Consider the following 56124-nt stretch of genomic DNA (forward strand, 5'->3'; position numbering starts at 1 on the left):
GCAGACCAAGGCGCTTCCAAAGGCCACTAGTGCGTTCGACGGCAAGACGGTGCGGATCAAGGCCTTGGACGTTCCGGTGGTCGGCAAGGTCGCCAACACGGTCCGGCAACGCTACGTCGACCTGAGCCGGCGCGAGGTCAAGCCCCCGACCAAGTGGGAAATCGCCCGGCTCATGCTGGTGCTGTTGCTGGCTTCGATGCCGATCCTGGCCATCTCGGTCGAGGTGTTCGGTCTCGCCTCGCAGAGCACCATCACGATGGTCACCATCACGTTGGTCGCAGTGCTCGCCACGCTGATCGTGTTCGCGCCGCACCGGATCGACATGATCGTCGGCCGCGGCCTGATCTCCGGCATGGTGGCGTGCATCGTCTACGACGGCGCCCGACTGTTCGCCGTGCATGTGCTGGGCTTGATGGGCGACTTCATCCCGACGATGGGCTCGTTCGTGACCGGTGAGCCGGACACCGCGGGCAGCGCGGCCGTCGGCTATGTCTACCGCTACATCGGCGACGCCGGCGGCCTGGGCGTCGCGTTCTTCGTCGTCGCCTTCGCGATCGGCATCGACCGGTGGAAGAACGTCTACCAGGTGCTGGCATCGGTGGCCTTCGCGGTCTTCCCGACCTGGGCGGGCCTGATGGCGACCGTCGCATTGGCCCCGCACGGCGAGGAGCGGATGTTCCCGCTGAACGCCGCGACGATCATCATCACTCTGGTCGGGCACCTGATCTTCGGGTTGGTTCTCGGGCTGGCCTTCCTGAAGGCGCCCCGGGGACGCGACCGCAGCGAATGGCCTTGGCCGCCGCTGGTGGAGTCCGCGCCCGCCAAGCGGGTGGTGCGGTTCGCGAAGAAGATCACCAGCTCGCCCTAGACCCGCGACTCAGTAGGACACAATTGCCATCATGTCTTCCCACCTGGAAGTCTCGAAGCCGTCCGGACGCGAGTTGGTCCCGCTCAGCGGTCAACGGGTGACGCTGGGCAAGGCCGCCAACAATGACGTCTCGCTCGAACACGACGAAACCGTCTCGCGGCTGCACGCGGTTTTCGAGAACCTCGGGTTCGCCTGGTCGATCCGGGATCTTGGCAGCCGCAACGGCACCTACCTAAACGGCGAGAAGATCACGGCCGAACGCGTGCTGCGCTCCGGCGACGAGGTCCGCGTCGGCCGGTCTACGGTGGTCTTCTGGGAGGTGAAGGACTCGGGCGACGGGAGGCTCGATGAGGAGACCAAGACCGCTCAGACCGTCGAACTGCCGCCCCGGCTGACCCGGCGCGAACTCGACGTGCTGGTGGTGTTGTGCCGGCCGTTGGTCTCCGACGACCCGTTCCCCGAGCCCGCGTCGGTCCGGCGGATGGCCTCCGAGCTTTTCGTCACTGAGGCCGCAGTCAAGCAGCACCTGCAGAACCTCTACGACAAGTTCTCGATCGCGCAGGAGGGTGACCGCCGCGTCCGACTGGCCAACGAGGCGCTCCGGCGCGGCGCGGTCACCATCGCGCAACTGCGCAACCCCGCCACATAACTAAATGAATTCCAGTTCCTCCACCGTCGCGATCGCCCCTTCATGCGACGGTCGGTCCGCGCCGCCGATGCAGTAGACGGCCGACCCGTCCGCCGCCACCACCTGGCCGTGTCGCGGAGTGCCGAGCGGCGCCACCTCGCTCCACTTCCCGTTCGTCACGTCGTACATCTCCACGGTGGCCAGCACCCGCGTTGGCTCCTCGCCGCCGACCGCCACGATGCGGCCGTCGATGAAGGTGGCGCCGTAACTTCCGCGCGGAGTCGGCATGTCCGCCAGCTTCTCCCAGTTGCCCGACGCCGGGTCATACCGCTCCAACGCCGCCGAGTTCTTGTCCGCAGACAGCGACCGGCCGCCCACCGCGTACACATAGGTGCCGTCGGACACTGCCGCCAAATGTTCACGCGGCGTTGGTAAATCAGCCGCCTGCGTCCAGGACTTGCCGTCGAACACCTCGGTCTGCGGAACGAGTTGCTTGTCGTTCTGCCCGCCGACGACGACGAGCTTGTCGCCGACGACGGCGGCCCCGGCCGCAGCCCGGGCATGTTGCAGGGCAGGCAGTTCCGTCCAGGTGCCGCCCCGCAGCGCGAACACCTTGTTCGACGCCTCCGCGATCTGGTCTTCTGCACCGCCGATCACGACCACCTCGCCGCGATATGTCGCCCCTGTGGCGTGATGCAGGGGAATCGGCAGCGGAGGCTGCGTCTGCCACGCTCCCGTCTTAGGGTCGAAACTCTCCACTGTTTGCAGCGTTTCGCCTTCGCGAATACCGCCCGCCACCCAGATCTTTCCGTCCTGCACAGTCCACGCCATCATCAACCTCGCGGTCGGCGCGTCCGGGAGAGACTGCCACGCCGGCGCCGGTTGCGGTTTGCGCGGCGCCAGCCGCAAGGCTTCCGCCGAGGCCGTGATCTGGCCGTCGCCGGGCCCGGTCGACCCGCCGATCGCGTACACGGTCTTCCCGACACCTGCCACCGCCATGCCGTGGCGTGCGGTGCCGAGGTCCGGAAGACCGCTCCACGATTGCGTCATCAGATCGAACGCGACCACGCTCTTGCTCGGTTGGCCACCTGACATGCCGCCGACCGCGACCAGCCGGCCATCGGCATAGGCCACCCCGAGGTCGCTGCGTCGACCGGGCATTTCGGGCAGCGTCGTCCAGGTGTCCGTCGCCGGGTCGTACGCCTCGACGGTCGCCACGTCGGCGGCGCCTGTGGACCCGCCGAGGATGTACACCAGCTTGCCGTCCGACGCCGCACCGGCCAGCTGTCGCGCGGTGGGGATCGGAGCGCCGAGCTTCCATGACGCGCCGTCGAAGATCTCGGTGGTGGCGAGCGGTTTGCCGTCGGCCCCGACTCCGCCGGTGACGATGATCTGGTCGCCCACGACGGCAGCGGCCGCGGCCGCCCGCGGCTGCAGCAGCGGCGGCAACTCGGTCCAGCGGCTGTTGACCACCCGCCACACCCGGTCCGCCGCGACCTTGGAATTGGTGCCTTCGGTGCGCCAGCCGCCGACCACGACCGGAGTGTCCTGCCACGTCACCGACATGGCGTGCTGCACGGGAACGGGAAGGTCGTCGCCGCTCTTCCAACTGTCGATGGCGGGGTCGTAGCCCTCGTGGCCACCGAGGAGCCGGTTGTCGGCGCCCATGCCGCCGAAAATCCAAACGGTGCCGTCGGCTTCGGTTGCGGCCGCCGCGTAGCTGGCGGCGGGCGCGTCGGCGATCGGCTTCCATGCGGGCGGCGGTTCGGTAGTCGGCGCTGGCGGCGCGGCCTCGCCCCCACCGCTGTCGCGGGACGACGTGACGATGAAGACGCTGGCGACCACCAACACCAGCACCGCGGCGATGGCGCCGGCGGCGATGAGCAGCTTCTTGCGATTCCCCTCCTTCGGCGGGGCAGGCGGCGGCGCAGGCTGCGCAGGCGGAGGGATATTCAGCGCCTGCCACGGCAGGCTGGATGCGCTGACGGAGGCGGTGCGGGCGAACATGTTGGGATTTGGCGGCGGCGTCGACGCGGTGGCTTCGCCGGATGCAACGACGCCGGTGGGCGGACCGACGCCGCCTGACGATTCGAGCTGAGTCGGCGGCACGGACATGGCGTAGTCCTGGCTGGCCTGCTCGCGGTGACCGCCCGGCTCACTGAGCGCCATCGGATCCGTCGGTAAGCCGTTGTGCCGCTGGGCCAATTGCAACGCGTGCCCGAAATCCTCCGCCGATGCGTAGCGTTCGGCCGGCTCGATTGCCATCGCCTTCTCGATGGCGGCGCAGATGTCGGGCGGAATGCCTGCGGGCCGCAGATCCGGCACGGGCGTCGAGGTGATCCGCAGATAGTGCGCGATGAGTTCCTCGTCGGCGTTGCGCTCGTGTGGGGCCCTGCCCGCGATCAAGGCGTAGATCGTCGCGCCGAGGGAGTACACGTCGGCGGCGACCGTCGGCGGCTTTCCGCCGAGTACCTCGGGCGCGGTGTAGGACAGGGTGCCGGTGAAAAACCCTGTCACGGTTTTGTATCCGCCGACGATGCGCGCCGTGCCGAAGTCGCTCATCTGCGGTTCGCCGTAATCGTTGACCAAAACGTTCGCGGGCTTGATGTCTCGGTGCAACGTGCCGGTCCGGTGCGCGGTTTCCAGCGCCCCGCACAGCTTCACGCCGATGCGCAGTGCCTCGGGCCACCCGATCCGGCCCTCGCGCCGCACCCGTTCCGCGAGGGAATTGGCTGAGTGATAAGGCATCACGATGAACGGCCGGTTACTTTCGGTGACACCGACCTGCAGGATGTTCACGATGTTCGGATGGCCGGACAGCGCGCCCATCGCGTAGCCCTCGCGCAGGAACCGTTCCCGGTCGTCTTCATCCAGATCGGACGCGAGCACCTTGATGGCCACACTTCGCCCGAGCGCCTTCTGATGGCAGCGGTAGACGACGCCGGAACCCCCTCGACCGATTTCGACCGCATCCTCAAAACCGGCGGCGGCCAGCTCAGACGCTATTCCGCTCGGCATTTTGGCTTCGCCTCTCCGGTGAACTGCACATGGTTTGCTTAGACGGTACCGAGCAACGGCATCACAAAAGTGGGATTCGCATCAGCCATGACAGTCAGGGTCGACGAGTTGCAGGTCGCTGATCCGTCGCACGTCTGGACGGGAGCGGGGTTCAGCGTCGACTCCGACGCCGTCTGCCGTGTCGGCGGCGTTCGCATCCGGCTGAGCGGGCACGGTGCCGGCATCGTCGGATGGTCGTTGAGCGGCGTGCCCTCGGAGCACGGGGACATCGACGGCATCCCGACGGTGTGGTCGGAGCCCAGCACGACAGCGCCTGCCGCGCACGCCAACGGCGTCACCGCGATCGACCATGTCGTGCTGATGTCGCCCGATCTGAGCCGGACGGTCGGATCGTTGGCCGCGGTCGGTGCCGCCCCGCGGCGTCAGCGGGATGCGGAACTCGGCGGACATGCGATCCGCCAGATCTTCTTTCGGTTGGGCGAGGTGATCCTCGAAGTCGTCGGTTCGCCGGAAACCACAGCTGTCGGGCCGTCGATGCTGTGGGGAATCACCTTCTCAGTCGCGGACATCGACGCCACCGCCGCGTACTACGGTGACCACACGATGCCGGTGAAGGACGCCGTGCAGCCCGGCCGCCGGATCACCACGCTTCGGCACCGCGATCTCGGGATGTCGGTACCGACCGCCATGATCTCGGCACGTCGCTAGGAATTACTCCCAGACGACTTCGGCCGTCTCCTTGTCGGGTCGAAGCCCGCGCCAACTCGGTTGGCGCAACCGGCCGTCGGAGGTCCGCTCGCTGTAGCGCACCTCCCCGACCAACTCGGGCCTCACAAAGGTGACGCCTTTGGCGTCCTGGGTGGAAAGTCTTGCGTTGAACGGTGATTCGCTGGTTTCCAACGGTGTCAGTAGCCCTTTGAGTTTGGTGAGCTCCTTCTCGGTGAAGCCGGTGCCGACGCGCCCGACGAACCGGAGACCACCGTCGGCGGGTATACCCAGCATGAGCGCCCCGATGCCGCTGGAGCGGCCGCCCTCGCCTTGGCGCCAGCCACCGATCACCACTTCCTGGGTGTTCCAGATCTTGTCTTTGATCCACGACGACGACCGCCTGCCCGGCTGGTACGTCGAATCACGCTTCTTGCCGACCACCCCTTCCCAGCGGTGCTCGCGGGCATGCTCCATCGCCTCGGGGCCGTCGCCGGGCAGGGTGTCGGGCACGATGAGCCCACCGCCCTCGGCCAACGCCTCCAGCAGTCGGCGACGGTCAGAGTACTTGGCGCGCAACAAAGATCGGCCGTCGAGAAACAGGATGTCGAACGCCCAGTACTCGACCCGAGTGGACCGCGCCCGGTTCTGCATCTCCGAAAAACTCGGTACTCCGTTGCGGTCGAGCGCCACTGCCTCGCCGTCGAGAATCACGTGATGGTCGGCGAGATCGGCGGCGAGCGCCTCGAATTGCGGATACTCGCGGGTGACGTCGCGACCACGGCGCGAGCGCAAGTTCAGTCGGCCGTGATTGGCTTCGGCGATGACGCGGTAGCCGTCCCACTTGCCTTCGAACGCCCATTGTGAGGCCTTGAGCTTGGCGACCGATCCCTCCGTCGCGAGCATCGGCGCCAGATCGCCGGCCTGCGGGTTGGCCTGCTCCTTCATCCGGTGCGCCAGCCAGTTCTTGCCGTCGGTCTGGATCAGCGCGTAGCGGCCCTCGATCTTCTTGCCGTGCAACGTGATTATGACCTCGCCGCCCTTGGCTGGGCCGTCGGGCGCATGGTCGCGGAACTTCTCGGTCTCGTATGTGCCGGTGTCCCAGATGATCACCTTGCCGCCGCCGTACTCGCCTCTCGGGATCTCACCCTCGAAGCTGCCGTACTCGAACGGGTGGTCCTCGGTGTGTACGGCCAGATGGTTGACCGAGGACGTATCGGGCAGGTTCTTCGGGATGGCCCAACTGACGAGCACGCCGTTGCGCTCCAACCGGAAGTCGTAGTGCAGTCGTCGGGCGTGATGCTCCTGGATGACGAAGAAGTCGTCATTGCCTGCGGTGGGCGCGACGTTCGGGACCGGTTCGGGGGTCTTTCCGGCGTCGCGCATGCTGCGGTAGGTGGTGAGCGCGTCGGCCACCGGGGCGTCGGTGTCCATCGCGGACAACAGGTCACCGTCGCGTTCGACGCGTTCGAGTACCTCGTCGAAGCGCAGGTGCCGCAGGTCGGGGTCCTCGATTTCGTCCCAGGTGCGGGGCGCGGCGACGGTGGGCTCGTCACGGCCGCGCAGCGAGTACGGCGCGATGGTCGTCTTGTTGCCGTTGTTCTGGCTCCAGTCGACGAACACCTTGCCGGTGCGCACGCTCTTCGTCATGGTGGCCGTCACCCGCTTGGGCATCGTCTTTTCCAACTGCGTCGCGATCCGCCGCGCCAACACCGACGCGCCATGCGAACTGATCGGTTTCTCCAGCGGCACATAAAGATGCAGGCCCTTGCTGCCGCTCGTCAACGGATATGTGGTGAGCCCGATTCCGGTGATGAGCTCGCGGACCTCATGGGCCACCTCGCACAGTTGCCGGAACGTGACGCCCTCGCCGGGGTCCAGGTCGAACACCACCCGGGTGGCGAGGCCGGGCGTCTGCTCGGCGCCGTGCTCCCGCGTCCACGTGCTGACGAACCGCCATTGCGGCACATGCACTTCCAGCGATGCCTGCTGCGCGATCCACGCGAGACCTTCGGCGGTGTTGATGATCGGGTAGGTCGTCGTGCCCGACTTGTGGGAGATCGAACCCCGGTCCAGCCAGTCGGGCGCCGAGCTGGCGAGCTGCTTCTCGAAGAACGACGGTTCGTCGACGCCGTTGGGCCATCGCTTGCGGGTGACGGCCCGGCCCGCGATATGCGGCAGCATCGCCTCGGCGATGGCGACGTAGTAGTCGAACACCTCTGCTTTCGTGGTGCCCGTGGCCGGGTACAGGACTTTGTCCGGGTTGGTCAGCTTCACCCGCCCGTATCGATCCACCACCTCACGGTATATACCCGCGTACCGTTGAACTATGGCGAAGATCTTCGCGGCGTGCCTGCTCGCAGGGGCTGCCGTGCTGGTCGGCGTGCCGCAGGCGGCAGCCGACCCTGAAGATCGTGTGCCCTACTGCTCGGGGGACCAATCCCCGATGGACACCTACTGCAGGCCGATGCCGAACCAGAGCTTCACCGACGGCGCGCCAGGCGCCAACCCCGGAGTGTCGCTGGGCACCAACCCCGGTTACGAGCCCGTCACCTGAAATCTCGCCTCGTTAGGCGGCGTTGGGTTCGGGTCCGCCGGGGTGGTGGTCGTCGTCTGGTGGGCGGAGGAGTCGTTCGGGGGTGTGGTAGGTGTTGATGCGGGTTTGGCCGTCCCCCGCAAGCGGGAGGTGCCCCCAGTCCAGCTGTGGTGGGGGGATCCATTCGACTTCGTGGCGGTCGTTGAGGCGGGTGCTCCAGCCGCCGGGTTCGACCATCCGGTTATCCGGTCCGCAGGCCAGGCCGAGGTCATCGACGTTGGTTTGGCCGTCATCGGCCCAGTCGGCGGCGGCGTGGTGGACTTGGCAGCCGTAGGCGGGCACCGTGCAGCCCGGTTTGGTGCAGCCCCCGTCGCGGGCGATCAGCATGATCCGCTGGGCCACCGAGGCGGTGCGGCGGGACCGAAACAGATCCAACGCTGATCCGGTGGCCCGGTCGAACACCGCCAACCACGGGTGCGCGCGCGCAGCCATCCGGATCACCGTGGACAGCGGCAGCACGGTGCCGCCGGCGGTGACACCGACCCCGGCGCGGTGTTCCAAGTCCTGCAGGGTGGTGCGGATGATGATCGAGGTCGCCACCCCGTTGTGCTGACCCAACGCCCCGCTTTCCAACACACTGCGCCCGATCGCGACCAGCGCATCATGTTGGCGCTGGGCCAGGCTGCGGTGATCACCCTCGATCTGGGCCTGACTGGGGGTGCCCGACACACAGGGCTGGGCATCGGCGGGGTTGCCCATCCCCGGGGCGGCCCATTTGGCCCAGATCGCCTCCCAGATCGCCCGCCCCTCCGGTGAGAGGAGGCCGGTGATACGGGAGTTGCCGTCGGGGTGTTGGGGACCCATCCGTATCTCACGGCGCGCCGCCCGTTGGGTGTCGTCGGGTTCGGGGCCGTCCTGATCGAGCAGAAAAATCAACCGGTCGGCGGTATCTTTCAACATCCTTCGGCCCGACTCCGAGCGCGACACGCACCAGATCGGCCTCAACCTGATGGCGAGTAGCGGCATCAACACCGGCCGGAATCGACTCCATCGCCTTGCAGAGCACGTGGACGTGCTCGGCGGTGATCGCCCCATGGGTTTGGGCCGCCGCGGTGTAAGCCAACACCGGCTCCAACGGCTCCCCCGACACGGTGGGCCGCGGCGCCAACACCGCCGCCTCAGCCAACCGCCGACCCGCCTCCTTGCTCGACAACCCCCACCGGATCGCCAACACCTGCCGCCACGACTTGGCGCCCAACTGCGTCGCGGTGGCCTGGGTCTGCAACCGAACCACCAACCCGTGCCGGTGCGCGGGCAACTGGCAGGACACGGTTTCGACTTCGTCGAGCACCGCCAACAACTGCGGGCGGGTCAACACCTCCACCGGCAGCCCGGCCAGCGCGGTGTGCGCGGCGCGCAGCGCCGCCACCGCCTCATCGACCACACCCCCACCCATAACTCGAACATACGTTCGAACTCTAAGGAAACTCGAGTGCCGAACCGAAGAAAACCCTAAGAAATTGCCGCTCAACGGGTTTCAGTCGCCGCGCAATACCTCGAAGGGCTCCGTCGGCACCTCCGCAATGGCCAGCTTCGCCGCGGAGTCGACCGGGATCACGCCACGAGACAGCGCCGCGAGCGCCTTGTTGGTGCCGACATCGTGGCCCGCCCTCTCGCTCAACAACCACCTCACCTCGAGCAGATCGCAGTACGCCTGGATCGGGGTGCCTTTCCTGCCGACCACGTCGTGCGCCAACCGTTCGTACGGGGTGAGCACCTCCATCACCCACAACCGGGCGGCGGTCGAGTCGTCGACGTCGTGTCCTGCTTCGCGGCACAACTGAGCCTGATACGCCTGCAGGTCGCCGAGCAGGATCTCGGCCTGACCCTCTCCGACGTCCAAGCCGGTGAGCTCGCGCAGCCGTTGCGCGTGGTAGCGCCGATCACCAACGGCGACACGGATTTTGAGTCGGCTCGGATCATCGCCGACCGGTTGAAGGGACACTTCGTCGACGACGAAACCCAATTCGTTCAACTTGCGCACGGTTCCCTCGACCCGGTACCGGTCGGCGAAGTCGAACGTCGGCTCGGCGTGCAAGGCATCCCACAGTTCGTAGTAACGGGTGCGGGTCTGCTGCGCCTCGTCGATCAGCACGTCCTCCAGCGTCGACCGGCCGAGGCGTTCGGCGAGATCGATCATGCCCATGGCGACGTTCTCCACCATGATGTCGAGGTCGTGCTCACGCTGCCCGTGGCTCAAAATCGGGTGCACTTCCGAGGTTTCGGCGTCGACCAGTTGCGCCTGCAGGAGCTGCCCGTCACGGGAGAACAGCGTGTTCGCCAGTGAGCAGTCACCCCAGAACACGCCGTGCCGGTGCAGTTCGACCATCAGCCCGGCCATGGCATCCAACAACCGCCCGCGGTGCTTGGGCTGGTCTGCGGGCAGCCGCATGAAGAGCCTGCGGTATTGCCAGGACCCCTCGAGGTAACGGGTCACCAGGATCGCGGTGTCGAACTCAGGCTGGACCACCAGTCCCGCGGGACGCACAGCGGGCAAGCCCATCTCCTCGAGCCTGCCCAGTACGTCGTACTCCTTGGCCGCTATCCGCGGCGGCATGTCCTTGACCGCCCACAGTGTGCCGTCGGCCTCGACGAACTTCACCAGGTGCCTGCTGGGTCCAACCGCTATGTCGCGCAGTGGAACATCGGGGACGTTCCACTGCGACAACGGCCGGTCCCACGGCAGCGCCAGCAGACCCGCAGAAGGCGCCCGAAGCCGAAACTCCGGCGCGCGCACCTCAGTTCAGACGTTCGCCGGTCTTCGGATGGAACAGGTGAACGGCTCCCTCCGGAGACTTGCGCAGCTTCACCGAGTCCGCGAGCTTCGGCGCGGTACGCGGATTGCACCGTGCCACCAATTCGACGCCCGAGCCGGCGTGCGTGTATACGAACGCCTCGCTGCCGAGGTCTTCGACCAAGTCGACGACGACGTCCACGCCGCCGGCGCCGGAGATCTCGAGCGCCTCCGGCCGGATTCCGATCGTGACCTCGTCCAGCCCGGCCTCGCTGATCTTGGTGAGGTCGGTCCGCTCCAATTCCATTGTGCCGTCACCGATCTTCACACCGTCGGCGGTGACCGGCACCGTCACCAGATTCATCGCCGGTGAACCGATGAACCCCGCGACGAAAGCGTTCGCGGGCTTGTCGTACAACTCGTTGGGCGAAGCGAACTGCTGTAGCTTGCCGAACCGAAGGACCGCCACCCGGTCACCCATCGTCATCGCCTCGACTTGATCGTGCGTGACGTAGACGGTGGTGGTGCCCAGACGCCGTTGCAGCGCAGCGATCTGGGTGCGGGTCTGCACGCGCAGCTTCGCGTCGAGGTTGCTCAGCGGCTCGTCCATGCAGAACACCTGCGGCTCACGCACGATGGCGCGGCCCATCGCCACGCGCTGGCGCTGACCGCCGGACAGCTTGGCGGGCTTGCGGTCCAGGAACTCGGTCAGGTCCAGGATCTTGGCCGCCTCCTCGACCTTCTTGCGCCGCTCGTCGGCCGACACCCCGCGTAGCTTGAGCGCGAAGCCCATGTTCTCGGCGACGGTTTTGTTCGGGTACAGCGCGTAGTTCTGGAAAACCATCGCGATGTCGCGGTCCTTGGACGGCACACCGGTCATGTCCTTGCCGCCGATCTCGATGGCGCCTTCGTCGATGTCCTCGAGTCCGGCGAGCATGCGCAGCGCGGTGCTCTTACCCGAACCGGACGGGCCGACCAGGACGACGAACTCGCCGTCGGCGATGTCGAGGTTGAGTGAGTCGACCGCGAGCTTGTCGGAACCCGGGTAGATGCACGACGCGCTCTTGTAAGTGATTGATGCCATTGGTTTCTCCCTACTTGATCGCGCCGAACGAAAGTCCGCGCACCAGCTTGTTCTGTGCGAACCACCCGCAGAGGATCACGGGCAGTGCTGCCATGGTTGCGGCCGCCGACAGCACGGCCCAGTACTGACCTTCACCGGCGATGAACCCGACCAGGTACACCGGCATGGTCTGTGCGTTCACCGCGGTCAGGTTCACCGCGAAGAAGAACTCATTCCACGCGAAGATCACACAGATCAGCGCGGTCGCCGCGATGCCCGGCGAGACCAGCGGGAGAATGACCTCGCGCACCGAGCGCCACAGGCTCGCGCCGTCCAGGCTCGCCGCTTCGAGTAGTTCACCGGGCACCTCGAGGAAGAACGATCGCATCATCCAAACCGCGATCGGCAGGTTCATCGAGGTGTAGAGGATGACGAGTGCCCAGATGTTGTCCAGCAGACCGATGTTGGACACGATCACATACAGCGGCAGGATCGCCGCGACGATCGGCAGCATCTTGGTACTCATGAAGAAGAACAGCGCGTCCTGGGTCTTGCGGACCGGCCGCAGCGACAGCGCGAACGCGGCCGGAGTCCCCAGTGCCAGTACCAGGACCGTCGAAATGACGGTGGCGAAGATGGAGTTCAGCAGTGGGGTCCCAATGCCCTGTTCGAACACCGCCTTGAACTGATCCAGCGTCGGGGTGAAGAGCAGCTTCGGCGGGCTGGTCGCCGCGTCACCCTCTTGCTTGAAGGCCGTCAGGACCATCCAGAACACGGGAAAGAAAAATCCCAGCCCGACGAGCCACGCAACCACACCCCACGGGCTGAACTTGCGGCTCTTCTTCTTCGAGGCCGTGGCCGGAGCCGTTGTCTGCGTAGCCTTCTCAACTGTTGTCGTCATGGTCAGGCCGCCTCTTCCTTGCCGGTGAATGATTTGAAGATCAACCGAAGCGCGAAGCTGGCGATGATCATCGTGAAGATCACCACCACAACGCCCATCGCGGCCGCCTGGCCCATGTCGAAGCCGAGGAATGCGCGCTGGTAGATGTAGAACGGCAGGTTCGCGCTCGCGATACCCGGGCCGCCCTGCGTCAGCATGTAGATGGTGTCGAAGGTGTTCACCAGATAGATCGCGCCGAGCACGACACCCAGTTCGATGAAGCGCCGAAGGTGGGGCAGCGTCAACTCGCGGAAGAGTTGAAACGCGCCCGCACCGTCGACTCGACCGGCCTCCAGGATGTCGCGAGGCATCGACTGGAGGCCGGCGAGGATCAACAACATCATGAACGGCGTCCACTGCCAGATCAGGACGACCATCACCATCTGGAACCCGTATTCGCCGATCCAGTCGACCGGCCCGAGGCCCACTAGGGACAGCACCCAGTTCAAGATGCCGTTCGTGGCGTCGAGGATCGTGGTCTTCCAAACCAGCGCCGCTGCAACGGGAGTGATGAGGAACGGTGTGATGAGCAGCGTGCGCACCACACCGCGACCCAGGAACGCGCGGTCGAGTAACAATGCGATCAGCAGACCGAGAAACGCGGAGACCAGCACGACGACCACGATCAGTAGCACGGTGTTGAAGGCCACCGTCCAGAACTGGCTGTCCTTGACGACCGCGATGTAGTTGTTCAGCCCGACGAACTGCCTGGATCCCGGGCGAACCAGGTTCCACGACAACGTCGAGTAGTACAGCGTAAACAAGAACGGGATCTGCGTGACGACGATCATGAAGATCAGCGCCGGCAGCAATGGCCCACGCCGCCGCCAGCCCTCGGCACGACTCACCCCTGTGTCTTGAGCCTCCCGGATCTTGCGAACCCGTTCGGCCACTGCCGCATCACTGGCGGCAGTATCGGTATCAGCGGTAACAGTCATCACTTCTCCTGATAGCTTCGGCCGACGACCTCGGCATATTCCTGTGCTTGATCCAGCGCGTCATCCACCGACTTCTGCCCGGCCATCGCCGCGCTGATCTGCTGGCTCACCCGGGTCCCGAGATCCTGGAATTCGGGAATTCCGACGAACTGCACGCCGGTGTACGGAACCGGTTGCACCGTGGGCTTATTCGGGGTCGCGTTCTTAATCGACTGCAGCGTCAGCGGTCCGTATGTTTTGGAAATCGCCTCGTACTCAGGCAGTTGGGTGTAGGTCGAAGTCCTGCTGCCCGGTGGGACCCGTGCCCAGCCCAGCTTCTCACCGACCAGTTTCATGTAGTCCTTGCTGGTCATCCACGAGATGAACTTCCACGCGCCGTCGGGGTTCTTGGCGTGCGTCGGTATGCCGAGCGACCACGTGTACAGCCAGCCCGAGTTCGGCTTCTCGGCAATCGGTGCGGAGAGGTAGCCGATCTTGCCCTGTAGATCCGGATGTTCCTTCGGGTCCTCGAGCACCGACACCGCCGACGTCGCGTCGTACCACATCGCTGTCTGGCCCTGCCCGAAAAGGTTGGCGCACTCCTGGAATCCCGTCGACGAGGCGCCGATCTCACCGGCATCCTTGACCAGGTCGACGTAGAAGTTGACGGCCTTACGGACCTCGGGGCTGTTGAGTTGAGCGTTCCACTGCTCGTCGAACCAGCGGCCGCCGAACGTGTTGATCACGGTGTCGAGCGGCGCAAGCACCTCACCCCAGCCAGGCTTGCCGCGAAGGCAGATACCCGCGTCCGAGATGCCCTTGGCTTTGATCGCCTTCGCCCAGTCCGCGACCTCGCTCCACTGCGGCTGGTAGTTGGGGTCCTTGGGGACCTCGATGCCCGCCTCTTCGAACATATCCTTGCGGTACATCAGGAATGACGACTCGCCGTAGAACGGCACCGAGTACATGTTCCCGTCATAGGACAACGAGTCCCGCAGCGACGGGATGAAGTCATCCATGTCGTAATCGGGCGTGTTCTTCATGTAGTCGTTAAGGGGCAGCAGCCAGCCGGTCTTCGCCCACTGCGGCGTCTCGAAGTTGCTGATCATCACGACGTCGAACTCACTGCCGCCCATGGCCGTCGACATCGTGATCTTCGCCCGGGCCTGGTTCTCCGACAACGAGATGAACTTCAGCTTCGTGCCGGGATTCGCCTTCTCGAACTCCGAGGACAGCTTCTGGGCATCCGTCATCTGCGAGTTGGATACCAGGGCGATGGTCACCTCGTCGGCCGACGCCCCGAAGCTGCCTGCGCCGGCGCAGCCCGAGGTCAAAACCAGCCCAGCGGCGGCGATACACGCTCCTACTCTCTGTAACGCTCTCACCATTACCTCCCCTTTCACTGGGCCAACAACCAACGGGCACAATCGATGTCGCAAACAAGAAGTCGAGCGAGCTCGCCCCGCAGCGCACCGAGGGTGGCCTGGTGCTTGGTGGCGCCGCTCGAGATCAGGATCGTCTTCTGACACGCCCGGACGTCTTCGAGCGGAACGGAGACCGCGCGCTGCTGCAGCTCGGTGTCGACGGGAGCGCCGTCGGCGTCGAAGAACCGGCCGCCGATCTCACCCACCGCGCCGAGCGAGATGAGCTCGTCGAGCATCTTGGTGTCGAGGAAGCTGCCTTCGAACAGAGTGGTCGACGTCGACACTGCGCCGACGCCGAACAGCATCACGTCGGCCCGCCTGCCCGCCTCGAGCGTGCGGGAGATCAGCGAGTCGCTGCGCATGGAAGCGACGGTCGACGGGTCCGCATACAGCGGCGCGGGCAGCCGGATCGTGGCGGCCCGCAACACATCTGCGCAGCGGCCGAGGATGAACTCGGTGCCGGTCTGGTAGGCGGCCGTCGACATGGCGCCGTCGAGCTGGACCACGGCGCGGCAGCTGGCGACGCCCGGCGTGAGGGCATCGGCCACCGCGGCTTGTTCGGGGCCCCAGGTGAATCCGAGGACGTCGTCGGGTGACAGCCGGCGCATCAACAGCGAGGCGGCGGCGCGGCCGACGCTGGCATAGGCGGCGGGCCTGCCGGGCGCACCGACGTCGATGCCGTGGCCCGCGACGACGGCCTCGGTGAGACCGAAGCGCTGCTCGAGTTCGCGTTCCTCGTCGGCGTGCAGATCGTCCTGCATATCGGGTGGGACGACGACCTCGATGCGGACCAGTCCCCTGGCTTTCGCCCTGGCGACCAGTCGGCCCGCCGTCGGGCGCGAGACGCCGAGCCTCGACGCGATCTCAGCCTGGGTCAGGCCGTCGAGGTAGTAGAGCGTCGCGGCTCGCAGTGCGAGTCGCAGGTCTTCGGGGGTGGCGGCGCGGTCGCGCACCGTCGAGACAACCTGGCCACCAAGCTCGGTGACCTTGCCATTCGACGTCGGTGTCGACACTGCCGCTCCTCTCCTCCTGTGAGCATTTGCTCGGGGGTGCGAGTAGATGCTCATGAGGTTAGCATGGAGACTGTGACGCATACAACACTTTTGCCAGATACCCACATGCGGGCCGCAGTACTCGTCGAGCCAGGTCGCATCGAGATGGAGGAGCGACCGGTCCCCGTGCCGGGACCCGGTGATGTGCTGGTGCGGGTGTCGTCGGTCGGGGTCTGCGGGTCCGATACGCACTATTACCGGCACGGCCGGATCGGGAATTTCGTCGTCGAACAACCTTTGGTGCTCGGCCACGAGGCGGCGGGCACGATCGTCGCCGTCGGCGCGGGCGTCCCGGCCGAGCGCATCGGTGAGCGGGTGTCGATCGAACCGCAGCGGCCCGACCCCGACAGCGACGAGACCCGCCGCGGCCACTACAACCTGTGCCCGCACATGCGGTTCTACGGCACCCCACCGGTGGACGGCGCGTTCTGCGATTACGTCACCATCGGCGCGGGATACGCCCACCGGGTGCCCGATTCGGTGTCCGACGACGCCGCGGCGCTCTGTGAACCGCTGTCGGTCGGCATCGCCGCGGTGCGCAAGGCGGGCTTCGACGGCGGCGCGCGCGTGCTGATCACCGGCGCGGGTCCGATCGGGATCGTGCTGACGCAACTCGCCAGGGCGTACGGTGCCACGGACATCGTGGTCAGCGATCCCGACGAGGCGCGCCGGGCGCAGGCGAAAGAGTTCGGCGCGACAGCGGTGCTCGATCCGACCGCCGAGCCGATCGGTGACCTGGGGGTCGATGCGTTCATCGACGCGTCGGGCGCACCATCGGCGGTCGTCGGCGGGATCCGCGCGGTGCGGCCCGCGGGGACGGTGGTGCTCGTCGGATCGGGCGCGGAGTCGATGGAGTTGCCCACGCAGTTGATCCAGAACCGCGAACTGGTTCTCACCGGCGTGTTCCGATATGCGAATACGTGGCCGACGGCGCTCGCGCTCGTCGCGTCGGGTCGGGTGAATCTCGACGCGATGGTGACCGCGCGCTTTCCCTTGGAGAAGGCTGCCGACGCCCTCGACTCTGACCGCACGCGGGGTAGCGTCAAGTCCGTGGTGGTGGTGTCATGAAGCTGAACTCGTCGAACCTGGCCCAGATTCCAATCGACAAGCCGAGCTATCGCCGTGACGAAATCGGCGTCGGCATAGTGCATTTCGGTGTCGGCGGGTTTCACCGCGCCCATCAGGCGATGTATGTCGACCGGCTGCTAGAGATGGGACTGGCGACCGAATGGGGTATCTGCGGGGTTGGGGTGCTGCCCGCCGACCGAAAGATGGCCGACGTCATGGCCGCGCAGGACTGCATGTACACGCTGCTGCTGGAGAATCCGGACGGCAGCCGCAGCGCGCGCGTGATCGGGTCGATCGTCGACTACCGTTATGCGCCCGACGACCCGGAAGCCGTCGTCGAACTGCTTGCCGCGCCGAGCACCCGGATCATCTCGCTGACCATCACCGAGGGTGGCTACAACATCGACAATCTCGGCGAGATCAACGTATTCGGCTTGGTCGCCGATGCCTTGGCGCGCCGACGCGACCGCGGGATCGGATCGCCGACGATCGTGTCGTGTGACAACATCGAGAACAACGGCGACGTCGCGCGGCAGGCCTTCACCACCTACGCCGAACGGGTCCATCCCGGTCTCGGCGCATGGATCACCGAGCACACCCACTTCCCGAATTCGATGGTCGACCGCATCACACCGGTCACCACGCCTGACGTGATCGCGTTGCTGGCAGACGAATTCGGTGTCGAGGACCAGTGGCCCGTGGTTGCCGAGCCGTTCACCTCGTGGGTACTGGAGGACGATTTCGCCGACGGGCGGCCTCCGTTGGAGAAGGCCGACGTGTTGTTGGTCGACGATGTCACGCCATATGAGTTGATGAAGCTGCGACTGCTCAATGCGAGCCATCAGGCCCTGTGCTACTTCGCATACCTGGCCGGCTACCGGTTGGTGCACGATGCCGCCGGTGACCCGCTGTTCGCCAAATTCCTGCTCGAGTACATGGATTCCGAGGGAACGCCGACGCTCAAACCCGTGCCCGGCATCGACCTGCCCGACTACAAGCGCACGCTGATCGAGCGGTTCGCCAATCCCGGCGTGAAAGACACAATCGCGCGGTTGTGCTTCGGGTCGTCGGATCGCATCCCGAAATGGCTGGTGCCGGTGATTCGCGCGAACCTGGCCTCGGGTGGCCCGGTCCGACTGTCGGCGGCGGTGGTGGCCAGCTGGGCCCGATACGCCGAGGGCGTCGACGAACAGGGCCAACCGATCGACGTGCAGGATCAATTGGCCGACACCCTGGTGCCGTTGGCGCAGTCGCAGCGCGAGCACCCGACCGCGTTCATCGAAAACACCTCATTGTTCGGTGATCTGGCTGCGCAGCCCCGATTCGTCGAGGCGTATCTGTGGGCGCTGGACTCGCTGCACCGCGACGGGGCGCGCGCGACGCTGGAGACGTTGCTGTTGAAGGAGACGACATGACCGTGCCCGGCGCGCCTCAGCGGGCCCTGGTGATCGGCGAGGCGCTGATCGACATCGTCGAGCGTGACGGCGAAATCACGGGCGAGCACGTCGGCGGCAGCCCGTTGAACGTGGCGGTCGGGCTGGCCCGACTGGGTCGCGGCGTCGACTTCCTCACCCACATCGGTGACGACGCGCGTGGCCGCCGTATTGTTGACTATGTCAAACAATCTGGCGCACAACTGGTTTCGGGAAGTCTGTCCGCTGAGCGCACACCGACGGCGCTGGCCACGCTGGACGCCAACGGATCGGCGCAGTACACGTTCGACATCGACTGGCAGCTGTCGGGCACACCGGAGGTGGCGCCGCCGCTCGTCGCGCACACGGGCTCGATCGCGACGGTGCTGGAACCGGGCTGCCGGGCCACCGCCGCGCTGCTCGACGCGTATCACCCGTCGGCGACCATCACGTTCGACCCGAACGTGCGCCCGGCGTTGATCGAGGACGACGACATCGCGCGCGGCCGCATCGACCGATTGATCGAACGCTGCGACGTGGTCAAGGCCAGCGATGAGGACATGCGCTGGATCGACCCCGACCGGACGCCGGAACAGATCGCCGCGACATGGCTGGGGCTGGGCCCGTCGATCGTCGCGGTGACGATGGGTGAGGCAGGTGCGTTCGCGATGTGCGCGGCGGGGACGGTGCGGGTGCCCGCGCGCAAAGTGAACGTGGTGGACACCGTCGGGGCGGGCGACGCGTTCATGACGGGCCTGATCGACGCGTTGTGGTCGCTGGGCTTGCTGGGCGCTGATCGGCGGCCGCAACTGGACCGGATTCCGGTGGAAGCGCTGACCGAGGTGGTGCAGACGGCCGCGTTGTCTTCGGCGTTGACGGTTGCGCGTGCCGGGGCTGACCTGCCGAATCGCGCGACGCGCGACGCCGCAGCGGCCGGGTCCGGCCCGTTGTTGCCCCAACCGGGTTAGCCTGGGCTTATGCGTTCCATATGGAAGGGTTCGATCGCGTTCGGCCTGGTGAACGTGCCGGTCAAGGTGTACAGCGCGACCGAGGACCACGACATCAAGTTCCACCAGGTGCACGCCAAGGACAATGGTCGCATCCGGTACAAGCGGGTCTGCGAACTCGACGGCGAGGTCGTGGAGTACCGCGACATCGCGAAGGCCTACGAATCCGATGACGGCCAGACGGTGGTGATCACCGACGAGGACATCGCCACGCTTCCCGAGGAGCGCAGTCGTGAGATCGAGGTGCTGGAGTTCGTTCCCGCCAGCGACATCGACCCGATGATGTACGACAAGAGCTACTTCTTGGAACCAGACGGGAAATCGTCGAAGTCCTACGTACTGCTGACCAAGACGCTCAAGGAGACCGACCGGGTTGCGATCGTGCACTTTGCGTTGCGCAACAAGACGCGGCTGGCCGCCCTGCGGGTGCAGGACTTCAGCAAGCGCGACGTGATGATCGTCCAGACTCTGTTGTGGCCCGATGAGATTCGTGATCCGGATTTCCCGGTGCTGGACAAGGAAGTCGAGGTCAAGCCTGCGGAGTTGAAGATGGCCAGCCAGGTGGTCGAGTCGATGACCGACGACTTCAACCCGGACCGCTACCACGATGACTATCAAGAGCAGTTGCACGAGCTGGTTCAGGCGAAACTCGAAGGCGGCGAAGCGTTTACCACCGAGGAGCAGCCGAAGGAACTGGACGAGACCGAGGATGTGTCGGATCTGCTGGCCAAGTTGGAGGCCAGCGTGAAGGCGCGCCGCGGCGGCGGTGGTTCCGATGGCGACAAACCAGCCAAGAAGGCACCGGCCAAGAAAGCCGCCAAGAAGGCACCGGCGAAGAAGGCAGCCAAGAAGTCGCCTGCGAAGAAAGCCGCCAAGAAGGCCGCTGCCAAGAAGTGACTACGCGGGCAGATTCACCCGCAGGGCATCGTGCTCATCGAGAATCCGGCGCAACGCCGCGTCCATCGGGTGAGCGGATACGAGATCACGCCGGAACCCGTCGTCCACCACGGCGACCGCACCCTCGGGTAGGGCGGCGGTGTCGACTTGGTCGACGAACGAATCGAACATCCCCGGTGGCGTGGCCAGGTAGTACAGGGTTCGACGGGACTCGGTCAGCCCGGCCGCATACATCAAACCGTGTTGGGTGATCACGAACAGTTCGGAAGACATATCGGCGTTCGGGGTTTCGGCGGCGCCCCACGCCATCGCGGCGCGCCGCATCTGCGCCAGCCGATCCGGGATGTCGTCGCTGAGCGTGAACAACCGTGCGACAAGTGCGTCGCCCGCCAGGGGACACATGTCGACCGCAGCCCGAAAGTAGCGCTGGAAGATCTCCCCGAAGAAGTCATACCGTTGCTCGTTCATAATGCCTCCCGGACTCACATTCGATTGTGCGCCCGTCGGCCGTGGTACAGAAGTGCCTGCCGTCAAAACCTGATTGGAGCTCAGACGGTGTCCATCAAGAGTCGGTCCGTGGAGCGGGGTACCCGCGACCGTTCTCGAGGTTATGACCGGCGCGCGCGAGCAGGAGAGGAAAGGCGCGGCTCAAGAAAGGCTTGGCGAGCTTGAAGGCGAGTCGCGGCTTGTAAGCGAGAGTCCAGTGCAGCACGGTGGCTTGGTCGCCGTCAGGCTCGACTTCATAATCCTCAACAGCGGCGGCGAACACCGGTGCCTGCGTGCCGTCGACGCGGAACGCCCAACGCACGCCTTCATCCCAGGCGAGGATCGTCTCCTCGAAAGTGACGCCGGTGAACCGGGCAGTGCGCTGAGAACCAACACCGTGAGGCTCCGGTGTGCGGTAGTGGCCAGTCTTATCGAATCCGGGGAAGAAGTCGCCCCAACCGGCCGGATCATAGGCCAATGCCGCGAAGATCTCCCGCGGCGGTCTGCCTACTTTGGCTGTGGCATGAAGCTTGACGGGCGCGGAATTGAGGAAGTCGAGCTCGACGGCTTCGCAGACGAACATACGAATCTCCCTGCTCTGTGATAGCAGGCAATATACGGCTCCAGCCGAACCCACCACGGACTTCAGCCGTTTGGTCGCGGCCCGGCGTAACCGGAGATTTCGACTCTCCGGTCAAGCCCCCTACGGCCTCGGCCACAGGACGGAAAGTAGAACGTGTTTCAAAAACGCCACTCGCGGCTGTCGAAAGCCTGCTAGCGTTCGCGCGGCGAGGGAAGGACGACAAACGTGATTCTCGACATGTTCAGGCTGGACGACCAGGTCGCGGTGGTCACCGGCGCGGGCCGTGGACTGGGCGCGGCGATGGCGGTGGCGTTCGCGGAAGTCGGTGCGGACGTTGTGATTGCGGCCCGCACGCAGTCGCAACTCGAGGAGGTCGCCGAGCAGGTCCGAGCGGTGGGCCGCAAGGCGCACATCGTGGTCGCCGATCTCGCGCACCCCGAGGACACGGCCAAGCTGGCGACCGAGGCCGTCGACGCCTTCGGCAAACTAGACATCGTCGTCAACAACGTCGGCGGCACCATGCCGAACACGTTGCTGACCACCTCGGTCAAGGACATGAAGGACGCCTTCACGTTCAATGTGCTGACCGCCCACGCCCTGACCACCGCGGCGGTTCCGCTGATGCTCGAACACTCCGGCGGCGGCAGCATCATCAACATCACCTCGACCATGGGCCGGTTGGCAGGCCGCGGGTTCGCCGCATACGCGACCGCCAAGGGAGCGCTGGCGCACTACACCCGGCAAGCCGCCCTCGACCTGTGCCCGAAGATCCGGGTCAACGCGATCGCGCCGGGATCCATCCTCACCTCCGCGCTCGACATCGTCGCCTCCAACGACGAACTCCGCGAGCCGATGGAAAAAGCCACTCCGATGCGGCGACTCGGCGACCCGGCGGACATCGCCGCTGCCGCCGTCTATCTCGCGTCACCGGCGGGCAGTTTCCTGACCGGCAAGATGCTCGAGATCGACGGCGGACTCAACATCCCCAATCTCGACCTGCCCATCCCCGACCTGTGAGGAGCTAGCCATCGCCATCAAAGTCGCGCAGATCGGCACCGGCAACGTCGGCCGCCACGCGCTCGCCCAACTCATCACCGATCCACGCTTCGAACTCACCGGCGTCTGGGTGTCCGGCGACTCGAAGGCCGGCAAGGACGCCGGAGAGCTTGCGGGGCTTGACCTTTCGACGGGCGTCAAAGCCACCACCGACCTCGACGCGGTGCTGGCCACCGAACCCGCGTGCGCCGTCTACTGCGCGATGGCCGACAATCGGCTACCCGAGGCGCTCGAGGACTACCGCAGGATTCTCGCCGCGGGCGTCAACGTCGTCGGCAGCAGCGCCGTCTTCCTGCAATACCCGTGGGAGACGCTGCCCGCAGAGCTCATCACCCCGATCGAGGACGCCGCCAAGGCGGGCAACGCCAGCGTGTTCGTCAACGGCATCGACCCCGGCTTCGCCAACGATCTGATGCCGCTCGCGCTGGCTGGCACGTGCCAGAGCATCGAGCAGATCCGCTGCATGGAGATCATCAACTACGACACCTACGACAGCGCCACCGTGATGTTCGACGTGATGGGCTTCGGCAAGCCGCTCGACGAGATCCCGATGCTGCTGCAGCCCGGCGTGCTCAGCCTGGCGTGGGGATCGGTCGTGCGCCAACTCGCGGCGGGCCTTGGCATCGAACTCGACAAGGTCACCGAGACGTACACCCGCACCCCCGCGCCCGAGGACTTCGACATCGCGTCCGGCCACGTCGCGAAGGGCACCGCGGCGGCGCTGCGGTTCGAGGTGCGCGGCATGAAGGACGGCAAAGTTGCTGTCGTGCTCGAACACGTCACCCGACTGCGCGACGACCTGCAGCCGGATTGGCCGCAGCCCGCCCAGGAGGGTGGTTCGTACCGCATCGAGATCACCGGCGAACCGTCCTACGCGCTCGACCTGTGTCTGAGCAGCCGCAAGGGCGATCACAACCACGCCGGATTGGTCGCCACCGCCGGACGCGTCGTGAACGCCATCCCCGCTGTCATCGACGCCGCACCAGGCATCACGACGACGCTCGACTTACCCCTGATTACGGGAAAAGGGCTGTACGCTGGCTGATAACTCGGGGGTCAATAACAGAAGGACTTGCCTATGCGGAGGACCAGGCGCTACTTCACCCCGCTAATTGTCGCGGCAGGCGCCGCAACGGCACTCATTTCCGCGCCCGCTGCCCTTGCCGATCCCAGCGACACTTCCACGCTGCCCGACTGCACCAGCGTCGGCGGCGTGACCGATATGGGTGCCGGAACGACCGAATGCGCGACGCCCGGCAACGTGCAACTCGACGCCACACCGCCTGAACCGGACTACCCCTATCCGTGGGATGACGAGTTCTGGGGTCCGGCGTTGATCATCGGTGGCGGCGGCGGGGGCCGTCGCTAACCACCTTTTTCATGGCCCATTAAGGAGGCCAACCATGCGGGCCTTTCGTTGTTTCCCAATGGTTTTGGCGGCGGCCGGCGCGTGCGCTGCAGTGGCTCTGGCACCCGTTGCCGCGGCCCAACCGGAATGCACCACCACCGCTCCGTACACAACGCAGTGCCAAACCAATGGCAGTGCATCGATCGTCACGTCGCCCCAGCAGAACAATTGGTACGGCGGCTGGCCGTGGTGGGGCGGCGGCCTCGTCATCGGCATCGGCGGTTGGAACTGGTAGTCACCTGAGGTTTCGGCTAACCTAACTTTTCTATTCGCATCCCCGGATAGAGAGTGGGTTAGGTGATTCAGGACGCCGAGACGCGGCTGCGGCCGAGTTGGCTTCTGCTGGGGCCTGCGTTCGTCGCGGCCATCGCCTACGTCGACCCCGGCAACGTCGCCGCGAATGTCAGCGCAGGCGCGCAGTACGGCTTCCTGCTGGTCTGGGTCATCCTCGTAGCCAACGTGATGGCCGGCCTCGTGCAGTTTCTTTCGGCCAAGCTGGGTCTGGTCACGGGACGCAGCCTGCCGGAGGCGGTCGCCGACCACACCCGCACGCGCACCCGCATCGCCTATTGGCTGCAGGCCGAATTGGTGGCGATGGCAACGGATCTCGCGGAGGTGGTGGGTGGCGCCATCGCGCTGCACCTGCTGTTCGGTCTCCCTCTGCTGATCGGTGGGGTGATCACGGGCGTGGTGTCGCTGCTGCTGCTGGCGGTGCAGAACCGTCGCGGCCAACGCCTCTTCGAGCGGGTGGTCAGTGGGCTGCTGCTGATCATCGCGATCGGCTTCCTGACGAGTCTGTTCGTCGAACCGCCGCCCGTGAGCGAGGTGGCGGCCGGACTGCTGCCGCGGTTCGACGGCGCCGAGAGCGTGCTGCTCGCCACCGCGATGCTGGGCGCGACGGTGATGCCGCACGCGGTGTATCTGCACTCCGGGCTGGCCCGTGACCGGCACGGCCACCCCGCCGCGGGCAGGCAGCGACGCTTGTTGCTGAAGGTGACGCGGTTGGACGTGACGCTGGCGATGCTGGTCGCGGGTGCGGTGAACCTGTCAATGCTGCTGGTGGCCGCCACCAACCTGCAGGGCATGGACAGCACCGACTCGATCGAAGGCGCGCATGCCGCGGTCCGCGACACGCTCGGCCCCACGGTCGCGTTGTTCTTCGCGGTGGGCTTGTTGGCGTCCGGGTTGGCATCGACGTCGGTGGGCGCGTATGCGGGCGCGATGATCATGCAGGGCCTGCTGCGCCGGTCCTATCCGCTGCTGCTACGCCGAATTGTCACGCTGATCCCGGCGCTGGTGATCCTGGCCATCGGCATCGATCCTAGTCGCGCGCTGGTGTTGTCGCAGGTCGTGCTGTCCTTCGGCATCCCGTTCGCGCTGATCCCGCTGGTGCGGCTGACCAGCAACCCCGACCTGATGGGCGAGGACACGAATCACCGCATCACCACGGCGCTCGGGTGGGCCGTCGCCGTGCTGATCAGCCTACTGAACGTGGGGCTGATTTACCTGACGGTGAAGGGTTAGCCAGCCGTCTGGGATAATCGATTCGATGCGTGCACGTCACAGCTACTTCGCGTACGGGTCCAACCTGTGCGTGCGGCAGATGGCGCAGCGATGCCCCGGCGCGGTCGACCCCAAGCCCGCGCTGCTCTCCGACCACGACTGGCTGATCAACGAGCGCGGCGTGGCCACCGTCGAACCGTTCGACGGATCACAGGTGCACGGTGTGGTGTGGCAGGTGACCGACCACGATCTGGCCACGCTGGACAGCGCCGAGGGCGTGCCGGTGCGGTATCGCCGTGACCGCCTGACCGTGCACACCGACGACGGTCCCGACGAAGCGTGGGTATACATCGACCACCGCGTCGATCCGGGCCCGCCGCGCCCTGGGTACCTGGAGCGCATCGTCGACGGTGCGATGCACCACGGCCTGCCCCACCGCTGGATCGAATTCCTGCGACGGTGGGACCCCGCGAACTGGCCCATGCGCATCGACATGCCGAGATCCGGGGCGCCACAGTCCCTTTCGGAGTTACTGGCCCACCCCGGCGTCATCGAGGACAGCACGCTGCGGTCCCGGTTCGGCTTTCTTGCCATCCACGGCGGCGGTCTCGAGCAGATGACCGACGTCATCGCCGAGCGGGCCGCTGACGGGGCCGACGCCTCGCTGTACGTGCTTCGGCATCCCGACGGGTATCCGCACCATTTGCCGTCGGCGCGGTACCGGGCCGAGGAGTCCGAACGGCTGGCGGAATTCCTCGACCACGTCGAGGTGGTGGTGTCGCTGCACGGGTACGGCCGGATCGGGCGCAGCACCCAACTGTTGGCGGGCGGCCGCAACCGGGACCTGGCCCAGCACCTGGCCCGCCACGTCGAGGTGCCCGGCTATCAGGTCGTCACGGACCTCTCCGAGATCCCACGCGAACTGCGCGGCCTGCACCCCGACAACCCGGTCAACCGGGTCCGCGGCGGCGGCACCCAACTGGAGTTGACGCCCAGGGTGCGCGGGATCAGCCCCCGAAGCGGGCTGCCGGGCGACGACGGCCTGAGCCCGGCGACGTCGAGGCTGGTGCAGGGCCTGATCGCGACCGCGCGGTCGTGGCAACTAACCTCGGCTTAGTGCGCATCCCCACGATCGCTGCCGCTCTTCTCGTTTCCGTCACCGCCGCATGCTCGCCACAGTCACCGGGGCTGCGCGACGCACTTGCGACAGCGGTGGAACGCGATCAACTGCCCGGCGGTGTGGCGGTCGTTCGTGAATACGACGACCTCACTCGAGGCTCGGCTGGGTATTCCGACGTCGACACGAACACGCGATTCGCGCCCCGCACCCACGTCCGGGCCGCGAGTATCACCAAAACCTTTGTCGCAGCAACAGTTCTGCAGCTGGTCGCCGAAGGCAAGGTCGACCTGGACACCTCGATCGAGACGTATCTGCCGGGCCGGATCCGCGGAAAGGGGATCGACGCCAACGCCACCACGGTCCGCCAACTGCTGCGCCATCAGAGCGGGCTGCCCGAATACTTCGACGCCAGCACGCCGATTCCCGCCGAGCCTGTCACCGCCGATCAACTTCTCGACGCCGCGCTGAAGCGGCCGCCGCAGTTCCCGCCAGGCACCGCGATGAAATACACCAACACCAATTACGTCATCGCAGGCCTGCTCATCGAAAAGCTGACCGGACATCCGGCCGCCGACGAGATCACCCGCCGAATCATCAGGCCGCTCGGCCTTTCCGACACCTACTTCCCATCGCCTGGTGACAACGGGCTACGCGCGCCCTTCGCTCACGGCTACGAATTGGTCGACGGAAAACGCAAGGACGTCACGACTTTCAACGCCTCGGCCGCCGGGATGGCCGGCTCGCTGGTGTCGACGAGCGAGGACACCTCGGCGTTCATCACCGCCCTGCTGGACGCCCGCGTCGTCGCATCACCGCAACTGCGCGAGATGATGACCACCGTCGACTGGAAAGACGCCGGACCCGGCTTCCACTACGGACTCGGCCTCACCGGCGTCGACCTCGACTGCGGCGTCAGGGTGTGGGCCCACGGCGGCGATATCGAGGGCTTCCACAGCCTGATGGCGAAAGGCTTTGGCGGACCCGCGGTTTCGGTGACATTCACCCAGAACCCGCCGGAGACGGAGTCGATGGCCAACGATCCGCGCGCCGCCGTGCTCAACGCCGTCTACTGCCCGGCGTAGTCACTCCTCCAACTCGAGCACAGGCGTGGGCCGCCGGAAGCCGCGCGTCATCCACAACAGCCACAGGAACCCGACGGCGAACCAGCACAAGCCGAACACAAGCGAATAGTTCGACAGGCTCGTCCACAACCACACGGTCAGGCCGAAACCGATCAGCGGGAGCACCATGTTGTTGACGAAGCCGCCACCACCGCGGTCGCCTGCGTCGACGAAGTAGTGCTTGATGACGGTGAGGTTGACCGCCGAAAAGGCTACCAGCGCGCCGAAACTGACGATAGATGCGAGCGCGTCGAGATGAGCCCAGATGGCGGCCAGCGAAACCACCGACACCACGAGAATCGCGTAGGTCGGGGTGGTGAACCTCGGCGGGATGTGCCCGAACACCCGTCGCGGCAGGATGCCGTCGCGGCCCATCGCGTACAGGATTCGGGCCACCGAAGCCTGCGAGGTGATCGCCGAGCCCAGCGCACCGGCGACGTAGGCCGCGGTGAAGAACGTCGACAGGAACTGGCCGCCCGCGGTTTTCATCACGTCGAGCGAGCCGGAGTCGACGTCGGCGAACTGGTTGGACGGGAACACCAACTGCGAGACGTACGACAGCAGGACGAACAGCAGCCCTGCGGTGACGGTGGCGATCATGATGGCGCGCGGCACGCTCCGCCTCGGCTCGTTGGCCTCTTCGGCCAGTGTCGACACCGCGTCGAAACCGAGGAACGACAGGCACAGAATGGCCGCGCCCGCGAGCACCGGTTGCATTCCGGGTGCGGTGCCGTCGCCGGTGAACGGCCCCGCCAGATTGACTGTGCCGCTGTGTGACAACGTGACGAAGGCGAGCACGAGAAACACCACGATGAACACTGCCTGCAGGGCGATGATCAGGAAGTTGGCCCGCGCCACCGAGACGATGCCGAGGATGTTGAGCACCGTGACGATGACGATCATCACGAGGACGAACACCCACGCCGGGATGGCGGGGATCGCGGCATTGAGGTAAATGCCGATGACCAGATAGTTCAGCATCGGCAGCAGCAGGTAGTCCAGTAGCAGCGACCACCCGGCCAGGAAGCCGATCGGGGCGCCGAACGTGCGCTGGGTGTACGCGTATGTCGAACCGGCGACCGGGTACGCGGCGGCCATCCGGGCGTACGACCGCGCCGTGAACACCATGGCCGCCAGGGTCACCAGATAAGAAACCGGTAGTCGGCCACCGCTTTCCTGGACGACGATCCCGTAGGTGGTGAACACCGTCAGCGGGACGATGTACACCAACCCGAACAGGACTAGCGACGGTACGCCGAGAACTCGACGCAGGTGACCTTCGCCCGGAGGGGCGACGGCTGGGGTATCGGACGACGCTGTCGACATGGCAATCCCTTTCAACCCGTGGCCGAGTAGACCGACCGACCTGACAGATACGTAGCCCGAATGCCGACGTCGGCCAGGCCCTCCGGCGGCGTCGTGCGCGGATCGGAGTCCAACCACACCAGATCGGCGCTCGCGCCGGGAGTGATTGTGCCCCAATGCCCTTCGGCGAACGCTTGGTTCGCGACGCCCGCAGTGTAAGCGCTCAGCGCGCGCTCGACGCCGAGGATCTCCTGCGGCGTCCAGCCGCCGCGCGACGCGGCGACCGCGATGCCGTCCAACGGCGCGCCCGAGGACACCGGCCAGTCCGAGCCGAACGCCAGCGGTGCACCCGACTCGTAGAGGCTGTGCATCCGGTACTGCTTGTCGCTGCGGTCGGGTCCCAGCCGCGGGATGGTCAGCTCCACCATCAGCGGGTCGAGTTGCGCCCACAGCGGTTGCATGTTGGGGATCACGCTCAGGGCGGCAAAGCGTTTCAGGTCGGCATCGTCGACCAGTTGCGCGTGCGCGATCACCGGCCGCCGGTCTTTCGGCCCGTTGACGGAGACGACGTATTCGATCGCATCGAGCGCCTGGCGCGCGGCGGCGTCGCCGATCGCGTGGATGTGAATCTGGAAACCGAGTTCGTCGACCGCGCGGGCGGCGTCGGAGAGGTTCTCCCACACCTGCATGCCCCTGTTGCTTCCCGGGTCGTCCCCCTGCCCTCCGTGGTTGTGAAGGCTCCCGCAATACGGCGCTAGCAACGCGCCGGTCTCGTTCTCGATCACCCCGTCGGCGAAGAACTTGACGGTGTTGGCGGTCAGCAACGGCGAGGCCGCGTCCTGCACGCGGCGGCGGGCGTCGACGAAGTGGTCGAGTTGCGCGTCGAAGTAGCGCGGGTCCGCGTAGAGGCCGAGGTTGAACCGGATTTCGAGCGCGCCCTGCCGGGCGGCGTCCAGATAGGTGTCGACGTCGGCGGGTTCGACCCAGGCATCCTGCACCCATGTCACGCCGCGGGCCTGGTAGTAGTGGGCAGCCGTTTGCAATGCCGCCACGCGGACCGCGGGATCGCGGGCGGGAACGATCTTGTGCACGAGGTCGACCGCACCCCACTCGCGCAATGTGCCCAGTGGCGTGCCGTCCTCGCGGCGCGGTATCTCGCCGAGCACCGGATCGGGCGTGTCCGCGGTGATGCCAGCCCGCTGCAGTGCGACGCTGTTACACCACACCGTGTGGTAGTCCCATGCACGCAAGACGACGGGCCGGTCCGGCACCGCGGCATCCAACCAGCGCGCGTCGAAAAGCCCGCCGGGCGCCATGCTGCTCTCATACGAGGCGCCGACGATCCACTCCTCGTCGGGATGGTCGGCGGCGTATCGCTTCACCTCGGCCACGATCTCGTCGACCGTCTGGCACGGTCGCACCTGCGGGCCCACCGCCTCGAGGCCGCCCGGCAGCGGGTGCGCATGCCCGTCGCCAAATGACGGCATCAGGAAGCCGCCGTCGAGGTCGATCTCCTCGGCGCCGCTGGCCTGCGCATGTGCGGCTTCGCCGATGGCTTGCACAACGCCGTCGGTGACCAGAAGCGCGTCGGAGGTCTCACCGCTCACGCCGGTCCAGATGGTCCCGCCACGGAAAAACGTCGAAGGCACCACGGGAACGTATCGCACCAATCCGCGCGCCGTGCGGTTCCGAATACTTGGCGTGGAGAGCTTGTCGCCCCCGGCGCTGTACCGGACCCGGGTCACTCATCTGCGCCGTGCGCCGACGCATCACTACTTCGAGCACCACAGCTATCACTGGTACGTCGACGTCGATGACCTGCCGCGCTTGCCGCGGTGGCTTCGGCCGTTTGCGCGGTTCCTGGCAACCGATCACCTCGACGGCGCGCCCGACGATTCGTTGCGTCAGCGCATCGACACCTTCCTTGCCACACACGGCGTCGACTCGCGCGATGGACGGATCACTGCGGTGATGGCCGCCCGCGTGCTCGGGTACGCGTTCAATCCGCTGACCCTGTACTGGTGTCACGACGCGAACGGTGCGGTGCGCCACGTCGTCGCCGAGGTGCACCACATGGCCGGAAGCAGGCACGCGTATTTGCTACCACCCGAACACGCCGCGATGGTGCGGAAGAAGGTCTGCGCTTCTCCGTTCACCGGCGTCGATGGCTACTACCTCGTCAGCGCACCGCTGCCGGACGGGGAACTCGACGTACGGATTTCGCTGCATCGCGAGAATCAGCCCGCTCTTGTGGCGACCCTGCGGGGCAGCAGGCGTCGCGCCGGTGTGGGCATGCTGCTGTGGCTGCAGGTGGCTGCGCCGCTTGCTCCGTTGATGGGCGCCTTGGGCTTTCGCGTCCAAACCATGATCCTGCGGCTGCGCGGAGTTCCGGCCGTACGGACAACCGAAAATCATTCTGGCTCGGGCAATTTCGCATCAACCGTAGCCAAATCCCGAATGTCGTGACGACATTGGCGCCGATGGCTAGGCTACCGCTCGTGACCACCGAACTCGACGCGTTGCTGCGCCAGGTGGCTCGCCGAGACGTCGATGCGTTCGCCACGTTTTACGACCGCACCCGGGCCAGGGTGTTCGGCCTGGTCACCCGTGTACTGCGGGATCCCGGGTACAGCGAGGAGACCACGCAGGAGATCTATCTGCAGGTGTGGCGCACCGCCGACAGTTACGACCCGGCCGCCGGGTCGCCGCTGGCGTGGTTGCTGACGTTGGCGCACCGGCGCGCGGTGGATCGGGTCCGGTCGGAGCAGGCGGCCAGCCAGCGCGAGTCGCGCTACGGCGCCGCGAACGTCGATCCGCCGTCGGACCAGGTGGCGGATTCGGTGATTCTGCTCGACGAGCGGCGGCAGGTGGCCGACTGTCTGGACTCGCTGACGGATGCGCAGCGCGAGTGCATTCAGCTCGCGTACTACAACGGATTGACGTATGTCCAAGTGTCAGAACGATTGTCGGCCAATCTCGCGACCATCAAGTCCCGGATGCGCGACGGCATCCGCAGCCTGCGCAAGTGTCTGGGGCTGGCATGACAGAGCCGACTGATCCTGACCTGATCGCGCTGGCGACGCCATACGCGTTGCACGCGGTGCCCGACGCCGAGCTTGCCGACATCGAGCAGCGGGTCGCGGCCGCTCCCCCGGAGGTCGCGGCGGCGTTCGCCGAAGAGGTCCGCGCCGTCAGGGAGGCCATGGCTGCGGTGTCGGCAGGCACCGCCGTCGAACCGCCCGACCAGTTGCGTGCACGCCTGCTGACCGAGGTGACCGGTGATCCGGTGCGCAGCATGAATCGGCGGCTCAAGCGTTGGCAGACCATCGGGCTGGCCGCGGCGGCCGCGGTGGTCATCGGCCTCGGCGCGCTGGGGATCGGGATCGCTCTGCAGCCGACACCGACACCGTCGACGGCGGAGCAGGTGTTCGCCGCCCCGGATGTGCGGACGGTGTCCGGCCAGATTCCCGGCGGCGGAACGGCGACCGTCGTGTTCTCCCGCGACGAGAACGCCGGTGTGCTGGTGATGAACAACGTCGCTCCGCCGAAGCCGGGGACGGTGTATCAGATGTGGCTGATCGACAACAAGGGGCCGAAGTCGGCGGGGACGATGGCCGCCGAGAATGTGGCACCGTCGACGACGGCGGTGCTGCCCGATCTCGGCGATTCGCAGATGCTGGCATTCACGGTTGAGCCGCCCGGCGGTTCGGCAGAGCCCACCGGCGCGCCGTTCGCCGAGCTGACGTTGACTTAAGACAACGTGGCGGCGGCCATCTCGGCGACGACGTCCGTGACGTCGTGCCGCCGGTTCCAGGCTCGTCGCTGTCGCATCGCGCCGTTGCCCTCATCGTCCAGTCGGGCCAGCGCCGAGGACACCATCTGGTAGTCGCCGACGTCTTCCAACGCTGGGCGGACGCGGTCGACCATGTGCTGCAACAGCTTTCGGGCAGGCATCGGCGCATGACTTTCGAGCAGGTCGATCGCCTGCCCTTCCAGGCCGTCGCGGGCCGACTTCCAGTAGGCGACCTTCAGCGCCTGCGGACTCAGCGGTGGGGTCGGTTCACCACGCCGTTCGTCGGCAAGGGCAGTCATCACGTTGGCCCGAATCAGGCTGGCCAGCAACACCGTTTCGCCCACCGTCGCGGGAACGTCGGCGACACGCACCTCGACGGTCGGGAACTTGGCCGACGGCCGCACGTCCCAATAGACCATGCCGTCGTCTAGCACCGCACCGGCTTGGCGCAGCATCCGCACCATCGCGTCGTACTCGTCGATGGAATCGAAATGCGGCGGCGGCCCTGCGCTTGGCCACCGCGCCCACACGATGCTGCGCCAACTGGCGTAGCCGGTGTCGGAGTCGCGGTACACCGCCGAGTTCGCGGTCAGGGCGAGCAACAACGGCAGCCACGGACGGAGCCGGTTGGTGACCCTGATCGCCAGCTCGCGGCTGGGCACGGCGACGTGCACGTGGGCACCGCAGATGCCTTCTTCGGCGATGCGGCCGAACTTCGCGGCGATCTCGCGGTATCGCGGGGTGTCGGTGATCGGGAACCCGTGCGGTCGTTTCGGGGGCAGGGCGGCGGCGAGCAGTTGCGCCCCTGCGGCGTCGGCGGCTTCGCCGGCGATCCGCCGCAGCCGGGTGAGCTCGTGCAGCAGTTGGCCGCTGTCGCTGACGACTTCGCTCGTGGTCTCGACCTGACAGCTGGTCAGCTCGAGCTGCAGCTTGACGCCTCGGTCGGCGGCGTGGCCGGCGACAGCCTCGTTCGCGGCGACGGGTGCACCGGTCGCCGGGTCGACGAGAAGAAACTCTTCTTCGACGCCGAAGGTGGGATGAGTGGCCATGGTCAAGATATTGATCCGGCCCGTCGGATATCTCACGACGGGCCGGATCGGGCGGTAAGTCCTTCTGGGTGTGGACCTCGGGGGTCAAGGTCGGCGGATCTATATTGCCCACTGGCAGCGCTGGCCAAACATCACTGGCGGCTGCTTACATCGACGCATGGTCAACGACTTCCGGTTCGGTGTAGGTCTGCACGACGCCAGGACGCGGGCGAAGGTCCAGGGCGCCGCTCGGCTCGCCGAAGAGCTCGGCTACGACGTGCTGCACGTGCCCGATCACCTCGGCGCGCCCGCACCGTTTCCGGTCCTGATGTCGGCGGCCGCGGTCACGAGCACGCTGCGGCTCGGAACGTTCGTCCTCAACGCAGGTTTCTACAAGCCTGCGCTACTGGCCCGCGACGTCGGCGCGGTGCGCGACCTCACCGAGGGCCGGTTCGAGCTGGGGCTGGGCACCGGATATGTGCGCGAGGAGTTCGAGGCGGCCGAGCTGCCGTACCCGAGCGCACGCGAGCGGGTCGACCACATGCTGCACGTCATCGAGTACATGCGCGAGCACCTGCCCGATGTGCCGATCTTGATCGCGGGCAACGGTGATCGGGTGCTGACCATCGCCGCGAAGCAGGCCGACATCCTCGGCCTCACTGGGGGCGACCGCGCGGCGACCGAGTCCGACGACCCGCTGGCCGAACGGATCGGCTTCGTCCGCAACGCCGCGCCCGAGCGGTTCGACACGCTCGAGTTGAACCTGGCCGTCATCGCGATGCCGATCGATGAGTCGGGGATGCCGGATTTGACGATCCCCCGCCAGTTCCTGCCGCATCTGAGTGACGAGGAGTTGCTGCGGCATCCGGGTGTGCTGTCCGGGTCGACGCAGGACATGGCCGACCGGATCCGGAGCTACCGCGACGACTACGGAATCAGCTACATCATCGTGCAGGCGCCGCATGCGGAGGTATTCGCGAAGGTCATCGCGGAACTGCGCTGAGTCGGGATGTTTTGATCATGTGCCCGCGGGGAACGGCAGTCGGTCATGGACGACGACGCCAGGGCGCTGGCACGCGCCGAAGGGGTGCTGATCGCGTTGCGGCGCTGTTCGGTCGACGCCGCCTTCGAGGAGCTCGTGACCGCGTCGAAGCGGCACCGGGTGCCGACGTTGTCGATCGCGGCGGCGTTGGTGGCGTTGGCTCAGGATGCGGCGGGTGACGACGACGCGACGGCCGCCGCCCGCTACGAGTGGGGCGCGCTGCTGGAGAGGGTGGCGCCATGATCAAGGCGTTCGCGTGCTGGGTCCGGGCGCGGTACCCGAAGTGGGCGACGGCACGCTGGCACCTCGCATTGGCTGCGCTGTGCGGGCGTGACGAAGGGCTACCGGTAAGCTCCAGCGGGTCACGCCCTCGTAGCTCAGGGGATAGAGCACGGCTCTCCTAAAGCCGGTGTCGCAGGTTCGAATCCTGCCGGGGGCACAGGTCAGACATGGTATTTAGCCATACTTTGTAACACGATCCATCGTTTATTCATCGTTTAGGAGGGCGGTCTCGCCGGCTGCTGTGCGGAACCGGCGAGACCTAGGTTCGAGTGAAAGCCGGCTTCCACCCGAGCCATGAGGAGCATCTACCCCCTCGCATTTTCTGGAAACGGCTCTCTAACAGTGCGGTCCAATAGTTCCGCCACGGCGGTGTGGACGGGAGATGTCGTAGTCGCGGGCGACGTCGCTTTTGCTGCGACCTTCCCGTACGACCGCGGTGATGACGAGCTGCGCCTTCGGCATGGCCGACCTCCCGGCTTAACGAGGTGTCAACTATGTCTCGAGACAGCTGCCAACTATGTCCTGAAATCAGACACTGCCGGGGGCACTTGCGTTTTTGCACGTGAGGGCCGATTAGCGGCCATATGTCTGCGCGGCTCGACTTGGTTTGGTCGGTGCTTGGTCGGTGGTTGTTTGGCATCAGATGGCGCGCGCTGGCTCGCGATAGTCCGTTGCGCCGCCGCGTTGAGTCGGGAAGCGATGTCGTCCAGATCTGTCGGAAACAGGCCCGCATCGTGGTTGAGCGTCGTCGCCGCAGATTCGTGGCCGAGAAGGCGCGCGACGGCGACGACTGATGCACCTTCCTGGATGGCCAGCGATGCCGCGGTGTCCCGCAAGTTATGCGGAGTGATTTCGACTGCCAGCGCCTCGACCGCGGAATCAAAGACGTCGCGTCGCCAGTTACGGTTACGCAAGGGCGTACCGGTCACGGGAGGAAAAACCAACCGATCGGGACTTGCCTGTGACTGGGATTTGTAGTCTGCAAGTTCCGCCGGTGTGATCCTTGGCGGCGCGTATATGCGCCGCAGTGTTTTCTCGACGACTCTCGCCAGCTTGGCACCCCGCATGGACGGCCATTGCTCACCTACGAGCGACTAGAACCGATCGCGCCGTCTCACGAGTCATACGCGGACCGTAGCCACGGCTATACCGCGGTTCTGGGATTTACAGCGGCTTTGACACATGCTGTCGATGGCGGTCGACACTGCGTCGACCAACGACGGGGGTCGGTACGCGACAACTTATGCCGGGACGAGGCGCAACGGCTGAAGCCCCATTTTCTTGGCGAATATTTGCTGGATGAGCACCGCGGAGGTAAGCGGCTGCCATGCCACCTCGATGCTGTCGATCAGACCGTTCTCGTCCAGGTGCAGGTGCTCGTTTCCTTTGATCGTGGTGCCATCACGGGTGAAGGTGAAGAATACGGCCACATCCCGTCCCGATGAAATCGTGAGGTTGACCTCGAGGGTCTCGATCGTCTCGATGAACCCAGAGAGGATTTTGACGACCGTTTCTTTCCCTGCCGTGGGCTCAGGGTAGATCGGACCGGTGAGAACGATGTCTTCGGACAGGTGCGGGACGATGCCGACCTTGTCCCTGCCGCTCAAGGCCTTGAAGTATTCGTCTACATGAGTCGTGTCCATTGCTTCCACTCCTTTGAGAGATGTCGATCGCGGACCGGCTCCTTCGGGACCTTCGGGTTCACCGTCGCGATCGGGCTCACGGTGACCGCGGGGCTGATCAACCTGATCTGGATGCCCCTGACAGCCGTTACCTGCAACGGGGTTCCTCGCGGCAGCGGTAAGGTGTCAGTCTTTCTTGGCGACTGGTGCTGGCTTGCGGGTTGCGACGATGGCGTCGGCGAGCAGCCATAGCGCCAAGCCGAGGTTCGCGATGTCCTTCATCAGGAACCCTCCGTCGGCGGACAACACGGGGAACCCACCGGCGGCCGTCTCGCCGATGCCGGGGGTGGTGATCATGAAACTCAGCGTGGTCAGGAAGAACAGCGAGGCTGCTATGCCACCCACCACGGAGGCCTTTGGGAACCACGGCTTGAGCGCCAGCAGTGCTGCTACGATCAGCTCGATTGATCCGTTCAATCGACCGAACGCGTCGATGGACATGATGTTGTACACCCAGCTCATAAGAGGGCTGTTGGCGACCCAGTGTGAAATACCATGCGCCTCATAGGAACTGAACTTCATGGCGCCGAACCAGGCTATGACGATGACCAAGCCGTACCGTGCGGCGAGTGGCGCGACAGCGGCCATTCGCGAGGTTAGCTCATCGGCGATGTCGTCTGCAGTCCTATCGTGAAGCATGCGGGTCTCCGTTCGAATTGTGTTGCGCCGCCGCAGTCCAGCCGACGAACCTCTGTCTCCGTGCACACAGAAGGTCCATGTTCCGTGCGCCCGCTCGCGACTGCAGGCAGCGACCACTATCGGCGCACAGCGGGTGAGTTGTCCTCCGCCGGCTGTACATTTCACCCGGGTGAGATCCGGCGGGGAAGAGACTGCGCGGCGACTGCTGCACTGTTGTGGCCGGCGGTCAAAAGGTCACGGGTCACAAGGCGTCGGTAACCTGGTACATCCTTAGCTCGCCACGTGCGGTGATGTGAGCTGCGGGGGCGCTCCCCCCGGCGGGGTCGGCGAGCAGATCACGTAGGTGCTTTCGGCCGCGGGTGAGTCTGGAACAGATCGTTCGTCGCGCGGCTGGGTCTGCAGTGGCTCGGTGACGGTCCATCGAAATCGTCTGGCGCGCGCACCTCAGCGTGTTCCGGCCTCACGGATTCGACGTCACCTTCGTCGAAGAACCGCCATCACCGTAGCCGCCCGCAGTCTCGACCGCGTTGGGGGCAGCCGCCAAGCACTAGTCACCCGATCCCGGTGTGCACGGTTACCGCGGTCTTCGAGATAGATTGCAGCCCAGACTATTTGGGCTATCACGTCGGCGTGACACCAGCAGATCGCTACTCCTCTGGTCTGCCAACATGTTTTAGGCAGCGGTCGCCTGCAATGATTGCGCTGGATTGTAGGGTGACTCGATTTGCGCCAACCACCGGAAATTCAGTGCGCCGTTTCGGCGGACGAGAGCGGAAGGTCCAAGGCGGCGCACGCACCCCCATGTCCCATCGCTTATTCATCGTTTTCAATTGGGAACTGCCGAGAATTGTGAAATTAGTTGAGGCTGCCGTACGCATGAAAGAGATTGCGCCGCAGTCCCTTGCGAGTTGTTATGGCAACCGCTGAGATTTGCCACCTGGTAAAGCCGGTGTCGCAGGTTCGAGTCCTAACGGGGGCACCCCTCTGACCTTCGGTTATTCAGTCGCCGGTTTTCACGCTGGCAATGGAGTTGCCGCCGTCGATCGTCAACGTCGTGCCAGTCACGTACGACGCGCCGGGGGCCGCCAGGAAAGCGATGCCGGCGGCGACTTCGGCCGCCGTCGCCGACCGGCCCACCGGCGTGGCATTGCCTGCGGCGACCTCCGACGGCAGTTGCGCGGCCGTCGCGATCCAACCGGGTAGCACCACGTTGGCCGTCACGCCGTCCGCCGCATAGTCGACCGCGACCGAGCGGGTCATCCCCAGCATCGCCGCCTTGGCGCTGTGATAACCGACGTCGCCGGTGTAGGCAGTGAGCGCGCCGGCCGTCGACGCCACATTCACGATGCGCCCGTAACCCCGCTTCACCATCCCCGGCAACGCCGCCCTGGTGACGAAGAACGCGCTGTCCAGATTGCGCCGCAGGGCCAACGCCCACTCGTCGTCAGTCATCACCATCACCGGGTTGGGCTGCTCGGGGATGTTCACCGACGCCAGGCCGGCGTTGTTGACCAGGATGTCGACTTTGCCGAACGTCGCCTCGGTCGCCTCCACCAACTCGCGCGCGGCGTCGGGATCCATCAGATCGGCCGTATGCGACTGCGCGGCGATGCCCTCCTGCCGTAGTTCCTCGGCGCGCACGTCCGCCCGGTCGGTGGTTCCCGTGACCATCACCGATGCGCCGAGCTGCCCCAGCAGGCGGGCCGACGCAAACCCGATGCCAAGATCACTGCTCGATCCCGTGACGAGGGCGACCTGGCCGGTCAGGTCGAATGCGCCTGGCACCGTTGTCGACATTGTCTTGTTTCCCTTCATATTTCGCCTAGCCCCTCCACTTAGCGTAGAACCCGGGCGCCGTCGCTTCTAGGTCAGCCGACCAAAACTTGGACGCTCGTACAAACTTGTAACTGCCGTGTCACACCGCCGAAACGCGACGTGCCGACACTCATTCGCAACCCGGGCAGTCGGGCCGAAAAGCACTCACGCGCAGGAGCTCTGAGCATGAACCTCAAGTCCGGTCTGGCAACGCTTGCTGTCGCCGGCCTGCTGTTGACCGGCACGGCATGCTCGGGAAGTAGCAACATACCCACCGACAACGCGGCCCTGCGTTCATCGGTGCGTACTCCCCTGCTGAGCGACCCACCCCCGCTGGACCCCGATACGTTCTATCAGCCGGAAGGTCTGTTGATCATGACCTCGGCGTATCAGGGTCTGCTCCGCTACGCGCCCGGCACGACAAAGATCGACGGCCTGCTTGCGACCAAGTGGACCCCCTCCCCCGACGGGCTGACCTACACGTTCGCGCTGCGGCCCGCGGTGAAATTCGCCGACGGAACGCCGTTCGACTCCGCCGCGGCCAAGGCCAGCTTCCAACGCCGAATCGACATGGCGGCCGGGCCGTCCTACATGCTCGCCGATGTCACGGACATGCAGACGCCGGACCCGCAGACGTTTGTGGTGCACCTGAAGAAACCCGTTGCGCCGTTCCTCGACTACCTGGCCTCGCCGTACGGGCCGCTGATGAGCAGTCCCACCGCCGTCGCGCAGCACGCCGCAGGCAACGACCACGCATCCGCATGGCTGGCCTCACATACCGCGGGCACAGGTCCGTACGAACTGACCGAAGCCGTTTCGGCGAGCCATTACACGTTGAGCGCCAACAAGAATTACTGGGGTCCCGCACCGCAGATCACCACCGTCACCCTTCCGGTCATGACGGCCACCGCTGTGCAGCGTCTCCAACTGAGCACCGGCCAACTCGACATGATCCTTCACGGACTGTCGAAAGGCGACTACGAGGAACTGGCCAAGGGCCCAAACACCGAAGTGCTGCAGCAGAATGCGTTGGTCAAGGCGCTCATCATGGTCAACCCCGACTCGAAGGTGTTCGGGCCACTGCCGGCCCGAGCAGCACTCAGCGCCGGACTGGACCAAACCGCCCTGACTACAACGGTATTCGGTGCGCAGGGCTCGCCGTCCACGCAGTTCTACCCGACCGGCATGATGCCCGACGGCGCTGTGCCCGACCAGCACCACTTCGACCCGTCCAAACTGGCGGCCCTTGGCAGCAAGGGCGGTGCCGTGGAAATCGGCTACCCGACCGGGGACAGCGCCCTGCAAAACTTGGCCAACCAGATCCAAGTGATCCTTCAGCAGGCCGGCCTGACCTCCACCATCCGCGACTTCCCCTCGGCGCAGTTCTTCGCTCTGACCGAACATCCCGAGCAGCGCCCAGACCTACTCCTCGCGTCGTGGAACCCCGACGCCGCGCACCCCGACACCTGGTCGCGGATCTATCAATACACGAACGCACCGGTCAACCTGCAGGGCTGCTCGGTGCCGGAGGCGGACAAGTTGTTGGACGAGGGCAGTGCCGAACCCGACGCCGCGAAATCCCAAGCCCTCTACGTGGAAGCGGCCAAGGCCTACCGCGACTCGCTGTGCTGGGTGAACATCGCCGACCTGCACAACACCGTCGCCACCCGCAAGGGGTACACCGACTGGCAAGGTCAGCCGGCCTGGATGTGGGACACCGACTTCTCCTCCCTCAAGTATCAGGGATGACCGGACACACTGCGCGTGGCGTGCAGCGCCGTACCGAAATCATCGACGCGGCAATCGCGGTCATGGCGCAAGTCGGGCTGGCCGGGCTGTCGATGCGCGTCATAGCGAACGAGGCGCAAATCCCGCTCGGCGCGTTGACCTACTACTTCGAGGACAAGGCCGACCTGGTTGCGCAGGCTTTCCAACAACTCTCCGACCGCGAGATCGACCGCGTCGTCCGCACGGTCGGCCAGTTACAACCCTCGATGCCCGCGGAGCAACTCGCAGACCTGGTGGCGGACATGATCATCGATGGCTTCACCTCCCCACAGGGCGCCATCGTCACCCGCTACGAACTTCTCACCGAAGCCAGCCGCGACGAACGGCTACGCCCCATGTTCGAGGCGTGGTACACGGCCATGGTGCCTGCGCTGAGCCGACTGTTCCGAGAGTTGGGCTCGCGCCAACCCGAACTGGACTCCCGCACCATCTTGGCGGTGATGGCCGGTTTGGAGATCGACAACCTCTACCGCCCACCCGGACCGGTGGACAAGCGGCGAATCCGCGCCACCCTCCGACACGCATTCCGCGCAGTGACCGCTCTGCACGACCACGCATAACCGACCACCGAAAGCAGAATCCATGGCATTCACCGGCTTTGGCCCGGACATCACCTTCCTCGGCGTGCCCCGCTGCGATCTCGACGACCCGTCGACATACGCCGACGCCGACATCGTCATCCTCGGGGCGCCCCTGGACAGCGGGACCAACTATCGCTCCGGAACGCGTTTCGGTCCATCGGCCCTAAGGCAAGCCTGCTACCTGCCGCAGAACGGTTCCCGGCCGAGCTTGGCTCTGCGCGTCGACGGACTCAAGGACCTGCGGGTCTATGACGCCGGCGACGTCGAGTTCTACAACGGAAACATCGACCATGCCGTCCAATTGATCGAGGCCGACGTCCACAGGATCGCCGCGTCGGGCGCCATCCCGATCATCTTGGGCGGCGATCACACCATCGCGTGGCCCGACCACACCGGCGTGGCACGCCACCACGGCTTCGGCAAGGTGTCGATGATTCACTTCGACGCACACGCCGACACCGGCGACATCCACCTGGGTTCCCTTGTAGGACACGGCACCCCGATGCGACGGCTGATCGAATCCGGTGCGTTACGCGGTGACCGGTTCCTACAACTGGGGTTGCGTGGCTACTGGCCCGACGAACCGGTCCTGCAGTGGATGGCCGCTCACGGCCTGCGCTCATATGAGATGACCGAGATCGTCGCTCGCGGCCTGGAACCCTGCCTGACCGAAGCCTTCGAGATCGCCACGTCGGATTGCGACGGCGTGTTCCTGTCAGTGGACATCGACGTGTGCGATCCCGGCCACGCGCCTGGCACCGGAACTCCTGAACCAGGCGGCTTTTCGGCTCGCCAACTGCTCGACGCGGTCCGGCGGATCTGCTATGAACTCCCGGTGCTCGGGATCGACGTCGTCGAGGTGTCTCCGCCTTACGACCACGCCGACATCACCGCGCTGCTCGGGAATCGCGTGGTGCTGGAGGTGGTTTCGGCGATCGCGCGGCGCAGGAAAGACAAGTCACAAGGCACCACCTGGGATCCGCGGCAACCGTTGCTGGAGGGCCGGATGGTCGACGAGCAACTGCGACTGATCGCCGAGGGCGAGGAGGCGCGTCGTCGCGGCGTGGGAACACCACGACCACACCACCACCACTAGAACTGGCGGCTACCGCCCCGCCACGCTGGCGTCGGACAGGTAACTGCGCTGCGCCCACTGGAATACCTGCCACGCGGCGACCTCGTCGAAGTCGTCGTGCACCCGCCTGGCCCAGTCAGGCCCGATCGGGCAACCGTCAGCAGCCTTCACCTGCACCTCGGCGCAGCGCTCCATCAGCAGGAAGAAGCCGACCGCAGCGTCGATGGTGGCGCCCACCGTCAGCAACCCGTGGTTGCGCAGGATCGCGGCACGGGCGCCGCCGATCGCGGCCGCAATCCGCTTGCCGCCGTCGGTCGACCCGATGTTGACTTCTTCGTCGTCGAAGATCTCGTGATCCTCGAAGAACGCACACGCTTCCTGTGAAATCGGTTGGAGTCTCGTGACTTTCGCTGAGAACGGCGTGCCGTAGGGTGTGTGGCAATGCGCGGCCGAGATGATGTCCGGCCTGGCCTCGTGGATCGGATGGTGAATGTAGTACGCCGCCATGTTGATGAAGCCGCCGCCCTCGACGGTGCCGTCGGGGCGGACGAGCACGAGGTCGTCGGTGGTCATGTACCGGAAGGGCGCACCGTAGCGGCCAAGCCAGAAGCAGTCGGGGCGCTCGGGGTCACGCGCCGAGATGTGGCCGTCCCCGAGGGAACCCCAGCCCATCGCGCCAAATACCCGATACGCCAGCGCGAGCCTGCGTTTGCGGTGGGCGCGCAGTTCGGCGGGATCGGTGATCTCGGGCTCGTAAGCCGCGGGATCGAGGAATTCGCGATCAGTTGCCGGTTCACCCATGGCGACCATTTCTGTAGTAGTCAGCGACATATTGCTTTTCGATACAATATCGAATTCGCCTGTGACCGTCCGAGTTGAGTGGAGCCGCTGTGCCCGAACGTCCCCGCGTCCTCGTCCTGGTCGAGCCGGACCCCGACGTGCCGCCGCCTCCACTGCACCTCATCCCCGACGACGTCGAGGTGATCCAAATCGACTCCGCTCCAACGGATGACGATCTGGCCGGGGCGTCCGTGCTGTACATCTGGGACCACCGCTTCGCCGACCTCGCCCGGTTGCTGCGCCGCACCGACGAAGTGCGCTGGGTGCACGCGGCGTCGGTCGGAGTGAACAGGCTGATCTGCCCCGAACTGGGCAACGTCACGCTCACCAACTCGCGCGGTGTGTTCGACACGTCGATCTCCGAATGGGTGCTCGCGGCGGTGCTCGCACACGTCAAGGGGATGGCCGAGTCCTGGGCGTTGCAACGGGAGCACACATGGCGGTACCGCACGACGGGACGACTGGCAGGCACCCGCGCGGCCGTGGTTGGCACCGGTTCGATCGGACGGGCCATCGCCGACCGCCTGACCCGCCTCGACGTCCATGTCACGTTGGTCGGCCGCAACACCGACCTCGTCGCGGTGGCCGCCGACGTCGACGTGCTGGTGCTGGCGGTCCCGCTCACCCCTGCCACCACAGCGCTGGTCGGGGCCGAGGTGCTCGACGCGCTCGGACCGCGCGGATTCCTCGTCAACGTCGGCCGCGGACCCACCGTCGTGGAGTCCGACCTCGTCGATGCGCTACAGGCGGGCGCCCTGGCAGGCGCGGCTCTGGACGTGTTCGAGGTGGAGCCGCTGCCCGCCGACTCGCCGCTGTGGTCCATTCCGAATGTGTTTGTGTCACCCCACATGTCGGGCGACTACGTCGGTTTCGAGGTCGACCTGATGAAGGTTTTCACCGACAACCTCCGGCGCTGGCTCCGCGGCGAGCCGCTGCACAACGTCGTCGACACGGCCGTCGGCTACGTGCCCCGCTGAGCGGACGACAAATCAGGGCGGTGTCGTTGTATGGCATGTGCAACCCCTGACCGCGAAATTGCGGGACCATGGAGTTGACGCCCAGCGGTCTGGCGCCCCAGGCCGAAAAGCGACATGTAAGTAGAGATACCGATGTCTGTCCCGCGACCGCATGACCGACCAATACGTATCCCCGAGGCGCCTGACGACGCCCTGGAAACCTTCACTTTGCGGTTACCGCAGTGGCGCATCTTCGCGCTGTTTCGCCGTAGCCCACTGATACGCGTCAGCGACCGGATCGAAGCGCTGGTGATGGTGGTGGCCGTCATGGCGTCGCTGCTCGTCATCCCGGTCGCCGCCGCGGTCGGCACCGCGGTCTACGACGCGCGACGCGAGATCTACGCCGAGCAGCACCTCACCCGCCGCCTCGTCCCCGCGACGATCACCAGCAGCGCTGCGGCCCCGACCGTCTCGCGAGCCAGCTCCGGCGTGGTCGCGGTCCAGTGGTTCGACGCCGGTGCCGAACACACCGGCGTGATCGCCGCGCACAAGGTGACCAAACTCGGCGAGGAGGTCGCGGTCTGGCTCGACGACAATGGCGCGCTCACCGACGAACCCACCCCGACCAGCCAGGCCGCACCCGACGCGGTGACGTTCGCGTTGTTCATCTGGGCCGGGGTCACAGCTGTCGCTGCAGCACTATGGGCCGGTACCCGTGCGGTGTGTGACCACGCGCGCGCGGGAAAATGGGAGCACACCATCGACATTCTGTTCGGCCGCGACGCCGGCCCGCGAAGCTGAGCTGAGAGATGACTGGCAGTTGCGTTCGAGCTCCCGCATAAAACGCCATGAGCCGGATGAGGCGACAGCTCAGCGGCGTTCACCCAGGGTGTGAAGAGACGGCAATGGCGAACGAGGATATCTGGTAAGCGGCTGACGATCGCCACGTTGGCGGCATCACTGATCTGGGCGGCTGTTTCCGTTCTCGGCAGCGTCGGCACCGCGTCAGCGTTCTCCCGGCCCGGCCTTCCCGTCGAGTACCTGGAGGTGCCGTCGGCGGCCATGGGACGCGACATCAAAGTGCAGTTCCAGGGCGGCGGCACGCACGCCGTCTACTTGCTCGACGGCCTTCGCGCCCAAGACGATTACAACGGCTGGGACATCAACACCCCCGCGTTCGAGTGGTACAACGGCTCGGGTCTATCGGTCGTGATGCCGGTCGGCGGAGAGTCCAGCTTCTACTCGGACTGGTATCAGCCCGCTGTCGGTAACGGCACGACGCAGACCTACAAGTGGGAGACGTTCCTGACGCAGGAACTGCCCGCCTGGCTGTCGGCCAACAAGGGCATCAGCTCGAGCCGCAACGCCGTGGTCGGGTTGTCGATGTCGGGATCCGCCTCGCTGATCCTGGCCGCGTACCATCCGCAGAACTTCATCTACGCGGGCTCGTTGTCGGGCTTCCTGCATCTGTCTGACGGCATCTGGCCCACGCTCGTCGGTGTCGCGATGAACGATGCAGGCGGCTTCAAGGCGGACGCGATGTGGGGGCCGGGCAGCGACCCGGCGTGGGCCCGCAACGATCCGACCCTTCAGGTCGGCAAGCTCGTCGCGAACCACACCCGGCTATGGATCTACGCCGGCAACGGGACGGCGTCTGATCTCGGCGGGGCCAACCTGCCCGCGGAGTTCCTGGAGAACATGCTGCACCAGAGCAACGTCGACTTCCAGAACGACTACCAGGCTGCCGGCGGCAACAATGCGACGTTCAACTTCCCGCCGAACGGCACCCACGACTGGCCGTACTGGGGTGCGCAACTGCAGGCCATGGAGCCGGATCTGCAGCGCGTGCTCGGTGCCAGCGGCACATAGTTGGGATCGGTAGCGTCCGTCGGCTTCTTCACTCGGGAGCTATGACTCACAACATGAAGAAGACTACCGCCAAGGTGCTGATGACCGGCGCGGTCGCGATGGCAGGCCTTGGTCTGGCGTCGGGCACCGCGCACGCCTTCGACCCGCAACCCGACCCGCCGAGCAATCCGCGCGTCACGGCGGTGAACCCGCAGAAGGCGTTCGGCGACGGCAGCGTCCGGATGGGCGACGGCAGCGTCCGGACCGGCACCCAGGCCAGTGGCTAACGCAGCGCAGCGGGGTCCGCGGAGACGTAGCAGCGGCGGGTATTCGTCATGACCAACACCTCGCCGACGGCTGCCTGGTCGACGTCGGGAAACTCGAACAACCGCAACTCGCCCGGAGTCAACAGGGCTCGTTGAGACCGGTCGCTGCCCGCCTTCGTCCGGACCAAGACGGTCACCGGCGCGGTGTCGTCGCTCCAATGCGTCACGACGATCCCGGTGCCGAACGGGTTCGAACCCCAGGCATCGGCGATCGGGCACTGAGGGTCGCCGTCGGCGTTCGGCATGGCCGCGGGCGCGGCGATCGGTGCGGCAACCGCGACGGAGCTGGGTTTCGATGCCTTGGTCGCAACCGTCGGCGCGGACTCCTGCGCGACACCGCAGGCCACTGCGGCGACGGTGGCAGCGCCAGCCGCGAACGCAGGAATCCAGACGTGCACAAGGCCCCCCTCGCATCCGTCCCCGACACGAGATACTTACCCTTTTACACCGCCGTCAATCCGCTCGGCGCTATTTTTCGCCGCGAGTTTCGATGACGCGTTCCGCGACGTCGGTCAGCCTGGTGTTGCTGTCCTGTGACAGCCTGCGCAACATCTCGAACGCCTGCACGTCGTCGATGCCGAAGCGCTCCATGATGATGCCCTTGGCCTGGCCGATGCGGTCCCTGGTGGACAGCGCCGACTGCAACTGCTCGCCGTGGCTGCTGGCCATGATCGCCGCCGCCGCGTGCGCGGCGAGGATGACGCCCGTGGTCTCGTCCTCGGCGGTGAAAGCGTGTGCGCTCTTGGCGAACAAGTTCAAAGCGCCTGCGGTGCGCGCGGTTGTGTAGAGCTTGAGCGACAAGCCGCTCAAGACCCCCAGCTCCACCGCGGCGGCGGAGTACTTCGGCCAGCGTTCCTCGCTGCGGAAGTCCCCAGTCCGCACGATCACTTCATCGAGCGCGGCATCCCTGCACGGTCCCTCGTTGAATCTCATCTGCAACTCGTCCAGTTGAACGGGCAGGTCGGAGGTGTCGGCGACGGATCGGAACTTACCGCCCCCTCCGATCAGCAGGATCCCGGCGGCGTCCGCCCCCGGCATCAACTCCAACGCCGTGGCCGTCACGTCGTTGAGCACCTCGTCGACGCTTCGTGGCGCCGCGGACGCACGCGCGAGTTCAGCCATTCGGCGAGCCAGTTCGTAATTTCGCGGCGTACTCATCCGTTCAGCGTTCCCGTTGCCTTCTTGGCCTACGCATTCACGTTTGTCATTCCGCCCAGTGGGCAATGCCCCAATGCAGGCGGGCGCAATGGTCGACCGTGGTGCCCGCTGAGGTCTCGTCGGTTCAGACCGGGAGCCGGCGGGGCCGCCTCGCTGCAAATCGGCACAGTCACTCTCTTAGTTGTAGTACGGTGCCGGCTATGGGTATTCCCTGCGTCTGGATCCTTGGCGGCTACCAAACCGACTTCGCCCGCAATTGGACACGCGAAGGGCGCGACTTCGCCGGTCTGACCGCGGAGGTCGTGCAGCACACGCTCGCCTCGGCGGAGATCGACGCCGGGGACATCGAAGTCGTCCATGTCGCCAATGCGTTTGGCGAGATGTTCGCCCGACAGGGTCACCTCGGCGCGATGCCCGCCAGCGTCAACGACGCCTTGTGGGACACGCCCGCATCCCGCCACGAGGCGGCGTGCGCGTCCGGCAGTGTCGCGACCCTGGCCGCGATGGCGGATCTGCGGTCTGGTGCTTACCGCACCGCACTCGTGATCGGCGTCGAACTGGAGAAGACGGTGCCCGGTGACACCGCAGCCCAACATCTCAGCGCCGCCGCGTGGACCAATCATGAGGGCAACGACGCAAAATTCATGTGGCCGTACATGTTCGACCGTGTCGCCGAGGAATACGACCGCCGGTACGGCCTCGACGATGCGCATCTGCGTGCCATCGCGACGCTGAACTTCGGCAACGCGCGCGCCAATCCGAATGCGCAGACCCGCAATTGGACGGTGCCGCACCCGTTGGCCGCCGACGACGCCAACCCGCCGGTGGAGGGACGGCTGCGCCGGTTCGACTGCAGCCAGATGACCGACGGCGGGGCAGGCATCGTCCTGGTGACCGACGACTACCTGCGCGACCATCCGGATGCGCGGCCGATCGGCCGGATCGACGGTTGGGGCCACCGCACCGTGGGACTCGGCCTGCAACAGAAGCTCGACCGCGCGGCCGACGACCCCTACATCCTTCCCCACGTGCGGTCGGCGGTGCTGGACGCATTCGGCCGCGCTCACGTCACGCTCGACGACGTTGACGGTTTCGAGGTGCACGACTGCTTCACGCCCAGCGAGTACCTGGCCATCGACCACCTCGGGCTGACTGGGCCGGGCGAATCATGGAAGGCCATCGAGAACAACGAGATCGGGCTGGGCGGGCGGCTGCCGATCAATCCGAGCGGCGGGCTGATCGGCGGCGGTCATCCGGTCGGAGCATCCGGGATTCGCATGCTCGTCGACGCGGCCAAACAGGTCAGCGGCGCCGCCGGTGATTACCAAGTCGAGGGCGCGAAGACGTTCGGCACCCTGAACTTCGGCGGCAGCACCGCGACCACCGTCAGCTTCGTCGTGGCGGGAGGCCCGCGATGAACACGGAGATCGTCGGCAAGTTCCTGTCGACGCTGCCAGAGGACGACGATCACCCCTACCGCACCGGCCCCTGGCGTCCGCAGACCACCGAATGGGACGCCGACGATCTGACCGTGGTGCAGGGCGAACTTCCGACGGACCTCGACGGGGTCTACCTGCGCAACACCGAGAATCCGCTGCACCCCGCCCTGAAGGCGTACCATCCGTTCGACGGCGACGGCATGCTGCATGTCGTCGGGTTCCGCGACGGAAAGGCCTTCTACCGCAACCGCTTTGTCCGCACGGACGGCCTCATCGCGGAGAACGAAGCAGGCGGTCCGCTGTGGCCCGGCCTGGCTGAACCGGTGTCGCTGTCGAGGCGGGACCGCGGCTGGGGGGCGCGCGGGTTGATGAAGGACGCGTCGAGCACCGACGTCACCGTGCACCGCGGGGTGGCATTGACGAGCTTCTATCAATGCGGCGATCTCTACCGCCTCGACCCGTACACGGGCGACACGCTCGGCAAGGAGGAGTGGAACGGCGCCTTCCCGTTCGACTGGGGCGTGTCGGCGCATCCCAAGGTCGACGACGCCACCGGCGAACTGCTGTTCTTCAACTACAGCAAGCAGGCGCCGTACATGCACTACGGCGTGGTTGACGAGAACAAGGACCTCGTGCACTACGTCGACGTGCCGCTGCCCGGCCCGCGACTCCCCCACGACATGGCGTTCACCGAGAACTACGTGATACTCAACGACTTTCCGTTGTTCTGGGATCCCGCCCTGTTGGAGCGCAACGCGCATGTGGCACGGTTCCATCGCGATATGCCGTCGCGATTCGCGATTGTCCCCCGCCGGGGCGACACCATCCGGTGGTTCGAGGCGGAGCCGACGTTCGTGCTGCACTTCACCAACGCCTACGACGACGGCGACTGGGTCGTGCTGGACGGCTTCTTCCAGGGCGATCCGGAACCGGCCGACAACGGCATGGGTAACAAGTGGGAGCGGGCATTTCGCTTCCTCGCGTTGGACCGGATGCAGGCGCGGATGCACCGGTGGCGCTTCAACCTCGTCACAGGGCAGGTGTCTGAAGAACAACTGTCGGACAGCATCACCGAGTTCGGCATGATCAACTCCGGTTACGCCGGAACGCCGTACCGTTATGCGTATGCGGCGACCGGCAAGCCGTCCTGGTTCCTGTTCGACGGTCTGGTCAAACACGATCTGCACACCGGCGCCGAAGAGCGGTTCGCTTTCGGCGACGGCGTCTACGGCAGCGAAACAGCGATGGCGCCGCGGGTCGGCAGCACAGGTGAGGACGACGGCTATCTGGTCACGCTGACCACCGACATGATCGCCGACGCCTCGTACTGCCTGGTGTTCGACGCTGCCAGAGTCAGTGACGGCCCGGTGTGCAAACTGGCGCTGCCGGAGCGTATTTCGAGTGGGACTCACTCCACCTGGGCGCCGGGTTCGCAGCTGCGCCGGTGGCGCGAGGCCGACTCCGCGGCGGCCGCGATCGGGCTGTAGTGGAGCGGCCCGAGCCCAACGCCGTCGCCCAGATGCTCGGACTGCTCGGCGACGAGTGGACGCTGCTGGTGGTTCAGCAGGCGTTGCTCGGCGCGACACGGTTCGCGGAATTCAAGGCGCGGCTTCCGATCTCGAATTCGGTGCTGACGCGCCGGCTGCAGGCGCTCACCCGCGACGGCCTGCTGGACCGCCGCGAATACCAGACCAACCCCACCCGTGCCGAATACCTGGTGACGCCGCGCAGCCGGTCGCTGTGGCCGGTGCTGCTGTCGATCTGGCAGTGGGAGCGCCGCTGGGTGCCAGACCACGCCGAGACGCTGCCCAGCATGCGGCACCTGGCCTGCGGAGCGGACTTCAGCCCGCTGATCGTGTGCCGCGCATGCGGTGACGGCGTCAGCGACAAAGACGTTGTCGCGCAATGGGGCCCGAGCGGTTCGTGGCCGCGGTCGATTCCCGTCGCGTCGACACGGCGCCGGTCCGATCAGCGCGACGCCGCGGGTGTGTTTCCACAGACGATGAGCGTGCTGGGCAACCGCTGGGGCTTCGCGCTTCTGGTCGCGGCGTTCGTCGGAATGAGCCGCTTCACGGACTTCCAGAACCAACTCGCCGCCCCGCCGGCATCCATCGCCGACAGGCTGTCGATCTTCACCGCGAACGACGTGCTTGTCTGCGCCGAAGGCCGGTACCGGCTCACCGAGAAGGGCCGCGCCCTGTTTGCTGTGCTGGTATTGGGGCTGCAGTGGGCGCAACGGTGGTTCCCGTCGCGAGAAGGTCCGGCGGTAGTGGTGACGCACACCGGCTGCGGCGACCGGTTCACGGGGGTGCTCCGCTGCGACCAGTGTGCGCAGCGATTGACAGGTGCCCAGGTGGGAGCAATTTAGGGGCTAGCACTCTTGCATTGAGAGTGCTAGCCTGGGGGTGCACAGTGATTTGGCTGCCCGCCAGGGTGGCGGGCTCTGAGGCGACTTAGGAGGTGGATTGCTGTGCTGCGCTTCGACCCGTTCAGTGACCTTGATGCCTTGACCCGGAGCTTGCTGACGAACCAGGCCGGATCAAGTCGTACCCCGCGGTTCATGCCGATGGATCTGTGCAAGATCGAGGATCATTACCTGCTGACGGCCGACCTACCGGGCGTCGATCCGGGTTCCGTCGACGTCAGCGTCGACAACGGCACGCTGACCATCACCGCACACCGCACCGCCCGATCCGAGGACTCTGTCCAGTGGTTGGCCAACGAGAGGTTCTTCGGCTCCTACCGCAGGCAGTTGTCGCTCGGCGAAGGCATTGACGCATCGGCGATCTCGGCGACTTACGAGAACGGGGTGCTGACCGTCACCATCCCGCTGGCCGAACGCGCCAAGCCTCGCAAGATCGACGTCGCCCACGGTGGCGGCAGGAAGTCGATCGAGCCGACGACCGTCGAATCCGAGTAACTGACGCGCGGCCTCGAGACTGCGGACAGATCGCGAATCAGCGCCCAGCTGCGGTCCGTCCGCAGTTTCGGCGTGTCTAGACGTGTTTGGCCAACCGGTAGCGCAGGTTGTTGCGCACCGCGGGCCATTCGATGTCGAGGATCGAATACACCACCGTGTCGCGGCGCGACCCGTCCGGCAGCACCTGATGGCTGCGCAGCACACCGTCGAGCTTGGCGCCCAGCCGCTCGATGGCCGCGCGGCTGGTGAAGTTGAAGAAATGTGTGCGGAATTCGACCGCGACGCAGTTCAATTCGTCGAACGCGTGGCCGAGCATCAGCAGCTTAGTTTCGGAGTTCACGCCGCTTCGCCGCGCCGACGCCACGTACCACGTGTTGCCGATCTCCAACCGTCGGTTCGGTGCGTCGACGTTGAGGTAGCTCGACGACCCGAGGAAGCTGCCGTCGAGGCCACGTACCACAAGCGTCAACCCGGTATCGGGTTGCTGCGCCGCCAACCGCATCTCGAGCCACTGCTCGGCGATTCCCGCCTTCGGCGCCGAAGTGAACCACAGCCGACCCAGCTCGCCGTCGGCGGCGGCTGCGGCGATCTCCGGAAGATGTTCTCGGGCAAGCGGTTCCAGTGTCACCCAATGCTGGCCGGTCAACGAGACCGGTTCGACAAACCCGCTCAAGACGCCGCCGACCACGACGCCAACATCGCCCACACCGACAGCACCATCGCGCACACCGCGGCGGCACCGCCAAGGTACAGTCCGTAACCCGCCGAGACCGGCGCGTACACGTACAACCGGTAGTACCACGCGGTCAGCACCACCAGGAGCACGGAGATGGTCAGCGCCGCGGACGATGCCAGTCGGCCGAACAACCCGCGCGCGGCCATCGCGCCCGCGACGATCAACGTCGACGCCAGCAGCACGATGAGTTGACCGACGCCGAATCCCGGCGGAGGCACCGGCATGCTGCCGACGATTCCGCCGATCGCAGTCGCCCGCCCACCGCCATCGGCTCGGCTGGTCAGCCACGGCAACCAGACACTGACCGCGAGCACCGCCGCACACAACACCACCAGCCAACCGGGGCGTAGGCGTGCCATTCGCTCAGACTATCGGCTGCGGGCCGCCGTCCACGTCAACGCGTAGTCGGCCACGTCGCTCCAACCGTCCAGCGCCGCCGTCAAATGCGGCCGGTGCTCGAACAACTTGAAATCGGTCGCGGCCGGGGACCGGCGATATCGGTTGAAGTTCTCGTACACCATCGACGCGGGCACGATGTGATCGCGGCCGCCGGCGATCAGCAACAACGGTGCCCGGTCCTTACGGAAATCGACCGTCGTCGCCGCCTTGTCCCTGTTGGTGAAGTTGGCCACCGCCGCCTGGAACAACGGCCGGCCCGGTGCCGGGATCGCCAGCTTGTCGCGCCACGAGTCCGACTCCTCGCGCGAGACGGTGTTCGCGAACGCGTAGTGGAACTGCGCGGGCGTGAGAGGCACTGCGCGACGGATGTTTCCCGGATTGCGGAACACCGGAAACGTCGATCTCAGCACCGACAGCGGCAACCGGTAGACGCCGCGGGGCGCGGCGGGATGAATCGCCACACCGGCCCGTCCCAACCCTTTGCACAGCAGCATCTGGGTGATCAGTCCGCCGAACGAGTGGCCCATCAGAATGGGCGGTTCGGGCAGCCCGCGCACGAATGCGGCGTAATGATCAACCACCTCGGCGACACCGATGTCGGCGGGCGCCTTGGTGTGGTCGAGTTCTTCCTCGTATGCGGACACCCCTGGCCATGCGGGTGCATGCACCGTGTGTCCCGCCGCGCGGTAACGCTCGACCCATCCCCGCCAACTGTGCGGCGACATCCACAAGCCGTGGATCAGGACGATAGGTGTCGTGTCGGTTGTCATCGTCTCTATTGTGGAGTGCCTGCACCTATTAATGGGAGAATTGCATGAGCGACCTTCCGGAGTGGGCTCGTCGGCTTGACCTGTCCCCTCACCCCGAGGGCGGCTGGTTCAAGGAGACCTGGCGCAGCGAACTGGCGATGCCGCAGTCCGCGTTGCCACCCGACTACACCGGACCGCGCAGCGCAGGCACCGCAATCTTGTTCCTGCTCATGCCCGGTCAGCAGTCCGCATGGCACACCGTGCGCAGCGCGGAACTGTGGCTCTATCACCTCGGCGGTCCGTTGGTGTTGCAGATCGGCGCCGAACAAGAAACGGCCACAAGGCATCTGCTGGGCGCCGATATCGTCGCCGGTGAGCAGCCGCAGATCATCGTGCCGCCGGGACACTGGCAGCGGGCCAGGCCTCAGGGCGACCAGCCGTGCCTGGTCAGCTGTGTGGTGGTTCCGGGGTTCGACTTCGCCGACTTCGCGATGGCCGCGCCTACCGACTGAGCAGCTGCACCGCGGCGGATACCAGCGCCTCGTTGTCGGGCGCGGTCGAACCGTCCGGCAGCCGCAGCGTGTCCTCCATTCCGATCCGGGTTTGCACGCCGCGTTTCCCCGCGTGTTCCAGTAGCGGCCAACAGCTTTCGTCGAGGCCATGCAACAGCACCGGCGCGGGCGAACCTGCCGCCGTCACCTGGCTGAGCAACTCGTCGGCGGTGGCCGTATCGCCGTCGCCCTGCAGTTCGATCATCACCCGCATGCAATGCCGGGCGACCTCGGAGGCCGCCCATGATTCGGCCGCCTCCGCGTGAAAAATGCCGACCTCGACGCCGAGGCCCTTGCTCAGCAGCAACCGGGCGAGGTCTTCCGAGCCCGGCTCGTGCCAGTTCACCGATGCGAAGTCGGGCAGCACGGTCCATCCGTCGACCGCGCGCAGTCGCGCCTCGACGTCGGGCAGCGCCCAATATCCCGTCGTCACGCCCAACGGCAGACCCGGCACCGCGTGCCGGACCGCGGCCACCGCGGCGTCGACATGCTCGGGCGCCAGCGAGTCGACGCCATCGTCATCCTTGGGGTGCATGTGCACCGCCTTGGCACCCGCGCGGTGCGCCGCGAGCGCCGCGCTCGCCAACTGTTCGGGCGTCACCGGCAGGTTCGGATGCGCATCCGGTGTGCGGGCGCCGTTGATACACGCTTTGACGTAAATCTCGGGGATCTCGGGGATCTTGGGGCTAGTGGGCACCCGATCATCTTTGCGCCTCGCGGAGCAGCGATCACTACCTTATCGTTACCTTATCTCCGCCTTATTTTTCTTAAGAACTGGTGTACTGTGAGGGCTCGCAGCGACAGAAGGAAACCGACATGCATCACTCACCCGCACGGATTGTCCTGGTCACCGGTGGTTCCAGGGGCATCGGCGCCGATGTCGCGCTGCAACTCGCCGGCTCCGACACGCACGTCATCGTCAACTACCGGGAGAACGCCGTGGATGCCGAGACCACCGCGCGGACCATCCGATTCGCGGGCGGCCACGCGTCGACGTTGCGCGCCGATCTGTCCGACGAGGGCGAGTGCGCGGCGATGATCGACGCCGTCAAGGCCGACTTCGGGCGGCTGGACGCGCTGATTCTCAACGCGTCGGTCGGCGCCGAGCCTGGAGCCAATCCCGGTTACGCGCAGCGTCGCAACCGGGACGCCCAGCGCCGCCTCGCGTTGATGGCCCTTCCGCTGATGCCTGCCGGCGGCCGCATCGTCTTCGTCACCAGCCACCAGGCCCACTTCTATCCGTACAAGGCGGTGCCGAAGGGGTACACGGCCGTCGCCGCGAGCAAGCGTGCCGGCGAGGCCACTCTGAACGCGATGCGGCCCGAATTCCGGCGTGCCGGTGTGCATTTGACGGTCGTCGCCGGCAGGGACAATGACTTCGCCAGCGCGATCGTGAACGCGGCCAATACCGCGAACCCGTCCGGAATCGTCTACGTCGCGGCCTGATTTACGGCAGCGATGACAGGTTGAAGCCCGCCCCTGTCGGATCGGCGACAGCAGCCAGCCGGCCGTAGGGGGTGTCCTCGGCGTCGCGGACCACGCTGCCGCCGTTGTCCTTGATCAACT

General features: G+C 66.0%; 58 protein-coding genes, 1 tRNA gene and 1 pseudogene (2 of these 60 cut by a window edge). 34 read left to right on the plus strand and 26 right to left on the minus strand.

Annotated elements, in window-relative coordinates; translation table 11 throughout:
• Window positions 1-868: the 3' portion of a hypothetical protein gene (locus tag A5724_RS27370; protein WP_067809710.1), read on the plus strand. 80 nt of this gene lie to the left of the window's left edge; only the last 868 of its 948 coding nucleotides appear in the window; its start codon lies beyond the left edge, outside the window; the stop codon is at window positions 866-868.
• A 31-nt stretch (window positions 869-899) separates the two neighbouring features.
• Window positions 900-1517, plus strand: coding sequence for an FHA domain-containing protein (locus A5724_RS27375; RefSeq protein WP_067809712.1), 618 nt, complete (start codon window positions 900-902; stop codon window positions 1515-1517).
• On the opposite strand, the gene A5724_RS27380 is transcribed toward A5724_RS27375, so the two are convergent.
• Window positions 1518-4514, minus strand: coding sequence for a serine/threonine-protein kinase (locus tag A5724_RS27380; RefSeq protein ID WP_067809714.1), 2997 nt, complete (start codon window positions 4512-4514; stop codon window positions 1518-1520).
• Window positions 4515-4601: 87 nt separating this feature from the next.
• On the opposite strand from A5724_RS27380, the gene A5724_RS27385 reads away from it, so the two are divergent.
• Window positions 4602-5222: a glyoxalase gene (locus A5724_RS27385; protein ID WP_067809716.1), complete on the plus strand. Its 621-nt coding sequence runs from the start codon at window positions 4602-4604 to the stop codon at window positions 5220-5222.
• A gap of 3 nt (window positions 5223-5225) precedes the next feature.
• On the opposite strand, the gene A5724_RS27390 is transcribed toward A5724_RS27385, so the two are convergent.
• The gene (locus A5724_RS27390) at window positions 5226-7517 is read right to left on the minus strand and encodes an ATP-dependent DNA ligase (RefSeq protein ID WP_067809718.1); all 2292 of its coding nucleotides are present in this window, start codon (window positions 7515-7517) and stop codon (window positions 5226-5228) included.
• 31 nt (window positions 7518-7548) lie between these two features.
• On the opposite strand from A5724_RS27390, the gene A5724_RS27395 reads away from it, so the two are divergent.
• Entirely contained in the window at window positions 7549-7776 is a 228-nt protein-coding gene (locus A5724_RS27395) for a hypothetical protein (protein WP_067809720.1), read from the plus strand.
• Window positions 7777-7788: 12 nt separating this feature from the next.
• Here the strand turns inward: A5724_RS27395 and A5724_RS27400 are convergent.
• The 7 genes and pseudogenes from A5724_RS27400 to A5724_RS27430 form a co-directional block, all read right to left on the minus strand.
• Window positions 7789-9211: pseudogene (locus A5724_RS27400) on the minus strand (HNH endonuclease signature motif containing protein).
• A gap of 81 nt (window positions 9212-9292) precedes the next feature.
• The gene (locus A5724_RS27405) at window positions 9293-10552 is read right to left on the minus strand and encodes a DUF4032 domain-containing protein (RefSeq protein WP_067809723.1); all 1260 of its coding nucleotides are present in this window, start codon (window positions 10550-10552) and stop codon (window positions 9293-9295) included.
• 1 nt (window position 10553) lies between these two features.
• Window positions 10554-11633 carry an ABC transporter ATP-binding protein gene (locus tag A5724_RS27410; protein ID WP_067809726.1) on the minus strand — a complete coding sequence of 360 codons (1080 nt, stop codon included), beginning with the start codon at window positions 11631-11633 and terminating at the stop codon, window positions 10554-10556.
• A 10-nt stretch (window positions 11634-11643) separates the two neighbouring features.
• Window positions 11644-12513: a carbohydrate ABC transporter permease gene (locus A5724_RS27415; protein ID WP_067809729.1), complete on the minus strand. Its 870-nt coding sequence runs from the start codon at window positions 12511-12513 to the stop codon at window positions 11644-11646.
• A 2-nt stretch (window positions 12514-12515) separates the two neighbouring features.
• Window positions 12516-13490, minus strand: a complete 975-nt coding sequence (locus A5724_RS27420) for a carbohydrate ABC transporter permease (protein WP_067809731.1) — start codon at window positions 13488-13490, stop codon at window positions 12516-12518.
• Window positions 13490-14857, minus strand: coding sequence for a sugar ABC transporter substrate-binding protein (locus A5724_RS27425; RefSeq protein ID WP_156752479.1), 1368 nt, complete (start codon window positions 14855-14857; stop codon window positions 13490-13492). Before A5724_RS27425 ends, A5724_RS27420 begins: the two co-directional genes overlap by 1 nt.
• Before the next feature lie 11 nt (window positions 14858-14868).
• Window positions 14869-15906 (minus strand): sugar-binding transcriptional regulator, encoded by a 1038-nt coding sequence (locus tag A5724_RS27430; protein ID WP_369830672.1) that lies wholly within the window; start codon window positions 15904-15906, stop codon window positions 14869-14871.
• 105 nt (window positions 15907-16011) lie between these two features.
• Between A5724_RS27430 and A5724_RS27435 the strand changes: the two genes are divergently transcribed.
• From A5724_RS27435 to A5724_RS27450, 4 genes are read left to right on the plus strand one after another with little or no spacing between them, the layout of a single operon-like run.
• Window positions 16012-17013 (plus strand): NAD(P)-dependent alcohol dehydrogenase, encoded by a 1002-nt coding sequence (locus tag A5724_RS27435; protein WP_067809734.1) that lies wholly within the window; start codon window positions 16012-16014, stop codon window positions 17011-17013.
• Window positions 17010-18428, plus strand: a complete 1419-nt coding sequence (locus A5724_RS27440; RefSeq protein ID WP_067809736.1) for a mannitol dehydrogenase family protein — start codon at window positions 17010-17012, stop codon at window positions 18426-18428. Before A5724_RS27435 ends, A5724_RS27440 begins: the two co-directional genes overlap by 4 nt.
• Window positions 18425-19393, plus strand: coding sequence for a carbohydrate kinase (locus tag A5724_RS27445; RefSeq protein WP_067809739.1), 969 nt, complete (start codon window positions 18425-18427; stop codon window positions 19391-19393). Before A5724_RS27440 ends, A5724_RS27445 begins: the two co-directional genes overlap by 4 nt.
• 9 nt (window positions 19394-19402) lie before the next feature.
• On the plus strand, window positions 19403-20329 hold the full coding sequence (locus A5724_RS27450; RefSeq protein WP_067809741.1) for a Ku protein: 927 nt from the start codon (window positions 19403-19405) through the stop codon (window positions 20327-20329).
• Here the strand turns inward: A5724_RS27450 and A5724_RS27455 are convergent, their stop codons facing one another.
• Together A5724_RS27455 and A5724_RS27460 are read right to left on the minus strand one after the other, a co-directional pair.
• Window positions 20330-20797 (minus strand): glucose-6-phosphate dehydrogenase, encoded by a 468-nt coding sequence (locus tag A5724_RS27455; RefSeq protein WP_067809744.1) that lies wholly within the window; start codon window positions 20795-20797, stop codon window positions 20330-20332.
• Between the two features lie 94 nt (window positions 20798-20891).
• Window positions 20892-21398, minus strand: coding sequence for an SRPBCC family protein (locus A5724_RS27460; protein ID WP_067809746.1), 507 nt, complete (start codon window positions 21396-21398; stop codon window positions 20892-20894).
• A gap of 225 nt (window positions 21399-21623) precedes the next feature.
• On the opposite strand from A5724_RS27460, the gene A5724_RS27465 reads away from it, so the two are divergent.
• The 7 genes from A5724_RS27465 (at window position 21624) to A5724_RS27495 (ending at window position 27567) form a co-directional block, all read left to right on the plus strand.
• Window positions 21624-22415, plus strand: a complete 792-nt coding sequence (locus A5724_RS27465) for an SDR family oxidoreductase (RefSeq protein ID WP_067809749.1) — start codon at window positions 21624-21626, stop codon at window positions 22413-22415.
• A 10-nt stretch (window positions 22416-22425) separates the two neighbouring features.
• Window positions 22426-23499 (plus strand): diacylglycerol kinase, encoded by a 1074-nt coding sequence (locus tag A5724_RS27470; protein WP_067809751.1) that lies wholly within the window; start codon window positions 22426-22428, stop codon window positions 23497-23499.
• Window positions 23500-23532: 33 nt separating this feature from the next.
• Complete coding sequence (locus A5724_RS27475; RefSeq protein WP_067809754.1) at window positions 23533-23823, plus strand: hypothetical protein; 291 nt, start codon at window positions 23533-23535, stop codon at window positions 23821-23823.
• A 34-nt stretch (window positions 23824-23857) separates the two neighbouring features.
• Window positions 23858-24097 carry a hypothetical protein gene (locus tag A5724_RS27480; RefSeq protein ID WP_067809756.1) on the plus strand — a complete coding sequence of 80 codons (240 nt, stop codon included), beginning with the start codon at window positions 23858-23860 and terminating at the stop codon, window positions 24095-24097.
• 62 nt (window positions 24098-24159) lie between these two features.
• The gene (locus A5724_RS27485) at window positions 24160-25386 is read left to right on the plus strand and encodes an Nramp family divalent metal transporter (RefSeq protein WP_067809758.1); all 1227 of its coding nucleotides are present in this window, start codon (window positions 24160-24162) and stop codon (window positions 25384-25386) included.
• A gap of 25 nt (window positions 25387-25411) precedes the next feature.
• A complete protein-coding gene (locus tag A5724_RS27490; protein WP_067809760.1) occupies window positions 25412-26482 on the plus strand; it encodes a poly-gamma-glutamate hydrolase family protein in 1071 nt (356 codons plus the stop codon).
• Window positions 26482-27567, plus strand: coding sequence for a serine hydrolase (locus A5724_RS27495; protein WP_232005002.1), 1086 nt, complete (start codon window positions 26482-26484; stop codon window positions 27565-27567). Before A5724_RS27490 ends, A5724_RS27495 begins: the two co-directional genes overlap by 1 nt.
• Here A5724_RS27495 and A5724_RS27500 read toward each other — a convergent pair whose 3' ends face one another.
• Together A5724_RS27500 and A5724_RS27505 are read right to left on the minus strand one after the other, a co-directional pair.
• Complete coding sequence (locus A5724_RS27500) at window positions 27568-28932, minus strand: APC family permease (protein ID WP_067809763.1); 1365 nt, start codon at window positions 28930-28932, stop codon at window positions 27568-27570.
• An 11-nt stretch (window positions 28933-28943) separates the two neighbouring features.
• Window positions 28944-30560, minus strand: a complete 1617-nt coding sequence (locus tag A5724_RS27505; RefSeq protein ID WP_067809988.1) for an amidohydrolase — start codon at window positions 30558-30560, stop codon at window positions 28944-28946.
• A gap of 61 nt (window positions 30561-30621) precedes the next feature.
• Here A5724_RS27505 and A5724_RS27510 point away from each other — a divergent pair, with 61 nt between their 5' ends.
• The 3 genes from A5724_RS27510 to A5724_RS27520 are packed head-to-tail and all read left to right on the plus strand — an operon-like array spanning window position 30622 to window position 32665.
• On the plus strand, window positions 30622-31377 hold the full coding sequence (locus A5724_RS27510; RefSeq protein ID WP_369830675.1) for a DUF1365 domain-containing protein: 756 nt from the start codon (window positions 30622-30624) through the stop codon (window positions 31375-31377).
• A 14-nt stretch (window positions 31378-31391) separates the two neighbouring features.
• A complete protein-coding gene (locus tag A5724_RS27515; RefSeq protein ID WP_067809991.1) occupies window positions 31392-31955 on the plus strand; it encodes a sigma-70 family RNA polymerase sigma factor in 564 nt (187 codons plus the stop codon).
• The gene (locus A5724_RS27520; RefSeq protein ID WP_067809768.1) at window positions 31952-32665 is read left to right on the plus strand and encodes an anti-sigma factor domain-containing protein; all 714 of its coding nucleotides are present in this window, start codon (window positions 31952-31954) and stop codon (window positions 32663-32665) included. The genes A5724_RS27515 and A5724_RS27520 overlap by 4 nt, the downstream gene beginning before the upstream one ends.
• Here A5724_RS27520 and A5724_RS27525 read toward each other — a convergent pair.
• Window positions 32662-33753: a glutamate--cysteine ligase gene (locus tag A5724_RS27525; protein ID WP_067809770.1), complete on the minus strand. Its 1092-nt coding sequence runs from the start codon at window positions 33751-33753 to the stop codon at window positions 32662-32664. The genes A5724_RS27520 and A5724_RS27525 overlap by 4 nt on opposite strands.
• 157 nt (window positions 33754-33910) lie before the next feature.
• Between A5724_RS27525 and A5724_RS27530 the strand changes: the two genes are divergently transcribed.
• From A5724_RS27530 to A5724_RS27540, 3 genes are all read left to right on the plus strand, one after another.
• The gene (locus tag A5724_RS27530) at window positions 33911-34735 is read left to right on the plus strand and encodes an LLM class F420-dependent oxidoreductase (protein WP_067809772.1); all 825 of its coding nucleotides are present in this window, start codon (window positions 33911-33913) and stop codon (window positions 34733-34735) included.
• Between the two features lie 45 nt (window positions 34736-34780).
• Entirely contained in the window at window positions 34781-35017 is a 237-nt protein-coding gene (locus tag A5724_RS27535) for an ANTAR domain-containing protein (protein ID WP_067809774.1), read from the plus strand.
• 123 nt (window positions 35018-35140) lie between these two features.
• Window positions 35141-35213: transfer RNA gene (locus A5724_RS27540), tRNA-Arg, on the plus strand.
• Between the two features lie 358 nt (window positions 35214-35571).
• Here the strand turns inward: A5724_RS27540 and A5724_RS33400 are convergent.
• From A5724_RS33400 to A5724_RS27560, 4 genes are all read right to left on the minus strand, one after another.
• Window positions 35572-36123: a site-specific integrase gene (locus tag A5724_RS33400; protein WP_082965311.1), complete on the minus strand. Its 552-nt coding sequence runs from the start codon at window positions 36121-36123 to the stop codon at window positions 35572-35574.
• A gap of 174 nt (window positions 36124-36297) precedes the next feature.
• Window positions 36298-36699, minus strand: coding sequence for a nuclear transport factor 2 family protein (locus tag A5724_RS27550; RefSeq protein WP_067809777.1), 402 nt, complete (start codon window positions 36697-36699; stop codon window positions 36298-36300).
• Between the two features lie 165 nt (window positions 36700-36864).
• Window positions 36865-37326 carry a YkgB family protein gene (locus A5724_RS27555; RefSeq protein WP_067809779.1) on the minus strand — a complete coding sequence of 154 codons (462 nt, stop codon included), beginning with the start codon at window positions 37324-37326 and terminating at the stop codon, window positions 36865-36867.
• Between the two features lie 1050 nt (window positions 37327-38376).
• A complete protein-coding gene (locus A5724_RS27560; protein ID WP_067809993.1) occupies window positions 38377-39174 on the minus strand; it encodes an SDR family NAD(P)-dependent oxidoreductase in 798 nt (265 codons plus the stop codon).
• Between the two features lie 204 nt (window positions 39175-39378).
• Here A5724_RS27560 and A5724_RS27565 point away from each other — a divergent pair, with 204 nt between their 5' ends.
• From A5724_RS27565 to speB, 3 genes are read left to right on the plus strand one after another with little or no spacing between them, the layout of a single operon-like run.
• A complete protein-coding gene (locus A5724_RS27565) occupies window positions 39379-40941 on the plus strand; it encodes an ABC transporter substrate-binding protein (protein ID WP_067809782.1) in 1563 nt (520 codons plus the stop codon).
• The gene (locus A5724_RS27570; RefSeq protein WP_067809785.1) at window positions 40938-41540 is read left to right on the plus strand and encodes a TetR/AcrR family transcriptional regulator; all 603 of its coding nucleotides are present in this window, start codon (window positions 40938-40940) and stop codon (window positions 41538-41540) included. The genes A5724_RS27565 and A5724_RS27570 overlap by 4 nt, the downstream gene beginning before the upstream one ends.
• A 22-nt stretch (window positions 41541-41562) precedes the next feature.
• On the plus strand, window positions 41563-42657 hold the full coding sequence (gene speB, locus A5724_RS27575) for an agmatinase (RefSeq protein WP_067809787.1): 1095 nt from the start codon (window positions 41563-41565) through the stop codon (window positions 42655-42657).
• 9 nt (window positions 42658-42666) lie between these two features.
• Here speB and A5724_RS27580 read toward each other — a convergent pair whose 3' ends face one another.
• Window positions 42667-43437: a class II aldolase/adducin family protein gene (locus A5724_RS27580; protein WP_067809996.1), complete on the minus strand. Its 771-nt coding sequence runs from the start codon at window positions 43435-43437 to the stop codon at window positions 42667-42669.
• A gap of 89 nt (window positions 43438-43526) precedes the next feature.
• On the opposite strand from A5724_RS27580, the gene A5724_RS27585 reads away from it, so the two are divergent.
• The 4 genes from A5724_RS27585 (at window position 43527) to A5724_RS27600 (ending at window position 46567) form a co-directional block, all read left to right on the plus strand.
• Window positions 43527-44453: a D-2-hydroxyacid dehydrogenase gene (locus A5724_RS27585; RefSeq protein WP_156752481.1), complete on the plus strand. Its 927-nt coding sequence runs from the start codon at window positions 43527-43529 to the stop codon at window positions 44451-44453.
• 132 nt (window positions 44454-44585) lie between these two features.
• Complete coding sequence (locus tag A5724_RS34290; protein ID WP_067809791.1) at window positions 44586-45233, plus strand: hypothetical protein; 648 nt, start codon at window positions 44586-44588, stop codon at window positions 45231-45233.
• 90 nt (window positions 45234-45323) lie between these two features.
• Window positions 45324-46301 carry an esterase family protein gene (locus A5724_RS27595; protein WP_067809793.1) on the plus strand — a complete coding sequence of 326 codons (978 nt, stop codon included), beginning with the start codon at window positions 45324-45326 and terminating at the stop codon, window positions 46299-46301.
• A 53-nt stretch (window positions 46302-46354) separates the two neighbouring features.
• Window positions 46355-46567, plus strand: coding sequence for a hypothetical protein (locus tag A5724_RS27600; RefSeq protein WP_156752483.1), 213 nt, complete (start codon window positions 46355-46357; stop codon window positions 46565-46567).
• On the opposite strand, the gene A5724_RS27605 is transcribed toward A5724_RS27600, so the two are convergent.
• On the minus strand, window positions 46564-47004 hold the full coding sequence (locus A5724_RS27605) for a hypothetical protein (RefSeq protein ID WP_067809798.1): 441 nt from the start codon (window positions 47002-47004) through the stop codon (window positions 46564-46566). The genes A5724_RS27600 and A5724_RS27605 overlap by 4 nt on opposite strands.
• A gap of 70 nt (window positions 47005-47074) precedes the next feature.
• Entirely contained in the window at window positions 47075-47764 is a 690-nt protein-coding gene (locus A5724_RS27610; protein WP_067809800.1) for a GAF and ANTAR domain-containing protein, read from the minus strand.
• 200 nt (window positions 47765-47964) lie between these two features.
• Here A5724_RS27610 and A5724_RS27615 point away from each other — a divergent pair, with 200 nt between their 5' ends.
• From A5724_RS27615 to A5724_RS27630, 4 genes are all read left to right on the plus strand, one after another.
• On the plus strand, window positions 47965-49182 hold the full coding sequence (locus tag A5724_RS27615; RefSeq protein ID WP_067809802.1) for an acetyl-CoA acetyltransferase: 1218 nt from the start codon (window positions 47965-47967) through the stop codon (window positions 49180-49182).
• Window positions 49179-50690: a carotenoid oxygenase family protein gene (locus tag A5724_RS27620; RefSeq protein WP_067809805.1), complete on the plus strand. Its 1512-nt coding sequence runs from the start codon at window positions 49179-49181 to the stop codon at window positions 50688-50690. Before A5724_RS27615 ends, A5724_RS27620 begins: the two co-directional genes overlap by 4 nt.
• A 32-nt stretch (window positions 50691-50722) precedes the next feature.
• Window positions 50723-51571 (plus strand): helix-turn-helix domain-containing protein, encoded by an 849-nt coding sequence (locus A5724_RS27625; RefSeq protein WP_067810002.1) that lies wholly within the window; start codon window positions 50723-50725, stop codon window positions 51569-51571.
• Window positions 51572-51673: 102 nt separating this feature from the next.
• The gene (locus A5724_RS27630) at window positions 51674-52123 is read left to right on the plus strand and encodes an Hsp20/alpha crystallin family protein (RefSeq protein WP_067809806.1); all 450 of its coding nucleotides are present in this window, start codon (window positions 51674-51676) and stop codon (window positions 52121-52123) included.
• Between the two features lie 76 nt (window positions 52124-52199).
• Here A5724_RS27630 and A5724_RS27635 read toward each other — a convergent pair whose 3' ends face one another.
• From A5724_RS27635 to A5724_RS27645, 3 genes are read right to left on the minus strand one after another with little or no spacing between them, the layout of a single operon-like run.
• Window positions 52200-52796, minus strand: coding sequence for a GNAT family N-acetyltransferase (locus tag A5724_RS27635; RefSeq protein ID WP_067810003.1), 597 nt, complete (start codon window positions 52794-52796; stop codon window positions 52200-52202).
• Window positions 52793-53218, minus strand: a complete 426-nt coding sequence (locus tag A5724_RS27640) for a hypothetical protein (protein WP_067809808.1) — start codon at window positions 53216-53218, stop codon at window positions 52793-52795. Before A5724_RS27640 ends, A5724_RS27635 begins: the two co-directional genes overlap by 4 nt.
• Window positions 53219-53227: 9 nt before the next feature.
• Window positions 53228-54028 carry an alpha/beta hydrolase gene (locus tag A5724_RS27645; protein ID WP_067809810.1) on the minus strand — a complete coding sequence of 267 codons (801 nt, stop codon included), beginning with the start codon at window positions 54026-54028 and terminating at the stop codon, window positions 53228-53230.
• 44 nt (window positions 54029-54072) lie between these two features.
• On the opposite strand from A5724_RS27645, the gene A5724_RS27650 reads away from it, so the two are divergent.
• Window positions 54073-54519 (plus strand): cupin domain-containing protein, encoded by a 447-nt coding sequence (locus tag A5724_RS27650; protein WP_067809812.1) that lies wholly within the window; start codon window positions 54073-54075, stop codon window positions 54517-54519.
• On the opposite strand, the gene A5724_RS27655 is transcribed toward A5724_RS27650, so the two are convergent.
• Window positions 54509-55255, minus strand: a complete 747-nt coding sequence (locus A5724_RS27655; RefSeq protein ID WP_369830673.1) for a 3-keto-5-aminohexanoate cleavage protein — start codon at window positions 55253-55255, stop codon at window positions 54509-54511. The two genes, A5724_RS27650 and A5724_RS27655, sit on opposite strands and share 11 nt — an antisense overlap.
• A 119-nt stretch (window positions 55256-55374) precedes the next feature.
• Between A5724_RS27655 and A5724_RS27660 the strand changes: the two genes are divergently transcribed.
• Window positions 55375-56004, plus strand: coding sequence for an SDR family oxidoreductase (locus A5724_RS27660; protein WP_067810008.1), 630 nt, complete (start codon window positions 55375-55377; stop codon window positions 56002-56004).
• 1 nt (window position 56005) lies between these two features.
• Here A5724_RS27660 and A5724_RS27665 read toward each other — a convergent pair whose 3' ends face one another.
• Window positions 56006-56124: the end of a VOC family protein gene (locus A5724_RS27665; protein ID WP_067810010.1), read on the minus strand. 631 nt of this gene lie beyond the right edge of the window; the window shows 119 of its 750 coding nt (coding positions 632-750); its start codon lies off the right edge, out of view; it ends in the stop codon at window positions 56006-56008.

The sequence above is a fragment of the Mycobacterium sp. ACS1612 genome, from assembly GCF_001667505.1.
GTDB lineage: Bacteria > Actinomycetota > Actinomycetes > Mycobacteriales > Mycobacteriaceae > Mycobacterium.

Excerpts from the sequence above, each read along its gene's own strand:
- A5724_RS27375 (WP_067809712.1), top strand. The coding sequence starts at position 900 with ATGTCTTCCCACCTGGAAGTCTCGAAGCCGTCCGGACGCGAGTTGGTC.
- A5724_RS27380 (WP_067809714.1), bottom strand. The coding sequence starts at position 4,514 with ATGCCGAGCGGAATAGCGTCTGAGCTGGCCGCCGCCGGTTTTGAGGAT.
- A5724_RS27385 (WP_067809716.1), top strand. The coding sequence starts at position 4,602 with ATGACAGTCAGGGTCGACGAGTTGCAGGTCGCTGATCCGTCGCACGTC.
- A5724_RS27395 (WP_067809720.1), top strand. The coding sequence starts at position 7,549 with ATGGCGAAGATCTTCGCGGCGTGCCTGCTCGCAGGGGCTGCCGTGCTG.
- A5724_RS27410 (WP_067809726.1), bottom strand. The coding sequence starts at position 11,633 with ATGGCATCAATCACTTACAAGAGCGCGTCGTGCATCTACCCGGGTTCC.
- A5724_RS27415 (WP_067809729.1), bottom strand. The coding sequence starts at position 12,513 with ATGACGACAACAGTTGAGAAGGCTACGCAGACAACGGCTCCGGCCACG.
- A5724_RS27420 (WP_067809731.1), bottom strand. The coding sequence starts at position 13,490 with ATGACTGTTACCGCTGATACCGATACTGCCGCCAGTGATGCGGCAGTG.
- A5724_RS27425 (WP_156752479.1), bottom strand. The coding sequence starts at position 14,857 with ATGGTGAGAGCGTTACAGAGAGTAGGAGCGTGTATCGCCGCCGCTGGG.
- A5724_RS27435 (WP_067809734.1), top strand. The coding sequence starts at position 16,012 with ATGCGGGCCGCAGTACTCGTCGAGCCAGGTCGCATCGAGATGGAGGAG.
- A5724_RS27440 (WP_067809736.1), top strand. The coding sequence starts at position 17,010 with ATGAAGCTGAACTCGTCGAACCTGGCCCAGATTCCAATCGACAAGCCG.
- A5724_RS27445 (WP_067809739.1), top strand. The coding sequence starts at position 18,425 with ATGACCGTGCCCGGCGCGCCTCAGCGGGCCCTGGTGATCGGCGAGGCG.
- A5724_RS27450 (WP_067809741.1), top strand. The coding sequence starts at position 19,403 with ATGCGTTCCATATGGAAGGGTTCGATCGCGTTCGGCCTGGTGAACGTG.
- A5724_RS27455 (WP_067809744.1), bottom strand. The coding sequence starts at position 20,797 with ATGAACGAGCAACGGTATGACTTCTTCGGGGAGATCTTCCAGCGCTAC.
- A5724_RS27460 (WP_067809746.1), bottom strand. The coding sequence starts at position 21,398 with ATGTTCGTCTGCGAAGCCGTCGAGCTCGACTTCCTCAATTCCGCGCCC.
- A5724_RS27475 (WP_067809754.1), top strand. The coding sequence starts at position 23,533 with ATGCGGAGGACCAGGCGCTACTTCACCCCGCTAATTGTCGCGGCAGGC.
- A5724_RS27480 (WP_067809756.1), top strand. The coding sequence starts at position 23,858 with ATGCGGGCCTTTCGTTGTTTCCCAATGGTTTTGGCGGCGGCCGGCGCG.
- A5724_RS27490 (WP_067809760.1), top strand. The coding sequence starts at position 25,412 with ATGCGTGCACGTCACAGCTACTTCGCGTACGGGTCCAACCTGTGCGTG.
- A5724_RS27500 (WP_067809763.1), bottom strand. The coding sequence starts at position 28,932 with ATGTCGACAGCGTCGTCCGATACCCCAGCCGTCGCCCCTCCGGGCGAA.
- A5724_RS27515 (WP_067809991.1), top strand. The coding sequence starts at position 31,392 with ATGGCTAGGCTACCGCTCGTGACCACCGAACTCGACGCGTTGCTGCGC.
- A5724_RS27520 (WP_067809768.1), top strand. The coding sequence starts at position 31,952 with ATGACAGAGCCGACTGATCCTGACCTGATCGCGCTGGCGACGCCATAC.
- A5724_RS27525 (WP_067809770.1), bottom strand. The coding sequence starts at position 33,753 with ATGGCCACTCATCCCACCTTCGGCGTCGAAGAAGAGTTTCTTCTCGTC.
- A5724_RS27530 (WP_067809772.1), top strand. The coding sequence starts at position 33,911 with ATGGTCAACGACTTCCGGTTCGGTGTAGGTCTGCACGACGCCAGGACG.
- A5724_RS27535 (WP_067809774.1), top strand. The coding sequence starts at position 34,781 with ATGGACGACGACGCCAGGGCGCTGGCACGCGCCGAAGGGGTGCTGATC.
- A5724_RS33400 (WP_082965311.1), bottom strand. The coding sequence starts at position 36,123 with ATGCGGGGTGCCAAGCTGGCGAGAGTCGTCGAGAAAACACTGCGGCGC.
- A5724_RS27550 (WP_067809777.1), bottom strand. The coding sequence starts at position 36,699 with ATGGACACGACTCATGTAGACGAATACTTCAAGGCCTTGAGCGGCAGG.
- A5724_RS27555 (WP_067809779.1), bottom strand. The coding sequence starts at position 37,326 with ATGGCCGCTGTCGCGCCACTCGCCGCACGGTACGGCTTGGTCATCGTC.
- A5724_RS27560 (WP_067809993.1), bottom strand. The coding sequence starts at position 39,174 with ATGTCGACAACGGTGCCAGGCGCATTCGACCTGACCGGCCAGGTCGCC.
- A5724_RS27565 (WP_067809782.1), top strand. The coding sequence starts at position 39,379 with ATGAACCTCAAGTCCGGTCTGGCAACGCTTGCTGTCGCCGGCCTGCTG.
- A5724_RS27570 (WP_067809785.1), top strand. The coding sequence starts at position 40,938 with ATGACCGGACACACTGCGCGTGGCGTGCAGCGCCGTACCGAAATCATC.
- speB (WP_067809787.1), top strand. The coding sequence starts at position 41,563 with ATGGCATTCACCGGCTTTGGCCCGGACATCACCTTCCTCGGCGTGCCC.
- A5724_RS27580 (WP_067809996.1), bottom strand. The coding sequence starts at position 43,437 with ATGGGTGAACCGGCAACTGATCGCGAATTCCTCGATCCCGCGGCTTAC.
- A5724_RS34290 (WP_067809791.1), top strand. The coding sequence starts at position 44,586 with ATGTCTGTCCCGCGACCGCATGACCGACCAATACGTATCCCCGAGGCG.
- A5724_RS27600 (WP_156752483.1), top strand. The coding sequence starts at position 46,355 with ATGAAGAAGACTACCGCCAAGGTGCTGATGACCGGCGCGGTCGCGATG.
- A5724_RS27610 (WP_067809800.1), bottom strand. The coding sequence starts at position 47,764 with ATGAGTACGCCGCGAAATTACGAACTGGCTCGCCGAATGGCTGAACTC.
- A5724_RS27615 (WP_067809802.1), top strand. The coding sequence starts at position 47,965 with ATGGGTATTCCCTGCGTCTGGATCCTTGGCGGCTACCAAACCGACTTC.
- A5724_RS27620 (WP_067809805.1), top strand. The coding sequence starts at position 49,179 with ATGAACACGGAGATCGTCGGCAAGTTCCTGTCGACGCTGCCAGAGGAC.
- A5724_RS27625 (WP_067810002.1), top strand. The coding sequence starts at position 50,723 with ATGCTCGGACTGCTCGGCGACGAGTGGACGCTGCTGGTGGTTCAGCAG.
- A5724_RS27640 (WP_067809808.1), bottom strand. The coding sequence starts at position 53,218 with ATGGCACGCCTACGCCCCGGTTGGCTGGTGGTGTTGTGTGCGGCGGTG.
- A5724_RS27645 (WP_067809810.1), bottom strand. The coding sequence starts at position 54,028 with ATGACAACCGACACGACACCTATCGTCCTGATCCACGGCTTGTGGATG.
- A5724_RS27650 (WP_067809812.1), top strand. The coding sequence starts at position 54,073 with ATGAGCGACCTTCCGGAGTGGGCTCGTCGGCTTGACCTGTCCCCTCAC.
- A5724_RS27660 (WP_067810008.1), top strand. The coding sequence starts at position 55,375 with ATGCATCACTCACCCGCACGGATTGTCCTGGTCACCGGTGGTTCCAGG.